The sequence below is a fragment of the Brumimicrobium glaciale genome (assembly GCF_004152935.1).
GTDB lineage: Bacteria > Bacteroidota > Bacteroidia > Flavobacteriales_D > Crocinitomicaceae > Brumimicrobium > Brumimicrobium glaciale.
Genome location: NZ_SETE01000009.1, coordinates 1 through 57,671, shown reverse-complemented (window position 1 = coordinate 57,671; position 57,671 = coordinate 1). Strand labels below are relative to the sequence as shown.

Genomic DNA, 57,671 nt, shown 5'->3' with positions numbered 1-57,671 from the left:
ATCTTCATCTGAGCTTCCCGAATTTAATAATTGCTTAACTTTTTCAGAACCACCTTGTTCATAAGCTATCTGAATAAAGAAGCCGCCTAGTACATATTTATATCCAGAAATGTAATCCATATTACCAAGATTTAATAGCGTATTCAGGTCAATTTCAGGATACATATTCAAGTAGTTTTTAAGTTTTTGTAAATGCCATTCAAGAGATTGTCCTCTACTTTGACCAAAATATGTTGCAAAACCTTCAATAAACCAAGAGTGGGCATTAGGGTATTTTGGATTTAGAAATAAGTGAATTAATTCATGGGGATAAAACTCATTGCAACCATGTGAATAGACAATGCCATTCTTTACATCTGCCTTTCCGGAAGGGACATCTAGGCCAATGTTTTCAAAATGGAAGTCATATCCACGAAGTTCAAAAAATGATGACTTGTCCTGTGAAAAGACAAACTGATAGTTGCTTAACTCAAAAGCGAAATCTTTTGCAACTTGTTTTAACAGTCTGGATTGCTTTCTCGCTAATCTTTTATTGAATTTATGATTTGTGGGATAAACGTATGTGATGAACCCAACTTTTTGGGAAGTCATGTTTAGATCTAGATTGATTGGATAAGGATTAAATAATTTTAATGCCCCGCTAGACTCTTCCTTTTTAGCATAAACATGAAATATAAACGGAGTTATTGAGATGCTGTCATTATAGTTAACTTGAAATTTCGAGGTAATCTTGTATAATGAATCATGTTGAGTAATACTCAAAACAGTGGTTCCATATTGAAGTGTTTTCACCTTGTCACCAATATTAAAGTAGTCTAAATCATGAAGTTGAAAATAGGTGCTGTCACTGTAGCGATTTACTTCACCTATATTCCAATATTTAGATCCAGATATATCATTTTCAGAGATTAAAAAATCAAGCCATAATTGAAGTGGTGCTTCTAAATCATACAAACTTATACTTTGCTTTAAACTTTGATCTACAAATATATTTTGACAAAAAGTAATTGGGGAAATGAACAAAGTAAAAGTAAGTATTAATCTTTGGAGTGGATAAATCATAATTGTTGGGTCTAATTTATTCTGAGTAACGTTTTCAATTATAGAAAGTTGCGTGCTTGTGTGCGAGGATGTTCTTGAGAAAACTTAATCGTAACAATCGTACAACTGTAAATAGTTTAATTAACAAGTTAGCATTTTTTTATACACGTTAAAGCAAAACGCCTATAATTCTCTTTATTCTAGAATAATTCATTACAAATTTAGAACAAACTAACTTTCGCTCTATTTTAAGGTCAAAAAATTTGAGATTATTATTTTTAGTAGCAGCTTAAATATAGGACTCATTATTTTCAAAACACTCCTTTTATATGTCCCACCTACTCCACCACTTCACCATTAAAATTAACAACCTTCACCTCCTCGCCTTCCCAAACTTTGTAAGTTCCATTTTCCAATGAAATTATACTGTCAGATTTAGGAATAATAATCTCTCCGCGCGCATTAAAAGCACTCGTTTTACCTTTAAAATCTAATAAATACAATAATTTAGATTCATCAGATTTGAGTGATTCATAAAAAAAGAAATGGTTATTTATTTCTTGAGGTAATTGATCAAAATGTAGACGTTTTACTTTTTTTAAATCAGAATTCATAACATCTATATACCCTATGAATGCTTCTGGATCCTCTATATTGTCATGTTTTTTATATTTGACACACCAAAAATATATTTCACGATTGAATAAAACTGGATATAAATCATGATAATTTGGGTTTATTCTTTTTTGATTTGACAAGTCGAATAATCCAAATCGCCGAGTATATCTAAACTTTACTGGATTACGCTTGACCCATTTTATGTATTTCTCGTCATATGTTCCTGCGTATTCAACAACTAAAGTGTAAGCGATAATTTGTTCAAAGATTTCGAAATTAGAAAATTTTTCTATGTGTCCCTTTTCTTTTAACTTCCATTTTTCGGGCATATAAAATGAATAATAATCTGAATTGAAAGGAATTATAGTCCATTCCAAATTTGAACTCTAAACCATTGGCTGACCAGTCATATTTTCAACAACTAGGTCAAAATTTGAATCATAAATTCCCCAATGCGTTGAATCATGATAATAGAAATGATTTTTAATAATCGCCATATTTCGGTGCAATGGAGACTTTTCAAGTGAATTTAGATTAACTCCGGTTTGACCATTTTCATCAATTAAAATAGCCAGGTTTCCATTCATTCCGCTTGCATATCCAGTTGAATCAATGATTGGCTCTCGATCTATAAAAGCACTTTTATATTTGGGTTGAATAACAATATTGCTGTCTGCATCAATCACACCTTGTTTACCATCTTCATTCATCATAATAAAAAATGGAGAATTAGGACAAACGCTTCTGGGCTGCCATGGCTGAGTGGAACTATTGAATGCCATTAATAATAAGGAAAAAAATGCGATGAATTTCATATAATAAATATAACCAATTCAATGAATTAAGTTACAATTCTGTAGTTCAATTGGGGTTTAATGAATTCGACTCCATGTACAGAAATCTCTTATTTCAAAATCCATATTTTTTCATTAAAATGATTGAAATATTTTTGTAAATTAGCGAAAGAAATGAATAATAGAAACCTCGTTAATAATAACATAGTTAAAGAAGTACAACTACAATCACCTAATATTTAATTATATACAAATGAAAACAATTATCCTGCTTTTTACAATTCTTATAAGCTTTTCTTCTATTGGACAAGTCAATGATGAGAAAATAAGTAATAATGATAAGAATGAATATTTCAAATTAATCTACCAGAAATGTCCCACAGCAGATATTCTTAAGCTAGAGAGTAAAGAGGATTATATTGAAATTGAATACCTCTGTGACGGGAAATATTTCGAAATTGGAATTAAAAATTCTGAGGTTTTATTTATTGAATCTAAAGCTGATAAATCAATCGTTCCAAAGGAAGACATTAGAAGTAAACTAGAAAAGAAATTTGAAGGATGGTTGATGGATGAAATTACATTAATCACCACAAATGACACTTCATTTCTGAAAGTAGAAATATTAAAAGATGGATTAGAGCAGAATTTATTTTTTACGACTGATGGAAAATGGTATAAATCAAAATCTATTGTTACATCAGATAATTGGGAGATCAATAAATTATCTCAAAGTTCACTTTATCAGGATTCAAATTATGATTTACTTTCTCCAGACAGTATTTATAATTTACCTGACGTGCTAAGAGAAGTGTCCGGAATTGCTTTGTCCAATGATGCTAAAACGATATTTTGTGTTCAAGATGAATTAGGTGCTGTTTTCGAATATGATTATATCAACGAAGAGATTAAAAACATTCATCGCTTTACTGACATCGGAGATTTCGAAGGGATTTCTATAATTGGTGACCTGGTTTATGTCTTGAGAAGTGATGGGAATATCTTCTACTTTAACTACAAGAATAAAAAAGAGATTAAACAATTTATGATTTCTTTAAATTCATTTAATTTCGAAAGTCTTGCCTATGATGAAATAAATAATAATTTTCTCGTAATCAGTAAAGATGGAGTTTTAAACAAGCCTGAATCTAAGCGAATTGTTTATCAATTCCCGATAAACAAACCAAATGAGACTTCAATAGTTTTTGAAGTGGATATTCTAAAAATAAACGAAATCATTGCTGCAAGTTTAACCAATTTAGGCAGTAGCGATGTTTTATTTAATCCTTCCGAAATCGCAATTCATCCAATCACTAGAGAAATTTATATTCTCTCAGCAAGTGACAGAATTTTGACCATTTACAATAACAAAGGACTGAAATCTGTTTTTCCATTGCCCGCAGAATTATACTACAAACCAGAGGGACTTGCATTCTTTAAAAATGGAGATTTGCTTATTTCTAGTGAAGGAGATAAAAGGGGAATTGTGAAAGGAAATATTATGCTTTTTAAGTATAAGAAGTAATTGGTTGCGGTAAAGTCAAGATTTTAATCATAATTCGTTACTCTTTTTAACATTGATTTCATGCTTATAAACAAATACATTCAAGACCTTAAGAACTTGCCAGAGCCACGGAAAACTTTTATGGAAATCATGAAAGTAAACCGAAGCGAAGTTCATATGGCCAATCTTTTGGCGTATTTTTTTAGATCGGAAGAAAATCATAAATTAGGGAAAATTTTTGTTGAAGCTCTGCTAATGACGAATAGCTATAGTTTAGATTTAAATGAAAATGAATCTAAAAGTATACTTTTTAAGAGAAAGCGAAAATTGATTAAAGACTCAGAAGGTCAATTTGTTTTTCAAGATGCTATTGAGGAACAAATTTTAGAAAACGAAAATGAAATTCAAGAATTTGTAAAGCTATTAACTCGTGTTTATGTAAAAACTGAAGATCCAACCAGTACAACGGACAAAAAGCAAAAAAGAATTGATTTTGTTTTAACAACCAATGAGTGTGTTATTTGTATCGAGTTTAAAATCAATCATGAATTAAATAATCCTCTAGAAACCTATCAAAAGCACATAGTTGAAATTGAAAAAAAGTTTCAAGAAGAGCATAATTTAAAAAGAGATCTAATTTTCGTTGTTTTAACACCTTTTAAAAAACCACCATCAATTTCTGTTCAGCGCTTTATTGACAGAGATGATGGAAAAGCCAATGTATTTTCACAAGTTATTTTATCCCACTTTTTTAAGAATTTAACCAATAAAATTCCGAAGGAATATTTTAAAGAAAATACTAATAATTACAGTTCGCAATATCTAACTGATTTAATTCAAACGATAAATAATCGGGAGATTAACTTCAAACGTAACGAAATATTGAAGAGTTTAGAAATTCATATTAATAACTCAAATTTGAATAGCGTATTTCATTCTAATAAAGGCTTTGTTGAAATTAAAACTGCAAAATGTAATTTTAAAATAAGATTCTTTGACAATCAACATTTTCAAATCGAAAGATGGTCAGCAGATAATAAGCGATTAGAAACTTACAACCCTATAGATTTATCGGCTCCAAATATTTTTGAATTAACCTTGAAAAATTTAAACGAAATAGAATCTTTTTGAATCATTTCAATCTGCGTGCAAAATAACTTGAAGGCTGATTAAAATTGATTTATTGTATTTATGCTTTTAGAAACAATATCATAATTTAAGTCTTTTTGAAGACTCAAAACCTTTGTAATCACCCACCAATACTACATAAATTAGATATAAATAGTACTTTAGCAAAAGTATTTGTTTGGAACAATCTCGGAAGATTATACAAGTTATAAAAATTAATTCGAACAACTGCATCGATAAATAAATTGCTAAACAACTTATAATAAAAGCTTTAAAATGAACGATTATTCACCCAAGGAAGAGAAACTAAACGTAATATCTCACGGATTTGGATTTTTCTTAAGTATTGTTGCATTGATAGTTTTGGTAATCAAAGCAACTGAATTTGGAAATGTTTGGCATATTGTAAGTGTGGCTATTTATGGTGTGAGTATGATTATAATGTATGCCGCTTCCTCTCTCTACCACAATGCGAAACAGCCAGATCAAAGAAAAAAATTAAAGATTTTTGATCATGCAGCAATTTACGTTCTCATCGCTGGAACCTATGCTCCATTTACTTTAATCACACTTAAAGAAACTGTTGGATGGTACGTTTTTGGCGTTATTTGGGGAATGGCTCTCATCGGAATAACATTAAAGCTTTTCTTTACAGGGAAATACAAAATACTTTCAACTCTGATGTATATCCTTATGAGTTGGGTGATCATTTTTGCCATTAAACCATTAATCGATAATCTGTCTTATGATGGATTATTTTGGCTCTTCGCAGGTGGTGTTTTTTATATGGTGGGTGCCGTTTTATACAGTATCAAGAAAATAAAATTCAATCATGCCATATTTCATGTGTGTGTTTTAGCAGGTAGCTTCTGCCACTTTTATTCGATTTATTATTATGTTTTACCGGGGAAGTAAATTTTTGAAATTATATTTCGCTTTAAAAAGTTTCTTGGCTTTAAAATTTTAATAGAGTCAACTTTTTATAAATCATATAGCGCATCAAACAATAGCGACCTTAAGCTATTATTAGTGAATAGCTTACAAACTAATTCGTTGTTGAACAAATATTATAAATTATTCATGTTTTAAAGAAAACCAATTCAATTAAAGATTACTTTTAGAATGAATTTTAAAGAATAAATTCCAATGATAGTTTCATTGACTTATACCTATATATCATGGAATTACTTATCATCTACATTGGATTTTTACTTGCTGCTTATGCTGTCATTGGCAATGATGTTATACAAACTTTAGGGACTTTTCTTACTTCGAATAGTAAAACACATTGGGCAATTCTATGGGCTTTTGCATCGGCTATTTTAGCAGCTACTCTATTTTACGGATGGTATTTTCACGGTGGTGATGTCTCCTACCAAAGATTAGATAAAATCTCACTTCCCGAAACAATAAAATGGTGGCACTTAATTGCGCCGCTATCCTTATTAATCATCACCCGTTTTGGCATTCCTGTCAGCACTACATTTATGATTTTAAGTGTTTTCTCCAGCCAACAGATTATAGAAAAAATGATTCTCAAATCGGTTTATGGCTATGGTCTTTCAGTGGTTTCCGCATTTTTACTGTATTTAATAATCGCTAAAAGTTTAGAATCAAAAAAATCGATTAATAAAGTCAATAGAACGAATCAAAAAAAATTCTGGATTGTTGCTCAATGGGGTTCTACAGCGTTTTTATGGTCACAATGGTTAATTCAGGATTTTGCTAACATCTATGTTTTCTTGCCACGTCAATTATCATTATTCGAATTGTTGGGATCTCTAGCTGTACTCTTAACAATAATGGCTTATATTTTCAAGAATCGCGGTGGGAAAATTCAAGAAATCGTCAATCAAAAGGTAAATACTCAAAATATTCGATCCGCTACAATTATCGATCTTTGTTATGGAATAATTCTCTTTTTATATGGAAATTACAATTCTGTACCCATGAGTACAACTTGGACTTTCGTTGGTATTCTTGCCGGACGTGAAATAGCTATTAATTATCTTCTCAATAAAAAGAAATTAAAAAACTCTTATAAACTCATCGCTAAAGACTTTGCCAAAGTAAATATTGGACTTGCATTAAGTATATTTATCGTGTACTTAATTCAATTGATCAAGAATTTTTAAGCTAACGTGATTTCTAATGTAGAACCCTAAATACAATTATCGTATTTTGCATTAATTCATAATTTGTTTTCAAATGAAAAATTTTAAATTCTTACTATTCGTTGTCCTACTTTCCACGACTTTTGACTATACCGCCCAAGAGAAGGAAATGAGTAGAAATGAAATAGTATTTGATAGTTTAGTTAAAATCCTAAACTCAGATCCTGAATTTATAGATTTCGTTTTTTCTGAAACTGGTTTGGATGAAGAAGAAATTATTGTTTTTAAGGAAATTCTAAATTCGCTGTACACTGAAATACTAGAAAAAAATGATATCCGAGCTTCGGATGAAAATGAGTTGCTTAATTCAATTTCAGTTATGGCTGAAATGGTAGAAATACACAAAAATATCCTGCAATTTAATGATTTACCTTCTCCAACAGAAATCACTTCAGACACATCTATTTCAAAACTTCCATTTACTTATAAAAATGTAAAACACTCTACTTCTATTCCTTTACCTAAAATTGATTCTGTAATTTATTTAGCCTTAAATACTGGTTTTGATTTCAATTTTAAAGACAGAGAAATACTAAATCACCTTCAAACATTTAATAATCAATTGCCAAACATCGGTAAATATTATGTCTATTACACTGAATTAGATTGTGCTAAAGCGCTTGATTCTATTTCAACTTCAGTCTGCTCAGGCTTTGCTAATTTAACAGCAGGTTTCTTAATATTCTATGATTCAATCACTAAACATGCGCACATCATAAACATACAAAACGCTTATTTTATTGATTCAGCAATTGATTTAGACTTTTTTATTGACATGGATTATAAAATTTATTTAACAGAAACAGGAATGACAGATGGCGTTGCCGAGGATGGCGAAACTATAATAATGGAAAACTATTTTATAATAAAATATTTAATTGAAATTGAAAAGAATGGGAATTTCCAAATAACAGAATCGGAGTTAGAATGAAAATAAATTGGGTTGCCAAGTTTGATGGATCATCCATAACAATAATTTATCAACATCCGTAAAACCAAACAATAATCCACCTACTTTTACTTGAATTAAAACAGCGTAACTTACTATAAATGAATAAATACATAGTTGTTAATCAACCTGACAAATGGAACTTTTTAGTTGATAATATTACCGTAATTTCCTCACAAGATTATCTCACAAATCCCAAGTATTCTTTATTGAAAAATGCGCGGATTTTTAATTTATGCAAGGACTACACTTATCAATCTAAAGGTTATTATGTCTCACTATTAGCTGAAGCCAGAGGTCATTTACCGATTCCAACCACTAAAAATATTGTTGATCTTAAGGCATTAAAACTCGTAAGAATTGTTTCTGATGAGTTTGACGATGTCCTTCAACAAAGTTTAAAAGGTATCAAATCTCAAAATTTCACTTTGAGTATTTATTTTGGTCAAAATGTAGCTCAAAAGTATAAAGCTTTGAGTGCATTGTTCTATAAGCATTTCCAAGTTCCACTATTGCGTGTAAATTTTAATCATACCACAAAATGGAACATTCAAAGCATAAAGGCAATTTCGGAATCTGAAATTCCAGCTGAACATATTCCAAGTGTTCAAGAATTTGCTAATCAATATTTTGCAAAAAAGCGTTATTCTACTGCCAAGGTTACTCATTATGATTTTGATTTGGCTATACTTGTTAATCCAAACGATCCTGCGCCACCGAGCAATCCAAAAGCGCTCAAGAAATTTGTTGAACTCGCTGAAAAGATGAATATTTACGCTGAAATTATTGAACCAAAGGATTTATCTCGATTATCATCATTTGATGCGCTATTTTTAAGACAAAGTACCGAAGTCAATAACGAAGCTTACACTTTTGCCAGAAAAGCGCAGCAAGAAGGAATTGCGATTATTGATTATCCAGATGCGATTTTAAAATGCTGTAATAAGGTATATATGGCGGAAGCGTTGAACAATGCAAATATCAGCACGCCAAAAACAGTAATTGTTCACAGTAACAATAGAAATTCAGTTCTGGAACAAACAGGATTACCTTGTGTATTAAAAGCACCAGATTCAACGTTTTCTTTTGGTGTAAAAAAGGCGAAAACTAAAGAAGAATATGATGTTTTAGTAACAGAAATGCTTAAACAATCGGATTTAATTATTGCACAAGAATTTTGTCCATCAGATTATGATTGGCGCATTGGAATTATTGATAATAAGCCATTTTTTGCTTGTAAATATTACATGGCGAAAGGACATTGGCAGATTTACAATTGGAAAGCCACAGACAAAAATGAGCAAGATGGAGATGCTGTTTGTCTGCCTATTGAGGAAGTTCCAAAAAACGTAATTGAAACAGCCTTAAAATCTGCTAAACTAATGGGACTGGGACTTTATGGAATTGACATAAAAGTGGTGAATGGCAAATTAATGGTCATTGAAATCAACGATAATCCGAACATTGATTTTGGTGTAGAAGATGAATATTACGGAGATTTAGTCTACACAGAAATTCTTACCGCATTTAAAAAACGATTAGCATGAGTAAAAGATATCACTTATTTGAAGTTTATGGAATTGAACTCGAATATATACTCGTTAACAAAGAGAGCTTTAAAGTTGCGCCAAGAGTGGATGAAATTTTAATAAAAAAAGCAGGGGAATTAATCTCAGATATTGAAAATGGAGATATCGCTTGGAGCAATGAGTTGGTGGCCCACGTCATTGAATTGAAAACGAATGGTCCAACAAAAAGCACTGATGATTTAGCTGAAAAATTTCATGAGAATATTTTAGAAATCAACGAGATGTTAGACTCCTTAAATCTTCAATTATTAGGTTCAGCTGCTCATCCACTAATGAATCCTGACACCGACACAGAATTATGGAAACACAGTTATAGCGAGGTTTATGCGCTATACAATACAATTTTCAACTGCAAAGGTCATGGCTGGAGCAATGTGCAAAGTATGCATATCAATCTGCCGTTTTATAATGACAGCGAGTTTGAAAAATTACATGCTGCCATTCGAATAATTCTTCCATTATTGCCAGGTATTTGCGCGAGTTCACCAATTTTAGAAGGAAAAAGAACAGGATTTAAAGATACACGATTAGAATTCTATAAATCCAATCAAAAGGAAATTCCAGAATTAACAGGATCAGTTATTCCTGAACGCATATTTTCAAAAGCAGAATATTATACTCAAATTTTCGAACCCATAAAACGTGCGATTAAACCTTATGATAAAGACAAGATTTTAGATCATCATTATTTAAATTCTCGTGGTGCAATTGCCAGATTTGACAGGAATGCCATTGAAATTCGATTAATGGATATTCAAGAATGTCCAAAAGCTGACATTGCACTTTGCGCTTTGGTTATTGAAGTATTAAAAGCACTGGTAAATGAAGAATTCTGCACACTAAAAACTCAAAAAAGCTGGTCAGAAAAAGATTTGTTTTTGATTTTAAATGAGGCTATTAAATACGCAGAAAACGCTGTAATTGAGAATGATAATTATTTACAATCATTTGGTTTAAAAGCTCCTGCAACTATAAATGAGGTTTGGAAACAGTTGTACAAAACAGTGAAACCAAATATCCATAAATCTCATCATCAAACGATTGAAATGATTTTAGAAGAAGGAACCTTGTCAACGCGTTTGTTAAAAGCTTTGGGAGATGACATGTCCGAAAAGCATATTATTTCTGTTTACCGTGAGGTGCAAAATTGTTTAAAAACGAATACATTGTTTCAGCCGTGAAATGCTTGTTTAAATATATAGGACTAAACATATGATAAACAGAATATTGAATTTTAATTTATAGGGATACCCCTTTAAATCGCAAAACCTTTTATTAAAGATATTTTAACTAGAAACTTACAAGAGTATCTAATTATGAATTATTTGAGAAGGCTTAGCTTTTATTCAACAAGTAAAAGAGATCCTTCGGAAAACATGAAAAACACATTTTTATGTTTTCGCATCAGGATGACAATGATTAATGCAGTCAGAGGCAAAAAGCGGGTGGCAAAGGAATGGCGTTCCACGCCATTCCTTTGCCACCCGCTTTTTGATCGTACACCCCCACATTCGTCATCCTGATAATCTATAAAAAATTTTGATTTTTTTTGGATTGAAGGATCTTTTTTAGTCTATAATCAACAGACTTATAAGGTAGTTGATGTTTATTTTAATTAATGCGAATTAAATAGGTAACCCAATTAATTTAATCAGAAATAACAAATCTTTATCCTATTTTTTCTTAAAACAGTATTGACATATTCAGAGAATTAGTATTTTCATGGAATAAGTTTTTGACACAGAATTATCAAATCCTTATTTCACTAAACCCTATTAAATGTTCAGAAAAATATTGAAATTTTTAAAGCAGCGATACCATTCAATTATTCAGAGTATTGCTTTTTATCCCATCTTAATAAGTTTAGCTTTTCTATTGTTAGCAATTGGAAGCATTCAGATCGAAAACTTAGAATTAATTGGGACAATAAAAAAGAAAATTCCTTATCTGTTTATTGAAGATTACGAAACATCTCGTGCCATACTTTCAACCGTTATTGGGGGTATAATATCATTAACTGTTTTTAGTTTTTCTATGGTAATGGTCGTTCTCAATCAAGCTTCATCCAATTTTTCACCTAGATTATTACCCGATCTAATTTCAAATAAGAAGCATCAAATCATTCTCGGGTTTTATATAGGAACACTGTTATATTGCATTATAACACTAACTGCTTTAGGTGCTTATGGAGTAGATTCTGATTCGTTAGGACTATCAACAATGCTTGCTGCTCTGGCAAGTTTAGTCTGCATTGGACTCTTCGTTTATTTCATCAATAGTATTTCAGTTGCAATTCAAATTCACAATATTATTGACAAAATATATGACTCAACTGATAAATATTTGGACAAGGAACTTAAATCTAATAGAAAAAATAAAGTAGTAGATAATACTTTGAATTCTGATGATTGGATGACGATTCAAATTGACAAAACCGGATATTACCGAGGATTTGATGTTTCTTTAATGAAAGATTCTATCAAAGATAAGGAGAATCACATCATACTTCTCCCCTATATCAATGAACACATTTGGGAAGGAGAACCCGTTTTGAAAATTAAAGAATTTGTTTCTAAAGAAGAACTCGATAATCTACTTTTCTGCTTTGACATTTCTACAGATCGCCATGAAAGCGATAAAAACGTTACTGGAATGATAAAGTTGATGGAAATAGCTGTTAAAGCAATGTCACCAGGTGTAAACGATCCCGGAACGGCAATAAACGCCATCAATAAAACTGGGCAATTACTAAATAAATTCCTTGAGTTTCCTGACAAGGTTTCAAAATTGGAAGCAGATAATAAACTGACAATTACTAATTATACCATTACTGCAAAAGAGCTAATGCGTATTTTAATTCAACCTATTCGCCTGTATTCAAAACATGATAATTCTGTGATTTATGTTTTATTAAAATCGTTGCAGTTCATAAAGGATAATCCTAATATTTCACATCAGAATAAAGCAGTTGTAATTATTGAATTAGAAGCGTTGAGAGTTGATATTGAAAAGAATATTGATAATCCTTTTGATAAGAAAAGCTTGATGGATTTGTTTGAGGGGTAAGGAGATTTATTTATAATAGTAAAGTATATGACCGCCAAACTTATAAATAATTCAATTTACGATTCTATTTCGACCAAATATCTTTAATTTCTTATTTTTGCAAAATGGTTGTCATTTTTAATCAATTTGACTTTATTTCTTATTCGAGAAGGAAATCTCTCTGGCACTTTGGTTAAAGAAATCCATAAAGAGATTTTTCTAATATGACAACATTTAAGCGTCAGGGAAAGATTAAAACTTTTATCAGAGTCGAATAATTCAGGGTTGAATACAAGCTTTTATAATGTATGATTTTAACAATTGAAAACATTTTATTAATAGGTTCCTTACTACTTTTAATAAGTATTATTCTGGGAAAAACATCTTCTCGATTTGGCGTTCCTACACTTCTACTTTTCTTAACTATCGGAATGATTGCAGGGTCTGACGGACTTGCCGGAATCAAGTTTGATAATCCTAAAGTTGCTCAATTTATAGGAATTGTTTCATTGAACTTTATTTTATTTTCGGGTGGACTCGACACCAACTGGAAAACAGTAAAACCAATTCTCCGTGAAGGTGTCATTCTCTCTACTTTAGGAGTTTTATTAACCGCTGTATCTCTCGGACTCTTTGTGTTTTGGTTAACTGACTTCACAATTTATGAAAGTCTCCTTTTAGGCTCAATTGTCTCCTCCACAGATGCCGCAGCAGTTTTCTCCATTTTACGTTCTAAAAGTATCGCATTAAAAGCAAACCTTCGACCAACCCTTGAGTTAGAAAGTGGTAGTAACGATCCAATGGCTTATGTTTTAACGATTTCATTCTTAACATTAGTCATCAATCAAGATCAAGGTTTACTGTCCATTCTACCCATGTTCTTTTTGCAAATGATATTAGGTGCAGCAGCAGGTTTTGGTTTTGGAATTTTAAGTAAATACATCATCAACAACCTTAAATTAGGCTTCGAAGGACTCTACCCAGTACTTGTAATTGCCTTAATGTTCATCACTTTCTCTGCTACAGATTCTTTAGGAGGAAATGGATTTTTAGCTATTTATATATGTGCAGTTTATCTGGGGAATCAAGATCTAATTTATAAAAAGACAATTCTTAAGATGTATGATGGTTTAGCTTGGTTAATGCAAATTATATTGTTCTTAACTCTAGGACTATTGGTTTTCCCATCTCAAGTTATGCCGTTTATGGGAGTAGGGTTATTGATTTCTTTATTCTTAATTTTTGTAGCTCGTCCATTAGCTGTTTTTATCAGTTTAATTCCTTTCAAGATGAAGTTACAGCGTAGATTCTTTATCTCATGGGTTGGCCTGAGAGGTGCCGTTCCAATTGTTTTCGCAACTTATCCACTAATTGCGGGTATCGATAAAGCAGATATGATGTTTAATATTGTATTCTTTATTTCTGTTACATCCGTTTTATTACAAGGAACAAGTTTAAGTCTCGTTGCAAAATGGTTAAAAGTAGACCTGCCAGAAGGCGAAAAAATCGTTACGGAACATGATTTATTCATCTCTAATTCACCTAAAATGGTAATGCAAGAAGTTCATGTAACGGATAATTGTATTGCGATAGGAAATAAAATAGTGAGTTTAGGCTTCCCAAAATCAGCAGTTATTTCAATGATTAAAAGAAATGACCATTTCATTACCCCAGATGGTTCAACGGTCATTGAAGCCCATGACATTTTGGTTGTACTTACTGATAAAGAAGAAGATTTTGATCAAGTGAGCAGTTGCTTAAAGCAAAAAATTATTGAGGTGAAGTAAAAGCTGTAGGTTATAAGAAATAGGCTATATACTTGTTTATTCCTTCGATATAAACTTTCAGTTTCAATATTCTATATTTTTAATCCAATGTAATGAAAGCTGAGAATTTCCAAACAAAACCACGGATCCTCCAATATTGCCAAACCAATTAATATCACTACATTTGAATCATTAAATTTTGACTATGGCAGACGATAAAAAAATCATTTTTTCAATGATGGGTGTGAGTAAATCCACTCCAGCTGGAAAGCAAATTATAAAGGATATTTCATTACAATTTTACTACGGTGCGAAAATCGGTATTATCGGTTTAAACGGATCTGGTAAGTCTACTGTAATGAAGATTATTGCAGGTATTGACAAATCATTTATTGGTGATTTAACAATTCTGGATGGATATACTGTTGGTTATTTGCCACAGGAACCAGAATTAGATCCTACCAAAACGGTAAAGGAAATCGTGATGGAAGGTGTTCAGGAAACAGTTGATATTCTTAAAGAATACGAAGAAATCAACAATTCATTCATGGATGAAGCAATCTTGAATGATCCTGAGAAAATGGACAAACTAATTGACCGTCAAGGTAAAGTACAAGATCAAATTGATGCTGTAGATGCTTGGGAATTAGACACTCAATTGGACAGAGCGATGGATGCTTTAAGATGTCCGCCAAATGATCAATCTGTTGAACATTTATCTGGAGGAGAGCGCCGCCGTGTTGCTTTAACGCGTTTGTTGCTTCAAAAACCTGATATTTTATTACTGGATGAGCCAACCAATCACTTAGATGCTGAATCTATTAATTGGTTAGAACAACATTTACAACAATATAAAGGAACTGTAATTGCCGTAACACACGACCGTTACTTCCTAGACAACGTTGCAGGATGGATTCTTGAATTGGACCGTGGAGAAGGAATTCCTTGGAAAGGGAACTACTCTTTATGGTTAGAACAAAAATCTAAGCGTTTGGAACAAGAAGACAAACAAGATTCTAAGCGTAAGAAAATGTTAGACAGCGAGTTGGAATGGGTGCGTATGAATCCGAAAGGACGTCACGCGAAAAACAAAGCCCGTTTGAGCAACTACGATAAATTAATGTCGGAAGATTCTAGGGTTAAAGAACAGAACTTAGAGATTCCAATTCCAAACGGACCTCGTTTAGGAAGCAATGTAATAGATGCAGTAGGTGTTGCTAAATCATTTGGTGACAAGTTGTTGTATGACAATTTGAATTTCAGCTTACCTCCTAACGGAATTGTTGGAATTGTTGGACCAAACGGTGCGGGTAAAACAACCATTTTCAAAATGATTATGGGTGAATTGCAACCAGACGCTGGAGAATTCAAAGTAGGTGAAACAGTAAAACTAGGCTATGTTGACCAAGCCCACGATGATTTAGATCCGGAAAAAACAATTTACGAAGTTGTTTCAGGAGGAACAGATTTGATGGAAATTGGTGATCAGAAAATAAACTCAAGAGCTTATATTTCTAAGTTTGCTTTTTCAGGATCAGACCAGAACAAAAAAGTAGGTGTTCTTTCAGGTGGTGAGCGCAACCGTTTGCACTTAGCCTTGACATTGAAAACTGAAGCAAACGTTTTATTACTGGATGAGCCAACAAACGACATCGACATTAATACACTTCGTGCTTTGGAGGAAGGAATAATGAACTTTGCAGGTTGTGTGGTTGTTATTTCTCACGACAGGTGGTTCTTGGATAGAATTTGTACACATATTTTAGCATTCGAAGGAGATTCTGAAATATATTCATTCGAAGGAAGCTTCTCTGAGTACGAAGAAAACAGAAAAAAACGTATGGGTGATCATACTCCAAAAAGATTGAAATACAGAAAATTAACAGTAGATTAAATAGTTATCAAGTTTGAAAAAGTTATCAAGTTATCAAGTTTGGAAGAGTTATCAAGTTTGGAAGAGTTGTCAAGTTATTTAGTTTGGGGGAGTTATCAAGTTATCAAGTTGAAAAAAGTTATCAAGTTCTCACGTGTTTGCGTTAGTATAGCGTAAAGCTTGAAAACCAGCAAACTTGAGAACTAAAGAACTTGAAAACTTTATAACTAACAAACTTTAAAAACTATCAAACTTGAAAACTAAAGAACTTTAAGAACTTGAAAACTAAAGAACTTGAAAACTAATAAACTTGATAACTATCAAACTTGATAACTTGACAACTAAGGAACTTTAAAAACTATCAAACTTGAAAACTAAAGAACTTTAAGAACTTGATAACTAACGAACTTTAAAACTAAAACAAATGAGAATTTACAAATTTGAAGAGATCCAAAGTTGGCAAAAAGCAAAAGAGCTAACAATTGGAGTCTATACAAATTTCTCGGATAATAAAGATTATGGTTTTAAAGATCAAATTCAACGTGCATCTGTTTCAGTAATGAATAATATTGCGGAGGGTTTTGAAAGTCAAACAAATAAAATGTTTATACGTTATTTATATATCGCGAAAGGTTCGTGCGGTGAAGTGCGATCCATGCTGTATTTAGCGAAAGAGTTTAATTACATTTCGGATGAGCAATTTGAAAAACTCAGTAACCTAAGCCTAGATGCAACACGACTTATTTCAGGCTTCATCAAAAAATTAAACGAATAGTAAAATCTTCATGTAAAACTTGAAAACTAAAATAAAGAGTGAACTTGAAAACTAGAAAAACATAAAAACTTTAAAACTACCTGAACTAAAAAACTTGATAACTATCAAACTTTAAACTTGATAACTAACAAACTTTAAAAACTTGAAAACTATCAAACTTTAAAAACTTGAAAACTATCAAACTTTAAAACTTGATAACTAACAAACTAAAAAACTTGATAACTAAAAAAAAAAATATATGTCAAACGATGTAAGAGCATTAGAACCTAAAGAAATTTGGGTAAACTTTGCAGATTTAAACGCAGTTCCTCGTCCAAGTAAAAAAGAAGAACGTGTAATTCAGTTTATGGTCGATTTTGGGAACAAATTAGGCTTAAAAACAGAAACGGACAAAGTAGGAAATATCATCATTAAGAAGCCTGCAACTGAAGGAATGGAAGACCGTCAAACGGTTATTCTTCAATCGCACGTGGATATGGTTCACCAAAAAAACAACGCAACTAATTTTGATTTCGATACAGAAGGAATTAAAATGATTGTAGATGGAGATTGGGTAAAAGCGGATGGAACAACATTAGGAGCTGACAACGGAATCGGTGTAGCTTCAATTATGGGACTTTTAGCAAGCGCTGATATTCCACATCCAGCTTTGGAAGCAATGTTTACAGTAGACGAAGAAACAGGAATGACCGGTGCAAAAGAATTGGATCCATCTTTTTATGAAGGAACAATTTTATTGAACTTAGACACAGAAGATGACGATGAAATCAGCATTGGTTGTGCAGGTGGAATTGATACCAATACAACTTACGAATACGACCAAGTTGATACAAAGTCAGATGTAACAAGTTATACTGTTGATTTGAAAGGATTAATGGGTGGACATTCTGGAATGGATATTCATAAAGGAAGAGGAAATGCCAACAAAATGATGGCAAGACTTCTTGTTGAATCTCCAGTAGAATTGATGTTACACGACCTGAATGGTGGTGGCTTGCGAAATGCTATTCCACGTGAAGCTGTTGCTACTGTTTCAGTAGCGAATGGAGATGCTGCTTCTTTTGAAAAGTATGTTGCAGAAATGGCTTCAACTTTCAAAACGGAGTACAATCCAGTTGAAAAGAAAATTGATCTAAGCGTTTCTAAAACTGAAACACCTGCTAAAATGGTAGCTGATCACGATAAAAATGCAATATTAGCTGCAGTTAATGCCGTATTTAACGGTGTTTTTAAAATGAGCTTAAATTTTGATGATTTAGTAGAAACATCAAGTTCATTGGCACAAGTAATCATTAAGGACGGAACTTTCGAAACAAAGTCATTACAAAGAAGTAGTGTTGAAACAACGAAAGATGATGTTGCGAGAACGATTCGTGGGGTATTTGATTTATTAGGAGCAGATGTTGAACAATCAGGAGATTATCCAGGTTGGGAACCTAATCCAGATTCTTCAATATTGAAAACAATGCGTGAAATGTATGAAAAACGTTTCAACGAGAAGCCAAAAGTTATGGCTTGTCACGCAGGATTAGAATGTGGAATCTTAGGAACGCACCTTCCAAATGTAGACATGATTTCTTTTGGACCAAATATTCGTCAGCCTCACTCTCCGGATGAAACTGTTCAAATTAGTTCAGTTCAAAAGTTTTGGGGATTCTTATTGGAGGTTCTTAAAGAAACACCAAAAAAGTCAGCTTAGTCTAAAATTAATGAGCAATCAACAAGAATTACTTGATTTAGCAAATATGAGAATGCCCTTTGGAAAATTCAAGGGGCTTCTCCTTGTTGAAGTTCCAGAACCTTATTATGTTTGGTACAGGTCAAAAGGTTTTCCGCAAGGTAAATTGGGAAATCAAATGCAACTCATGTATGAAATTAAAGTAAATGGTTTGGAACATTTAATTCGTCCTTTAATAAGGAAGTAATAAAATATCCTTTGCCTTTTTAAAATTAATTAGTCAAATAAAACTTAAAAATGTCCACTGAAATAATAATCGGTGGACATTTTTTTTTGAGTTAACTAATAATTGAAAATACTTAAATAAAATCTGTTTATGACATGCAACCTTTCATAAACAAAGTAGTCTTTATTAAAAGATAGTAGGTTTATTTTAATTTAAAAAGAATGCTTATTCTCTAATATTTTAATTAATTTTATTCACTAATTATTAAATTTAAAAAAAATACACTCATGCAAAAACTACTTGTTCTATCTTTTTCAATCCTATTTTCTGTAGGGTTGTTTGCGCAACAATCAAACCTCAATGGTTCTGACAACAAGCTGAAATACAATGTAAAAGTTGAAGCGTTAAAGGATGACGTTAACGATAATTTTTATGAATACTATTCATTAGAAATTAAAAATATTTCAAATAGCGCTGTTACTTTCACTCCTGTCTTCAATTACAAAACTGAAAGTGGAGTAACAAGAAGTTCTTTAACCAGCGATGATTATGGTACAATAACTTTAGCTCCAGGAGAAACTATTAAAGGTAGTATTCAAAAAGATCATGTTATAGAATACAGAAACTTAACATTATTCAAAGAATTTCTTGTTGGAAACAGCGGGAAAAAATCATCGAATGATGTGTATACCTTAACTTCAATTGCTATAAAATACTAAAAACTAAAACGATGAAACTTATAATTACAATTTTATTACTCACTTTCTCCTATTGGTCTTACTCCCAATGTACAGTGACGATTCAAACCGCAACAGATTCAGTTGATTGTGGAGGTTGTTTCGATTTAACAGCAGTTGGAATTGCCCAAGACACCTTATTATATGAAAGCTTTGACAACGGAGCACTAGGTCCTGGTTGGGCTGCTAATCAGCCTGTCATGTTTAACAATCCTTGTGGAGCTCCACCAAATGGATCGCCTACTGCATGGTTTGGTAATTTACAAGGATTTCCACGTTATGTAGAAACAATTGATTATGATTTAACATGCGGCGGAGATGTTTGTTGGTTGATGATGTATGCTGAACAAGGTTCTTCCGGGGGTATAAACTGTGAAGGACCTGATCTACCTACCGAAGGGGTTAAACTTCAATATTCAATAAATGGAGGAGTATCATGGGTACAAATCGTGGATTACCCACCATTAAATAATGGTTATGATCCATTCCAAACAGCATGGAACGAATATTGTGAACCTATTCCTCTAGCTGCTCAAACAGCTTCAACAAGATTTAGATGGGTTCAATTAGCTGCAACCACAGCTAATACTGACCATTGGGGAATTGATGACGTTGCAGTCTTAGGAACTATTTGTGGTACTTATTACTACGATTGGAATGCAGACGGAACAACTAACTTACCTGATACAAACATTTGTATTACTCAGAATACTGAAACATACAACGTAATTTATACGGATGGAGTTCAAGATACATGTTATGCATCAATCGATATGTTTGCTGTTATGTATCCAAACTTACCAAATGACACCTCTTTTTGTGGTTATGTTGACTTAGATATTGTTTCTAACCCAACAGGAGGAACAGGAACTTACGATTTTTTATGGAATAATGGAGACACAGACAATACAATAGAAGACGCTACAACAAACATTTACTACGTCGATATTGTTGACGGAACTTACCCAGGATGCACAGCATCAGATACAATCGACTTTGGAATGCACCCTATTCCCGTAGTAAACTTTTCAGCATCTCCACTATGCCAAGGTGCTTTGACAAACTTTATTGATTCAACTGTATTACCTCCAGGATTTAATATTGATACATGGAGCTGGAACTTTAATAATCAAGGGGCAACATCTACACTTCAAAACCCGAGTCACTTATTTTCAGGAGTTGGAACTTATAATGTTAAATTAAAAGTTACAACAGAATTCGGATGTGTTGGAGATACAACAATAACTTACTTTATTGAACCTTCTCCATATTCAGACTTTGAATTTTCAGCAGCCTGTGAAGGTGAAGAAACAGAGTTTACCAATGAATCTATAGGTAACTTTGAAAATTCTCAATGGATTTTCACAAGCGATACAGATACCATTCTTTCTACTGATGCAACATTTACATTCCCAGGAAGTGGAAACTATGATGTTACTTTAATTATTGAGGATGCAAATGGTGATTGTGTTAGTACTTCAACGCAAACCGTAGTTGTTAATCCTTCCCCAGATGTTACATTTACTGCGGATCCAATGTTTGGAGAACCAGCTTTAAATGTCAATTTCTTTTCTGATCCATCTGGATTGGTAGATAATTTTTGGGATTTCAATGATGGAAATTCAACAGCTGAATTAAATGATACAATATTCAATTCATTCTTAGAAGCTGGAGTTTATGATGTCACTCACACCGGAACAAGTGCTGATGGATGTACAAACACATATACAATGCAAATCGTAGTTGAATATCCTGAAGTTTTATATGATATTCCAAACGTTTTCACTCCTAATAATGATGGAATAAACGATGGTTTCTTCATCAATTACTTAGCTGCTTATGAAACAATTACAGATTTCGAGATTGTTATCTTAAACAGATGGGGTGCTACAATTAGAAGATATTCAGAGGCTAACTTCATCTGGGATGGTAAAAGTAAATCTGGAACTGTAGTTGGAGATGGAACTTATTTTTACAAAGTGAACTTTAAAACTGTAAAAGGTAAAAATTATGAGGAGCACGGATTTGTGCAAGTCGTTAACGATTAAACTCCACCATAATTAGAAGATTGGGGCATCTATTTCAGATGTCCCTTTTTTTTATCTTATACTTTCTTCAGAAATTTCAATAGTATGTCCGCAGTCGAAATGACCCAGTGGACATTTTTTATGTCCATGAAAACCGCAAGGACGACAATCTAATGCATCTTGTGTCTCAATAATTTTAGAGTCTTCAGCTAGTGGCCCAAATCCAAACTGAGGAATTGTAGAGCAAAAGAATGCACGTGTTGGAGCATTCATAGCCGATGCAATGTGGAGGGGTCCTGAATCGTTCACGTAATTCATTTCGGCATTTTCCATCAAGGCAGCACTCTGCAATAAAGTTAATTTTCCAGCCAAATTATGAACACCTTTAGGAAATTCTTTTTGGAGATCAGCACATAACTCAAAATCAGTTGGACCACCAATTAGCTTCACCTCCCCTTTTTGGATTAAAATTTCAATAAGTTCCGTCCATTTCGAAGTGGGAAGTTTTTTAGTTTCCCAAACAGAGGCTGGAGCCAAGCAATAGTATTTTTTCTTTGTGAAATCTTCAATCGCCACTCGGTCAGAAGCAGAAGGAAATAATTCTGGTCGAACCAATTTCTTAGCACCATGATGCGCAATTGTTTTTAAATTTCTTTCTACTTCATGCGTCCCGTCCTCTAATGAATGAGGAACAGTTTTAGAATACATTTTTGAAAAAGCATTTTTATCGAAGCCAATTCTACTTTTTGTTTTGGCCAGTTTAGTCATTAAACCAGCATTAGTGTATCGCTGTAATGTAATTACTTCATCATATTTTTGCTTTCTAATTGCTTTTATGATGCGCAATAAACTCTTGTACTTTCCCTCCTTTTTATTCCATATATAGACATGGTTAATTTTCGGATTATTAGCCAAGAGAGATTCGTTTCCTTTTCTGACTACTACGTCAATTTTCGCATCAGGATAAATTCTGTTTAATTCAGAAATAATAGGAGTTGCTAGAATAACGTCACCTAGAAAAGCGGTTTGTATAATTAAGAATTTTTGCACGCCACAAATATAATCAATTACGAATTAGAAAAATGTGGATTTGTTGATTTGTGAATTTGTTGGATTGTTGGTTTGTGGACTGTGGATTCGTGGATTCGTGAATTTGTTGGTTTGTTGATTTGTGGACTGTGGATTCGTTGGTGTAGATGTTGAATAAATGATTGAAAAATTCAAGGATTCAAAGATTTCAGCGTTAAATTAAGGATTTAAAGGTGGTATAAAGTGGAATAATAGCTTAAACATCGACCAATCTATTCGTCAGAATAGCGAATTCAACATTAATAATTCATCATTCATCCTTATTTTAAAAACCGTTTATCATTGCCTAACTCATAATTAATTCTATCTTGAAGGGATAAAGTAGTACAATTTTGCTTCATGACATATTATCATGCTACATTGACACATACAACCAAAGCGAAGCCAATCAAAGGGTTGTGTGCTTTAAAAAACTATTAAACCTTGATATATCCAGGTTTTTGAATAAAAGTAGAGATTAGAACAATTGTTGCACAGAAGACAGTGAATTATAAATATAAATAAAAGAATACATGAAATTATTAGTAATCGGTGGCGGAAACATGGGTTTAACCTATTCCGAAGGAATGTCAAAATCCCCGTTATTGAACCGGAGGAAATTAATGATCCAGGATTTAAGCCCTGATACACTTTCAGTTCTAAGAGAAAATCCAGACTTTGATGTTTATGATAATTTGGATGAATGTTTACCTAAAGCAGACATCATTTTCATTGCTGTTAAACCTTACCATTGTGTTGATTTGTTCGATAAAATGAAAGATATGGTTAATGATCAGCAAGTTTTTGTTTCCTTAATGGCTGGAGTAACTATTGATTTTATTAAAGATCATTTAGGGATTTCAAAAGTAGTGAGAACAATGCCAAATTTACCAGCAAAAGTAGGTAAAGGAGTAACTTCTTTTACTGAATCTCATGATGTTTCAAGAGTTGAACTTTTAATGGTTCGTAATTTATTAGACACAACAGGAGCATCAATTCACGTTGAAACAGAGAAATTCATTGATAAATCTACTGGAATTTCAGGAAGTGGACCAGCTTATGTTTTTTACTTCATGAATTCTATGTTGGAAGCTGCAAGAAAAATGGGCTTCTCAGAGAATGATTCCAAAATATTAGTAAGCTCAACCTTTGAAGGTGCCGTTGCTTTATTTAATGAATCAGATATTTCTCCACAAAAATGGATGGACAGGGTTGCTTCAAAAGGTGGAACAACGCAAGCTGCATTGGACTCAATGGAAGACAACAACGTTAAAGAACTCATTAAAGATGCTGCTTATGCTGCATTTAATAGAGCTGTTGAATTAGGAAAAGATCCAGAATAAATTTAGCCTAAAAGTTCAAATAATAAATTTTAAATCAAATATTAACTAATACAAATTAAGTTTTGCATACATTCAAAAAAAGAGTAGTTATAAAAGTAGGAACAAACGTAATGACCAACAAAAACAACAGAATCGTTGGTCCTATACTAAAAAATCTAGTTCGTCAAATCGCTTATTTATACGAAAGAGATATTATTACAATATTAGTATCATCTGGTTCCGCAATTGCTGGTAAAGAAGTACTAGGAGATTGCTCTGCTATTGATCCAACCACTCGCCGACAAGTATTTTCATCAGTTGGTCAACCAAGATTAATGAGACACTATTATTCAATGTTTCATGATTTTGGGATGAGTTGTGCACAAGTTTTAGCAACCAAAAGAGACTTTGCTCCTGGCGAATACAGAGACAACATGATCAATTGCTATGAAGCTTTATTAAATGAAGGAATTATTCCTATCGCAAATGAAGATGACGCTGTTTCACTAACAATGTCGATGTTTTCTGACAATGATGAATTGGCGAGTTTAGTTGCAGAATTGGTAAATGCCGACATGCTGATCATGTTAACAGATACTGATGGACTTTACACTGGTCATCCAGATGATGATGATTCTAAACTTTTACACCATGTAAAAGGTGATGAAAACGTTGAAAAATATGTTCAAGAATCTGAAAAAGGTGAAGGAGAAGGCCGCGGTGGAATGGGTTCAAAATTAAAAATCGCCAAATCTGCAGCCATTAAAAATATTCCAACATATATTGCCAATGGTAAAGAAGATAATATTATCATAGATATCTTGGAGGGTAAGGAAGTTGGAACAAAATTCGAATAAAATTAATTATGAATTAATCAAATATTCAAAAGAAAACATTATTCGAAGAGATAATGTAGGGACGATTTGTAAATCGTCCATTGCGAATAGATGATATCCATTAACATTGATAGTTAAATTTATTGAAGAATTCAAAAACAAACAATTACAAAAAAATAACAACAGAAATGAAATTTTTAGATACAGACAAAAAGAATAACGTTTTACAGTCGATGATTGATATTATCGACGCAAAAAGAGATGAAATTCTCGCTGAAAATAAAAAAGACCTTGACGCTTTTGAAAGAGACGATCAAGCGCTATATGACCGATTGGTTGTAGATCAAGATAAAATTGACGGAATGATTACAGCAATTCGTCAGGTGAAAGGACAAGAAGATCCTGTGGGAAAGAAGATTTCTGAATTAAAATTAGAAAATGGTTTAGAGATTATCAATAAAACCGATCCTTTTGGAACGATAATGATAATTTATGAATCTCGTCCTGATGTTACTATTGAAGCTGCTGTTTTAGCATTTAAAGCCAATAATAAGATCTTATTGAAAGGTGGTCGTGAGGCTTCCAATAGCAACAAAGTTTTAGTAAAATGTTGGCACGAAGCACTTGCAGCAAACGATCTAGACAAAGATTGGATCAAGATGTTGGAAATGAATAGAGATGAAACACAGGAGTTTCTAAGAAATCCAACCGAGAAATTAGATTTGATTGTTCCTAGAGGTGGAGAACGATTAATTGAGTTTGTGAAGCAACATGCTAAATGTGCTGTTTTAATTTCTGGAAGAGGAAACAACTTTATGTATATTTCTCCAAAAGCAGATTGGGCAAAAACAATTAAAGTTATGCTCAATGCGAAAACAGACAAAACATCTGCTTGTAATGCTTTAGATAATATTCTTATCGACAGTAATATTGATGCTTATGCAGATAAATTGAAAGATTTAGATGCTGTTTTATCTAAAGCAGGAGTAGAAATTATCGTAGATAAAAAAACGAAATCGGTTCTTTCTGAAAGAGAACTAATGGAAAACGAAGCTGTTTGGAAAGAAGAATTTCTAGCCATGAAAATCTTAATTGGAACAGTTGATTCTCAAGAGGAAGCAATTGATAAAATTAATGAGAATTCAGGAAAACACTCTTCAATTATAATGACTGAAGACAAAGACGAAGCATTGACATTTATGGAGCAAATTGACAGTGCTGCTGTTTATCAAAATGCATCTACTCGATTCACTGACGGTGGAGCGATGGGAGTTGGTGCTGAATTAGCGATTAGTACAGACAAATTACACCACAGAGGCCCACTAGGATTGAAACAATTAACAACGAATAAATACTATGTTTTTGGTGATGGTCAAGTGAGGTAACACGCATTGAATGATATAGATTTAAAAAATATAGATTCCTCCATTTTATTAAGCCATTGGTTTTATAAAATGGAGGTTTTTTTGATATATGCTTATTATAATAGTATTGGGTTACCAAGCTAAGTCGTTAACTGTAATCCCATATTCATTATAAAAACTTATTGTCACTCCTAATTATCTCGAGTAACAGAAAAACTATTATACTTTTCTGAAATGGATGATTATGATTCGGCTTATTTATAATCGCCACAGGAGTGGTGAAATGTTAGTAGCTTTAGCTACCCAGTAATAGCATAAAGCCACAGAGTGGCGGCATGTGAATGTGTTTCAATTTTGCGAATACTCTATTTTGTTTAAGAGAATTTGACGATGTATTTATAACGTGTCACCACTCTGTGGCTTTTTAAAAAACGTTATTCGTTTTTTTATTAACATGTCACCCACTCCGTGGGCTAAGATGAAGTTAAGGCATATTAAAAACATTCTCCAATTAACGACCTATATTGGCAGCCCAATAATTGTATTTGAATACTCGATACGATTATAAGTTTGACAGAATAAAGTAATCGTTTCACTTTTAAATATGTAAAGCAAAGATTATCGTTTTATAATTGACTAACCTTGAGGTTACTAATAACCTCAAATTTCATTACCTATAAGTATTTCTCTAATTCAAATAATTCTAGAAAAATAGCCCTTATTTGAAATAATATTCCTACACAAAATCATTCTTAAAGTCCTTTTTGTTACAAATTAAAATATTTAATAACAACAAAGATTATGTTGTTCACGACACGAAACAACCATTTTGAAACCCTAAAATAACAGTTCGGTAAATAAGAGAGATTCTCAAAACACAAGAATAACTATATAAATAATAGCTTAATGTGGATTGAATCTAACTTTTTAAATTTATATTTGGTCACATCGTAAAAAAACACTACTTGTTATGTTAAATAAAATCGAATATGATAGTCCCGTAGCCAGGATAACAATAGATAATGAAGGAATATTTATTTTTAAACTGAAGGACACCTCCTCTATTTATGATATTGAAGAAGCTAGAAGTCAATATAGATTTATGAATTTGCACTCTGAAGGCAAGCCATATAAAGCAATCATTGATACAAGAGGAAGCTTAGTTTTGCCAACAGATGCAGCGTGTGATTATTATTTTGAAGGTAATAATTTCGAAAACATAATGGCACTAGTAGTTAATTCCTTACCTATGAAACTATTATTGGGACGAATGTTTAGACATGAAAATGTTCCGAATAGTAAAATTTTCAAAAATGATGAAGATGCTTATGAATGGCTGTTAAAAAAGGAATTTTAATTTCATTTAACTTCATTAATGTTCAAAACTGTAATTATTTGATTGAGTTCCTGTTCTTCTCGCGTAAATTTAAACTGCGCCTGATTATAGTAAACTTCTCTTTCAAGTAACTTAGTATCTATAAAACTCAGCAATTCATCATCATTTAAGTCCCTAAGCAGCGGACGATCAGTTTTGCTATTAATAAGTCTTTGAAAAAGTTCTTTGGCTGGTCTATGCAAATAGCAAGTTGTTCCATTAGCATTCATCCGTTCCATATTCTGATTAAAACAAGGAAGTCCGCCACCCACTGAAATAATTCCTTTATCAAATTTAGTAATTACGCTTTCAAGCATTTTAGTTTCTTCTTTTCTAAAAGTTGCTTCTCCATACTTTGAAAAGAATTCATTTATGCTTATTTTAAATTTCTCTTCAATTTCTTGATCTAAATCGACGAAAGGAATATTTAGTTTACTGGCCAGCCTCTTCCCTATTGTTGTTTTACCAACTCCCATAAAACCGATCAAAAATATAAGATTACTTTGCATAGCATCAAAGATAAATAAACCGTTAAGAATTATTCTCGTAATTATTTTAAAAAAAAACCAATGTACTATCACTTAAAAATCAACTGGTTCAAATTAAATCAAAAAATTAAATCAAAAAAAACACATTTTACACTTGTCAATCTAAATAAACCCAGTATATTTGCACCCGCAATCACAATATAAAAAACGCAAAAACAACGGTTTTTGTTGAAGTTATAAAAAGATTAGATTGAAATAAGATTCTGTAGCTTCCCGATAAAAATCGGCACAAGTCGTAGAAAATTTGAAATACTTTAATAAATGATTCCGTAGCTCAGCTGGTAGAGCATTACACTTTTAATGTAAGGGTCCTGGGTTCGAACCCCAGCGGGATCACTAATTAAAAAGCCAATTTGTAATAACAGGTTGGCTTTTTATTTTATAAAATTTGAAATGTTGTTTGTCACTTTAGAAAGAAAATAAAAATTTAATGATTTTTATTTCTTTTAAATAGTGAGGTTTTAAACAATAATAGTAATTTTGTCATCTCTTAAGAAAATCGATTTTTAAGAAACAAGAAATTAGATAGGATTAGATTCTGTAGCTTCTCGATATAAATCGGCACAAGTAGCAGAATATTTGAAATACTTTAATAAATGATTCCGTAGCTCAGCTGGTAGAGCATTACACTTTTAATGTAAGGGTCCTGGGTTCGAACCCCAGCGGGATCACTAAAAGCTTCTCATTCGAGAGGCTTTTTTTGTTATATACCACTAAATATTACCAAAACCCGCACTCCTAGCCATTTCTCAACTTTTATCAAAAGCAAACAAAACTAATTGACAACATAGATTTTGTCACCCATGCTGTCACCAAATATTTTCAGTATTTTGGTGACAAGAAAACTAAAGTTGTCACCAGACAATTTTAATACTTAGGTGACAGGTTTGGTGTCAACACCACCTTTCTCACGTGCCAAATACCCGTCTTTCGACTTGTAGAAGGACAAATCCCCAATCTTACCAGTAAGCTTGATTATTCCTTTTTGTCTTGCCATGATTATTCAATTTTAGTTTTAAAATATCCTGTTGGGACTTTCCCAACATTGGTCAAATTTCGTCGCGACTTGAAATCGATACTTCAAAACTACTTTATCAATGGGCGTATAAAAAGGAATCACTTCCGTTCCATAATCTTTATGCTGATTTGCTGTGTTTTTGCCTTTTCTTTATCGTTTAATTTCCTATAATTTTGCATTCAAGGCTGAAAACAGTCTCAATATGTATATATCAAGGCTACTGAAGGTGTATAGATGATGTATGGATAAAGTATCATAAACATCAAATAGCACCAAATAATTATAAGAATAATGAAGCGTATCGTTCTCCATACAAAAGACGTCATGATCATCACTGGAAAGTCTGAACGATATTCTCGAGAACTCATTAAGAAAATGAAAGAACACTATCTAAAAAAATCACATCAGTATGTTACGATAAAGGAATGTTCTAATTATTTAGGTTTGGACGTGGATGAGGTGGAGGAAGTTTTGTTTTGATTCCCACAAAATATTACAAAAAAAGCCTCTCGAATGAGAGACTTTTTATAAATAAAAGAAAGTATATATTACGATATTATTTAACCACCTTAAATGTTTTCACCGACTTCTCTGATCTTACAATCAAGATATATACTCCGGAATTCAGTTCTCCAGTATTAAAAGTAAAACTGTTTGAAGCCTCTTTAGAAGACACAACCACACTTCCCTTTGCATCAATCATTTCCATGGAAACTAAAACCCCCTTTTCGTTATTGATGTTTAACTCATCCGAAATAGGATTCGGGTAAACTGAAATACCTTTCAACTCATTCTCTTCCAAACTCAAAACATCAACAAAAACACAAGCAGAAGTATCTACACAATTCCCATCCGTAATGATCACCGCATAATCTCCTGCTACTGTTGCCGTAAACGACTCCCCAGTTTCTCCAGTAATAACAGAACTATCAGCGCAATCTATCCATTGGTAATTTAGACCTAAATCTGTAACCGTAACTGTTCCTGTGTCTAAAGTTGTGGAAACATCAATATTACAAAGAGGTTCAACTCCACAAGGGAAAATTTCATATCCTGAATCATAAGGAAGAGAACTATCATTTTGTTTTCCTATTCCTGTAAGGTTGAAAAAATCAGTTGGTGTTGGTGTTCCTGCTATGGCTGAAGCTGATGGAACGTTAACTGTAAAATCATCTGTTCCATTGGTTACTTCAATGTTTCCATTAGTTGGCCATATCGTTTCTCCGTTTACCAAAGAAAGATTCTCTAGTTTGATGGACTGACTCTCTGTTGCTTCATCTAAAAGTCCAGTGTTCGTTGGTGTTTGCAATGCAGCACCTTGTTGTAAAACTGTAATACTTGCAGGATTAATACGCAACATTCCGTTGAATTGCTCAATTTCACCATCTACCTTTATTTCATCTCCTTCTGTGGGAATGTAACCGTTTACATTAACTAAGCTAAACAGATTAATCCCGTCGTTATTGGAATCTATCATGGTTAAATCATATCCTGAACTGCTGTAATTTTGGCAATGCACAACGCCTGTTACACTAACATTATCTCCAATTGAAATTCCAGTTCCGTCAGGGTTGACTCCTGAAATAGCTCCAATAGTTGAATTGGTATAGGTTGGACCTGTACTCACTGGTGTTACTCCACAAGGATAAATTTGATATCCATCATTATAAGGGTTTGAAGCGTCGTTTTGCTTACCCAGTCCTGTTAAATGAAAATTAGTTCCTGGTGTTGGAGTTCCTGCTAAAGCAGAAACCGCTGGCACATTAACTGTAAAATTATCTGTTCCATTAGAGACTTCAATATTTCCATTGCTTGGCCACATCGTTTCTCCGTTTACCAAAGAAAGATTCTCTAATTTGATGGACTGACTCTCTGTTGTTTCATCTAAAACTGTAATAATCATTGGAGTTTGGAGAGGTGCATTTGATTGGTTTATTAAAATGTTATCAGGAATAATTTGTAATAAACCATTAATTTGTGTGATTTTTCCTTCTACTTCAATTTCATCACCTTCTGTGGGAACATAACCATTGATGCTTGTTGGACTTTTCAAGGTGATTCCGTCATTATTGGAATCGATGATTACGAAGTCATATCCTGAACTGCTATAGTTTTGGCAATGCACAACACCAATTAATCTTACACTATCTCCAACTGCTGTTCCAACTCCGTTGGCATTAGTAGAAGTTACAGTTGAAATGGCGGAATTAATATAGGTTGGACCACCGCCAACTGCCTGCGTTACACAAATACCTATGGTTTGCGTAGGAGTATTGTAATATGCAGTACCATAACTAGAACCATTACCAAATTCTCCATAATAATTGCGCCCCCAATACCAAACTGTCCCATCTGTTTTTGTAGCTACTGTTGTGGCGTATTTACCCGCTTCAACCGTCGCCCAATTAGTTTCTGTTCCAATTTGTGTCGGTGCTAATCGATCTGTCGAGGTCCCATCTCCCAATTGACCATTTGTATTAAAACCCCATGCCCAAAGAGTACCATCTTCTTTGATTCCAAAGGAAGTATTTGTACCTGCGGAAAAACTGATCCATTTATCTGTTGAAATTTGTTGCGGAGTATTAGTGACAGGAGGTGTTCCACCGACTCCTAAGCCTGCCCCACCACCCCATGACCACAAAGTACTATCAACTTTTTTGGCTAAAATGTGCTGGGATCCAACACTCATGGTAAGCCAGTCAGTGTCTGTACCTACCTGAGTGGGGATGGCAACAGTTGCTGTACCAGAGCCTAAAACTATAATAGAGGAACTATTCTTTCCCCACCCCCATATCGTGCCATCGGCTTTTATTGCAAAGGATATTCTATTAGTCCCTGTTGCAATCTCTACCCAATCAGTATCTGTTCCTACTTGAAGAGGAAACAATTGTTCGGGTGAAGCTGGTGAGTTTCCCAATTGATAATTATCATTTTGACCCCATGCCCAAATAGTTCCATCTGCTTTTAAGGCTATTGTAAAACCAAAAGTAGGAGCTACCTTAACCCAGTTATTTGCTGTTGTAATTTGTTGAAAAAGGGTGAAATTAAGGTTGGACGAATTAACCCCTAAGGATCCATATTGATTACTTCCACATCCCCAAAGTGTGCCATTGTTCTTGATCGCAAAAGTATTATTAGTTCCATTACTTATATTATTCCAATTAGTTTCTGTTCCCAATTGAATAGGTAAAGGCTCTGTTAGGTTAGTTGTTAATAAATTGCCGTAAGAGGCTGCTCCCCATCCCCACAAAGTGCCATCAGGTTTTTTACCAACTGTATGAGCACCACCAAAGTTTAAAGTCTCAAAACATTGTGCTGAAAGGATTAAAGAGGAGAATAAAAAGAATTTTAATAGTAGTATTTTTTTCATGATTTTATAGTTTTAAAAACGGGGTAGGGTTTCCCTACCCCGTTATGGTTATTAATATTTCAAATTATTTTTATTCAATAACTAACTTTTGTTGCATTGTATGTCCATTACTTTGTCTAAGAACTACAATATAAACTCCAGCTTGATATTTACCGGTATTCAACGCAACTTCACCTTTTGCTGAACGCAAATTGTGTTTAGCTACGCTTAGTCCAGATAAGTCATAAACTTCTAAGTCTCCTCCTTCTGACGACATTTCATAGTAAACGGTTGCCGTTTCTTTGGCAGGATTTGGATAGATTGTTAATAAATCTTCGAGCTGAGGATTTATACTGTCTCCAACTTTTATCATTTTACTACCATATAAAGCATTGTCACATCTTGGAATTTCAACTCTTAGTTCATAAATACAAGGTACATATTGTCCATCCATAAACATAGAGCCTTGTATTGTCCAATTGGTTGAACCCGAGAATGACCCTTGCGGTATCACAGTAAATTGAAGATTGTTTACTCCTGGATTGATTGTGAACGATGAAGGGATAATGGATACATTATTAAAGTCATCAGAGATTGTCGCCGTAAACGATGTACTCGCTGAGCTATAAATCATAATGTTATATGTAAATGAACAGTATAGCGTATGATTTTGATATACCTCCTCGATCTTTACATCCTCTATTTCACATTTTTTACAATCAATTAAAGAGTATTCTAAAGGATCTGATTCAGCCGTACAATGCCCTGTATTTATTGTAGATGTATAAGAACCATTCCCCATTAAATAAAATGGTGTTTGGAATGTATTGGACCCTGTTTGAACTGAACTTCCGTAATTATTCCAACTCCAAGTCTCTAGCTCTAAGGTTGGTCCTATTAAGTAACTATACTCTTCATCTTTATCTCCACGGGTATAACAAGTTGTATAACAACCTGAAGGATAAATCCATAAATAATCTTCCGGATTTTTAGGAATATCTACTTGTTCTGAAATGCTACAACCTCCCAAAGAAGCAGTTACGCGATAAGGTCCTCCATCTGGAACTGAAATGGATTGCGTAGATGCTCCATTGCTCCAATTGTAGGTAATGTTTGGATTAGATGGAGATGGGATGGCGTCGAGAACTACGTTGTAGAAAGCAATATTTGCCTTTTGACTAGAAGTATAGATTCCTGTTTTCATGAGTGTAGTTTGAAAATTCACCATTATTTCACCACCTTAAATGTCCTCACCGACTTCTCCGATCTTACAATCAAAATATAAACTCCAGCATTCAATTCACCAGTATCAAAAGTATAACTCTTCGAAGCCGCCTTAGAAGAAACAACCACACTTCCCTTAGCATCAATCATCTCAACAGAAACCAATGCTCCGTTTTCGTTGTTGATGTTTAACTCATCTGTAATTGGATTTGGATAAACTGAAATACCTTTCAACTCATTCCCTTCTAATCCCAACACATCTACAAAAACACATGCAGAAGTATCCACACAAGGTCCTTGGGTAATAATTACCGCGTAATCTCCGTTGGTTGTTGGAGTAAAACTCTCACCAGTTTCTCCTGTGATGATTGAACTATCGGCACAATTTATCCATTGATAAGAATGTCCCGTGTCGTTTACGCTTAACGTTTCATTATTTAGTGTTGTAGAGTTATCTATATCACAATAAGGATCTACTCCGCATGGATAAATTTGATACCCTTCATCATAAGGAATTGAAGCATCATTTTGCTTTCCGATTCCTGTTAAATGGAAATAGGTTCCTGGAGTTGGTGTTGCTGATAATGCAGATGCTCCAGTAATGTAAACAGTAAATGTATCAACTTGATTAGTTACTTCGATATTTCCATTAGTTGGCCACATTGTTTCACCGTTTACCAGTTCTAGGTTTTCTAATCTCACAAACTGACTCTCTGTTGTTTCATCTAAAACTGTAGTAAGCATTGGACTTTGAAGCGCAGCGCCTTGTTGTAAAACAGCGATATTATCTGGTTTTATTTGGATAAGACCATTGACTTGTGTTATCACTCCTTCTACTTCTATTTCATCTCCCTCTGCGGGGATGTAGCCGTTTATATCCGTTGGACTAAAAAGTGTAATTCCATCGTTATTGGAATCTATTAATGTAATGTCATAGCCTGAACTACTGAAGTTTTGGCAATGCACAACACCTGAAATAGCAACGCTATCTCCAACAGATGTTCCTGCGCCACTGGCATCATTTCCTACTACCGCCCCAATTGTTGAAGGTATGTAAGTTGGCCCGCCACCTGTTGTTGAAGTTACGCAAATACCTTGGGTTTGAGTAGGAGAAAGAATATAGGTAGTGCCATAACTTAAACCGTTACCATATTCTCCATAGTAGTTTCTACCTCCCCAATACCAAACTGTTCCATCTGTTTTGGTAGCCATCACGACAAAGGATTTACGGGCTTGAACAGTGCTCCAGTTGGTTTCTGTACCTATTTGTGTAGGAATTAAACGATCTGATGTAGTTCCATCACCTAGCTGTCCATAAGAATTACGACCCCAACCCCATAATGTACCATCTTCTTTAATTCCGTATGAAGTATTAAATCCAGTAAAGAAACTAATCCACTTATCGTTTGAGATTTGTTGAGGAGTGTTTGTTACACTTGGGGTGCCTCCAAAACCAAGGCCTTCCCCCCCCCCCCAAGACCACAATGTACTATCAGTTTTTTGAGCCAATATATGGTCTATTCCTAGACTCATCGTAACCCAATCGGTATCTGTGCCCACTTGAGTTGGATTCGCTACAGACGCAGTTCCAGATCCTAGAACTATGATTGATGAACTATTTTTACCCCATCCCCAAATCGTGCCATCTGATTTTATGGCAAAAGCAGTTCGACCTGTTCCTGTTGCGATTTCCACCCAATCAGTATCCGCTCCTACTTGGATAGGAAACAATTGCTCGGCCGTAGCTGGTGAATTACCTAACTGATAATTATCATTTTGACCCCAAGCCCAAATGGTTCCATCAGCTTTTAATGCAATGGTGAAAAAATGTGAGGGGGCAACTTTGACCCAATTATTAGCAGTTGTAATTTGTTGGAATGATGTGAAGTTTATATTCGTTGAATTGACTCCCAATGATCCAAACTGGTTGCTACCACAACCCCAAAGTGTGCCATCATCTTTTATAGAAAAAGTATTTGACACTCCATTTCTAACAATATTCCAATCGGTTTCTGTACCCAATTGTATTGGATTGGGTTCAGATAAATTAGTTGTTAATAGATTCCCCCAAGATGCTGCTCCCCAACCCCAAAGTGTTCCATCAGGCTTTTGACCAACGGTATGAGCCCCTCCAAAGTTTAAGGTCTCAAAACATTGTGCTGAAACAATTAAAGAGGAGAGTAAAATGAGCTTTAATAGTAGTATTTTTTTCATGATATTTTATTTAATAAAACGGGGTAGGGATCCCCTACCCCGTTATGGTTATTAATATTTCAAATTAGTTTTTTATTCTATCACTAACTTTTGTTGCATTGTATATCCATTACTTTGTCTAAGGACAACAATATAAACTCCAGCTTGATATTTACCGGTATTCAACGGAACTTCGCCTTTTGCTGAACGTAAATTGTGTTTAGCTACGCTTCGTCCAGATAAGTCGTAAACTTCTAAGTCTCCTTCTTCTGACGACATTTCATAGTAAACGGTTGCCGTTTCTTTGGCAGGATTTGGATAGATACTTAATAAATCATCGAGCTGAGGATTTATACTGTCTCCAACTTTTATCATTTTACTTCCGAACATGGCATTGTCACACCTTGGAATTTCAACTCTTAGCTCATAAATACAAGGCACATATTGCCCATCAATAAACATAGATCCTTGTATTGTCCAATTGGTTGAACCTGAAAATGAGCCCTGAGGTATGACCGTAAATTGAAGATAGTTTACCCCTGGACTGATTGTGAATGATGAAGGAATAATCGACACGTTATTGAAATCATCAGAGATTGTTGCCGTAAAAGGTACACTCGCTGAACTATACACAACAACATCGTATGTAAATGAACAATACGGAGTGTTGTTTTGATATACTTTCTCAATTTTTACATCTTTAATCTCACATTTTTTACAATCAATTAAAGCGTATTCTAAAGGATCTGATTCAGCCTCACAGTGTCCTGTATTTATAGTTGATGTATACGAACCGTCTCCTAACAAATAGAATGGTGTTTGGAATGAGTTAGTCCCTGATTGAACTGGGCTTCCGTAATTATTCCAACTCCAAGATGGTAGGGATAAAGTAGGCCCTATTAAGTAACTATACTCTTCATCTTTATCGCCACGATTATAACAAGTTGTATAACATCCCGAAGGATAAATCCATAAATAATCTTCAGGATTTTTAGGGATATCTACTTGTTTTGAAATACTACAACCTCCTAGAGAAGCAGTAACACGATAAGGCCCTCCATCTGGTACTGAAATAGATTGAGTCGATGCTCCATTGCTCCAGTTGTATGTGATATTTGGATTGGATGGTGAAGGGATGGCGTCGAGAACTAAATAGTGAGAACTAAAAAAAGCTTTTTGCCTCAGAGTGTAGATTTCTGTTTCCATGAGTGTAGTTTGAAAATTACTTAAAGTTAAATTTTCTAAACAGCTAAACGATTAAGAAAATACTAAGGTTGCTTTTTTGAAACAATTAGAACTATATACAAACCTAAAACCTCCATTGTGAATAAACGTCCATACAAAAGACGACATGATCATCACTGGAAAGTCTGAACGATATTCTCGAGAACTTATAAAAAAGATGAAGGAGCACTACCTAAAAAAAACACATCAGTATGTTACCATAAAAGAGTGTTCCGAATATTTAGGTTTGGATGTTGATGAGGTTGAGGAAGTTTTGTTTTGACAATCATAATCTTCAGTGTACAACAATGGTTCTAATTCATCAAAGTCATAAACTTCGATGCTGTCATTTGGAGTAATCATTAAATTTTCAATAATTACTATTTTTGAATCGTTCAGTGATTTTGTGCAACCAGAGCTCAAAATGAGGAAAAATACGGCAAGGATCAGGATATTACTTTGATTTTTCATAAAGCATTATTTTTAAATTAGTAAAATATATAACTGAATATCAGTGAAGTGAATTCTTATTCACAAACTCTAAGAACTTAGCCTTATACTGTTCTGAAACTGTAATTCTTTGATTATTGATAATAATTTGACTTCTTTCAATGACGTCAATATTATTCAGGGAAACAATAAAAGAACGGTGAACACGCATAAATTGAGTGCCCGGAAGTTCTTCTTCTAATGACTTTAAACTCATTAAAGTCAATATTGGTTTTGGTTCATCCTTAAGCCAAATCTTGATATAATCCTTTAGTCCTTCAAAATATAGAACATCAGAAAGTTTGATGCGCAATTGTTTGTATTCTGACTTCACGAAAAGAAATTCCTTTTGGTCTGAAACGGGAGTGTTATTCGCCCCTTTTGCCATTTCGAAATACTTTCCTGCCTTGTTCGCTGCTGTTAAAAACTCTGCATAATCGAATGGTTTTAACAAATAATCAATCGCTTCAACTTTAAAACCATCCAATGCATATTGATCAAAAGCTGTTGTGAATATCACACGTGTTTCTTTCGGGAGCATTTTAGAGAATTCAATTCCAGTTAAGTCAGGCATTTGAATATCCAAAAACAATAAATCTACTGTTTCAGTTTTTAAAAACTCCATAGCTTCAATTGCACTGCTGCATTTCTTTTTGAGAATTAAAAATGGCGTTTTCTCCACATAGCTTTCTACCAGATTAAGTGCCATTGGTTCATCATCTACGATAACACATGTGATTTTAACATTGCTCATATCTTAATTTGTTTGAATTTCTAATTGCGCCACAAAACGATTCTCTTTAATCGTTGTTTCGAAGGAATATTTATTCGGATAAAGCAATTCCAATCGTTTCTTTACATTTTGTATTCCGATACCCGAACCACTTTTATCTTCAGCAATTTTAGGGAAATTATCATTTTCGATTCTAAAAACGATTTTATTTTCATTGCAGGTTAAGTCGATATAAATATGGCTTTTCTTACTTGCAGAAACACCATGTTTAAAAGCATTTTCGATCAAAGAAATAAACATTAACGGCGCTATTTTAATTCCTGTTTCTCCATTTGGGAAATTATAACTGACTTCCGTTTTATCAGAAACTCGCAATTTCATTAAGTCGATGTACTTTTTCATGAAATCAACTTCTTTGGATAATGGAATCGTTTCTACATTCGTTTCATACAGCATATAACGCATTAACTTACTTAAACTATGAATCGATGTTTTCGCTTGATCTGGAGAAATATCCACCATGGCATAAATGTTATTCAAAGAATTGAAAAAGAAATGAGGTTGCAATTGGTAATGCAAATGTTGTAATTCTGACTTCAGTTTAATATTGGCAGCTTCCTTTCTTTCCGCTTCTGTTTGTACCAATCTGTTCGTACTTTTTAGAGCAATAGAAAATAAAATTGGCGCCATGTAAGTTAACGACTGAATATATACAAACATTTTAAAAGGCGGTCCTTCAGAACGACCATCATTAATTCGTTTTTTAGTCAATTGATTAAAAAACGTTTCTTCTATATTGACTTTTAAGTATAAAAAAACACCCACAAGAATTAGATTAATCAAAACAAACAGGGCCATTTTCTTCTTAAAAAGAAGGCGATCAATTAAAATGAAATAATTGAGATAAAAGATTACAGCTGATAGCAATAAAGGAATCCAAAAACGAGCGATTATTCTATTGATATCTTGTTCCTGACCATATGATAATAAATAGGGTAAACTGAATAACATCAGCCATACCAGCAAATGGGAAAGGAATGTTATGTTTTTATTTTTGTACATATTTTATGTGTTATGGGCTTAGGATCTGTTAAGTAATAACTAGTACAGCTTGATTTGTTCATTTTCTCTTTATTTGCGTTAAAATTTTAAACCATAGCTAAGGCTATGCTTGAAAATTTTGCCTTAATAAAGAGAAAAATAACTTCGTCAACAATGCACTACTTATTTCGTAACAGACCCTTAATTATCGATTTTAGTGAAAAATACTCTAAATAATTCCAATTAATGGAGCATGATTAAGAATATTCGTCTGCAGCTGCGAAAGTCATTTTTCACAACGGAATAAAAATACCACAGAATGAAGTGAATATCAAGTAAAATCTACGTTTGTAATGATTCCATCTACCAATTCCGAAGTTTTGACTTTTAGAAGAAGGGATCCGATAGTAATCGAATCCTCCATCACTAAAAATCACAGATTTTAAGCAATGTTCGGAATAACGATCGGTTAGTTTTAAAGTCAAAACAGGGAGAAAAAAGATGAAGCTGTCATCCCGATGAAGCAAAGCAACGAGGGATTTCTTTTTTTCGAAAGGCATTTCGTCGTTCAAGTGGAATGTCGAGCAGCCGATAACAACTCAATCTCATTTTTTAAATGCACATCATCCAAAAACACCCAAACACAAAAAAACACAGCCATAAAGACTGTGTTTTTTAACACTACTACTACTACTAAAAGTCAATTTTATTTATGAATTCGCCAGAATTCTAAAGTGTTCAAAATATAAAAGTCCTATAAAATCCGTGAAGATCCGCGTTGCTTGCATCCGCGTTCCCGAAAGCCTTCGGGACCGCGTTCCATTACAGCGCAACCAGAAGTATCACTTTTTTATCAAAGTCATCAAATTTTCATTACTCATATCTTAACGCCGTAATTGGATCTAAAGCAGATGCTTTTCTAGCAGGGTAATATCCAAAGAAGATTCCTGTTACTGCACACACCACAAATGAAATGACAATTGAATACATGGCAACACTAGTTGGCCAGTTTAAGAATTTTTCAATAAAAACCGTAGCACCTAGTCCTAACAACACTCCAAGGACACCACCCGTTATACTGATCATAATAGCTTCAATTAAAAACTGAAGTAAAATATCAGATCCTTTTGCTCCAACGGCCATTCTCAATCCGATTTCTTTGGTTCTTTCCTTTACCGAAACATACATTATATTCATAATACCAATTCCACCAATCAACAAAGAAATACTTGCAACAGCAACTAAAAGTAAAGTCAGCATTTCACTTGTAGAACTAAATGTAGAAATCAATTCTTCCATAGACTGTACACTAAAATCGTCTTTACTTGGATGAGGTATTTTATGTTGTACTCTCATAATTTCTGTGACTTCAGTAACAGCATTTGGCGCATCGTCTTCACTTACTGCCGATGCCATAATTTGATTGATATAATCTATAGCCAAAATACGTTTTTGTACGGTTGTATATGGTGCAATAACCACATCATCTTGGTCTTGACCAAAGGTGTTTTCTCCTTTTACTTCTAATACACCAATCACTGTAAATGGAATATTATTAAAACGAATCATCTGTCCAATAGGATCTTGCCCATCAGGAAACACATTGTCCACGACCGTTTGCCCAATAAGTGCCACTTTAGAAGCCGTTTGTACTTCGGAATCTGTAAACATACTGCCGCTTTGCAAATCAACTACTTTAATTTTGAGATACTCTGGATTTACGCCATAAATAGTACTTGGCCAGTTATTGGAACCATTTATAACTTGTCCGCTACCATTTACCAATGGTGTTGCATAACTTAAAAAGGTGGCTTGATCTTGAATGGCTTCATAATCTTTAAGGGTAAGTGATTGCATCTCACCTGCACTTGGCCGAACTCCACTACTTGAAGTAGACGCTGGCCTTATAGTAATAATATTAGAACCCATAGCCGAAATACTTTCGCGAATACTTTCTTTAGAGCCTTCACCAATAGCGAGCATTGCAATTACCGATGCTACACCTATAATAATGCCCAACATTGTAAGTAGCGATCTCATTTTATTAAGAACAATGGCTTTAAAAGCGATTTTAAATAAATTTAATAGTCTCATAATTAATGATTTTCTTTCGGTAATTTTGCTAACTGTTCTTTTGCCGATTGTACATTTTCATTCAAAATATCTTGAATAATATTTCCGTCTTTTAAAACAATCGTTCTTTTACTAAAAGTAGCAATATCTTCTTCGTGCGTTACAAAAGCGATAGTAATACCTTGTTCGTTTAACTCTTGAAAAATGGACATAACTTCATAGGCAGTTCGTGTGTCCAAGTTTCCTGTGGCTTCATCGGCAAGTATCAAAACAGGATTATTAACTAATGACCGTGCAATGGCAACACGTTGTTGTTGCCCTCCAGAAAGTTGTGCAGGTGTATGGTCTAATCTTTCACCCAAGCCTACTTTTATCAAAGCTTCAATAGCACGTTTTCTGCGTTCCTCTGTAGAAACGTTACTGTTATATAAAAGCGGTAATTCTACATTTTCAATAGCAGATGTTCTTGCCAATAAATTATAGGATTGAAAAATGAATCCTATTTTCTCATTTCTAATAGTTGCCAGCTGATTTCGGTTTAAATCTTTAACACTTACCCCATCAATTTCATAAATTCCTGATGAAGGCTGGTCTAAACAACCCAATATATTCAACATCGTACTTTTTCAAGAACCCGATGAACCCATAATGGTTACAAACTCACCTTCTTTTATATCAAACGAAATACCTTTTAAAGCGCGTACCGTTTCGGCTCCCATGGTAAATTCGCGTTTTAAATCTTCTATTTTTATAATTGCTTTGCTCATAGTATTATCTTTTTCCTCCACCTCTTGTGGTTGATGGCATAAATGGATTTTCGCTTTTATCTGTTGTTTTTGTTCCAGAAGCACTTACGCCTTCTAAACTATATACTAATTTGTCACCTTCAGAAATTCCTTCTAAAATTTGAACGTTAATGCCATCACTTGCTCCTAAAGTGACTTCTTGAGATTTTATTTCTCCATTGCTACTGTAAACCCACACAACGCTAGCTTTGTCTTCATATTTTGGTCTTTCTGTTGATCTTTCTGTTGATCTTTCATTTGTTTGTTGTGCCGTAAGATTTTGCTGTTCATTATAAGCGGTTAATTCTTGGCGTGTTGGCTTAAAATTAATGGCTTTGGCTTCTGTTGTTAACACATCTTTTAATTCTAAGGTGTAAATAGAAATGATAGCTGTTAAACCTGGTTTTAATTTTAAATCTGGGTTATCTGCTTTAACCACTACCGTATAGGTTACCACATTTGAGGTTACAGTTGGGTTTAATCGTACTTGTGTAACGACGCCTTCAAATTCTTCTCCTAAATAAGCATCAACATTAAAACTAACACGTTGCCCTTCTTTTACCTCTCCTATGTCTGCTTCATCAACATCAGCTTCTACCTGCATTTCTTTTAAATCTTGAGCAATTGTAAACAAGGTTGGTGTACTTAAACTAGCAGCAACTGTTTGTCCTTCATCTATAGCTCTTGATAAAATAACACCATCAATTGGAGAATAAATATCGGCATAGCTTAAGTTAGTTTTTGCCTTTTGTAAATCAGATAGTCTTTGAGTAACCGTACCTTTTGCCGTTTCGTAATTGTATTTCGCATCGTTAAAATCCGATTGACTGATGACTTGATCATCAAACAAAGATTTTTGTCTGTCGTAGATGGTTTGCAAGTAATTGAGTTGTGTAACGGCATTGTCATAAGTAGACTGTGTTTGCGTTAAAGTGGCCTTTAGGTTTGTTTTGTCCAATTCAGCAATCAATTGACCTTCTTTGACTACGCTGTTGTAGTCCACGTAAATTTTCTCTACTACACCCGAAACTTGTGTACCAACTTCTACTTGGGTAATTGGTTGAACCGTTCCTGTTGCCGTTACCGATGTGGTAACATCTCCTTTTTTAGCGACTATAGTTTCTGCTTTAACAACAACTGAATCTTCTCCTTTGAAGTAAATATATCCTACAACACCTAACGCAAGAATGATTGCGCTGACAGTGATTATTTTTCCTTTCTTTTTCATTTTAGTATTGATTAAAGTTTAATATCGTTTCCTTGGTAAAATTGTAATAATTGATAATAAAGAATATTCATGTATTTAGCTTGAATATAATTTTGTTGTGCATTTGTATAAATGTTCTGACTTAACACCAAATCGGTAGTACTAATTCCTCCTAAATCATAGCTTTTCTGTGCCAAATCATAAGATTGTTCTGCGGCATCCTGAGAAGCTTCAGCGGCAATAAGCTGTTCTTGTGATGAAATTGCATTTTGATAAGCCGTTTCCACTTTTTGATAAATTATTTTCTCCGTTGTTTGTTTCTGTAACTGCGCTCTTTCGATATTGATTGATGCAGTTTGTACAGCATTTTTCGTTCTATTTCTATTGAATATCGGAACGGTTAATGTCAATGCCAGTTGTGGATTTAAATTGAAATTAAATTGGTCTCTAAAACTGCTATTCAATACGCTGGTATAACCTGTGGTCAATGCACCATTCAATGTTAAACTTGGTAAATAAGCTCCTTTAGCAATGTCAAGCGCTTTTTCATTGATCTCAATATCTAATTCACTTGATTTCAATTCTGGTAAATTGTTCAGCGCATTATTGTAAATGGCTACACTATTCAATTCTATGTTGATTAATTCCATATCTCCATCCACGCTTTCGATTGCAAAGTCTTCTGTTGGAGGTAATTCTAACAATTGTTTCAACACGATAATATTTTGCTGATAATTGTTTTTCGCTGAAATGACATTGTATTTATTGGTAGCTGCTTGACTTTGAATATCTGTTAATTCACTCAAAGAAATTGAACCCGCTTCTAATTTTGCTTTTGCTTGTTGTAATTCGTTTTCAGAAGCAGCCAAATTATTTTCAGAAATGGCGATATCTTCTTTACTATACAAAGTTTGCACGTAAGCTTGTAAAATGCTAATGACAATGTTGTTTTTCGCTTCTTCCTCTATAAATTGACTTTGTTGCAACAACAATTGGCTTTGTTTCACTTGATTATTCAACTGATTCCCTTGAAATAGGACAACTGAACTGTTCAGTCCAACATTCGTACTAAAGTTTTGATCAGTCACATAATCACTCGTAATTGGATCAATCGTATTTCCACTTGAAACACGTTGAGAAGCGCTCCCAAATAAATTCGGTAATCGCGCAGATTTCGCAGTATTCAAATCAATTTCCGCGATATTTGTATATAACGAAGCATCTTTAACTGTGATGTTATTTTCAATAGCATAATCGATACATTCCTCTAATGTCCATTTCTTTGTTTCTACAGAATCGGCCAATTGTGAAAAAGCCAATTGTGAAAATAGAATTGTTGATATAATAAGTTTAAACTTCATCTTTTTCGGTTTTTATTAACACCTCAAAAGTGAAACTTTATCCTCTTTTATTAAAATGAAATAGACGTTTGGGTAGATTGTCTATACGAAAAGGGTGGGTTTATCGAAAGGGGGTTGGTCTTATAAAGAATAATGTTGAGTTAGTATGTTCTACTCATACTAATTTTCGATTCATTGCTAGCTCAAATTCTAAGGTAATAATAACTTCCTTTAACAGAATATAAACAACTAATAATCAAAACAAAATAAGGATTTTAAAAATTGAATAAGCTTTTTTTATTAAATCTAATTTGTTATATTTAATAAAAAAAGTTCTAAAAGATTTGCAATCAATTAACCTATAGCTTAATTTTGAAACGAGAAGCGAAAATAATACGATATAATGAAGATAAATCAATTGCAATTTGTGTGGATGTGAAAAACGCAACAGAAATTTTAAGTTATCTCGGTCAAAGTGATAAACACAAAAAGAAATTTCGTCATATCTGTAATCTAATATTTAATCGCTTAAAAAACAGAGATCTTTATGACAAGGAAGAAATCAACAGTAAGAGCAAAGGAGTTACAGCAATGAAGTTTTTTAAAGGTCAATCTAATGACAGAATTTATTGTAGGGAACTGACATTAAAAGACAAAACGTTTGTTGTAATAACATCGGAATTATTTGAGAAAAAGAAAAGTCAGAAAGTCAAAGGAAAAAATAGAAACATTATTGAAAAAGTAGGGAGTTATGAATACGAAATTAGCGAATAACGGAAATAATGAAATACAACAAGAGTTTGATAAACTTTTTGCGTTTGAATCTGAAGCCGAAAGAATTGAAGCAAATGCACAATTACTGATGGCTAAGTTTTTATCAAAAGTTCAAGAAGTAACTGATCACAAAAATATTAACCGCAAAGAATTAGCTGCAATGATAGGTACTTCAGCAAGCTATTTAACTCAATTATTTAGAGGTCATAAAAATCTCAATTTTTTGACTTTGGCAAAACTTGAAAATGCTTTAGACATTAAGTTTGATATTTCATTGCAGGGTGAATTTCCGGAAACCACTCAAGATAACCAACAAAGCATTGAGTCTAACAAAGATTTAACGAATGAAGATAGAAAGGAGCATACTCACATTAGTAAAACTAAAAAGGTATCTTACTTTATTAAAAGAACGCGTTCAATGAAAGAAAAATAATTATCTGGAATCAGCAAATAAAATCATTTGTTTCACTTTTCATATTATTTGGACTTTAATTGTTTGAACAAGGTACTATAAAAATGCTTTCCAATATTATTATCAAAACTCTATTCATTTCTATTGTCAATTACTACTCTAAATTCAATTTCGTTTTCCATTACAGTTCCGTTATCACTTAATTGAAATACATAGTTCTTAGTATCAGTTCGGTCAGAATATTCTATTTGTTGAGCTCTAATTTCAAGCCTATTTGATTTAATAACTTTATCAAGTTCTTGCTTGTCCAGGGTAATATGATTATCATCTATTTCGTAAGTACCATACTCATAATTACTAAGTCCGATTGCAGAATTGTCGAATATATAAGTGCCATCCGTTTTGAAATCAATACCAGTACCGTTAAAATCACCGTCATAGAATATTCTTACAAGTGTTGGTTTGTCAAAATTTGCATTAACTTGTAAGTTCCATTTCCAAACCCTATCTATTCTTCTTCAAAAACTCAGTAATCTCGCTTGGCTCTGCTCTATTTCTGTAATCAGCATCTAGAAAAGCATAAATAATTTCACCATTTTCATCGATAATAAAAGTTGCGGCTAATGGAAGTTCATCTGATTTATCTCCATTGTAGCTATTCATATCAAACGATTCATTGTACATTCCAGCAACCTCATCTGTCAATTTGAAAACGATTCCATATTCTTTGGCAATTTTATTTCCGATATCACTTAAGACCTCAAATTCTAAATCATTTTTCTCAGCAGTGGTTATTGATTTGTCTGGCAATTCTGGTGTCAAGGCAATTAAAGTAGCTCCATTTGCTTTAAAGTTTGGTAATTCTTCTTGTAATTGGTGCAATGTCAAGTTACAATAAGGACACCACCCACCTCTGTACCATGTCAAAACAACTTTTCCTTTCTTCAACACATCTTTCAATTCTACTGGGTTTCCAAGTGCATTATTTAGTGTGAAATTTGGCGCTTGATCTCCAACTTGTTTTGCTTTACTGATAATTCCACTTTTTTCAACGGATTCTATTCCTTCTTTGTAAGCTCTTTTTTTGTTGTCATCCGCTTTCAATTCGAAATTTTCTTTCTTTTCATCCAGTTTTGATTTTAGTGATGTTTCGTGGTTCATTTTCATTTGATTTTGTTTTTTAAAGTCTGCTTTTGTAAAATCGTTATTGAATTTAATGTCAGACCAAGTTACTGTTACCCATTTATCCCCTTCTACTTCGGCATTCCATGTAGATTTTTGGTATTTACGTTGACTAGGAATTAGCATTCCATCCACTTCTTCATACTCAAGTTTCATCAAACTTGGAATATCCATTTTTCCAAAGTCTGCTACGGTAAACAAAAATTGATCGACCAATTGGGTTTCTTTATTAATGTACAATTGATAAATATCTGTTGGTTTGTCATCTTCCGAATCAAAAGTTACTTTCACGACATTGTAATCTTGATTATCGATTTTGGTTTCTTCTATAAATTCATAATTCAATCCTGGATCCAATAATTTTTGCATCATCGTGAACCAATAGAAATTTGTTGGTCTGTTGAATTTAACTCTTTTTAAAGCCTCAGCGTCCTCTACGATTTCGCCATCGTGTTTTAGCCAAAATTCGCTTCCATCATAACCTTGTTCTATAACACCTTCAAATTGAGTTAATGTTCTTTCATGTTTTTTATAATTACCATAAGACAACTCTCCGTTAAAAATGTACTTTTCCGTCGAAATATCAGATTGATTATCCGCTGTTGTATACGTATATGTGTAACTAACATTCTTTTTGGTCGCCAACTTACCGTATCTCCCTACTTTCTGAACCATATCGTACACCAACTGATGTCCTTTATTTTCAAATTGGACTGCTGTAACTTCGGTGGATTCCGTGGTTTTGGTCTCTTGTTCTGTGTTACAAGAAAAAAGTGAAACACTCAAAATGGCAATCGTTAAAATGGTAATTTTCATATTTTTAAATTATGGTGAATTTTTAATATTTAGAATAATTGTTATCGTTTTATAAATTTAATCATGGATTCTGTTACATAAATAAACGAACCTGCTGTCACCGAAAAATATTATTTATATCACGAAATTAGTATAGTGCAGCTCGCTAGCGGAATTAATACCAACAATTAATCTTAAATAATCACAACTAGCAATCTCACTTTGGAACTATATTTTACACTTTTCTAAGCCTACCTTCTTTTCCCAGTATAACTCATCGCCTCGCCTTTTCCGAAACCATAACTAATTCCAAAAGAGACTTGTCTTCCACGTTGTCCAAAACTATAGTTTTCAAAAGTTTCTTGTAGGATATAGTTTTCTTGAATACGAGATTCAAATACATCGCGAACAGAAAGACTCAACATGATTTTTCCTTTAAGGATTTTCTTTCGCAAACCAAGGTCTAGCGTTGCATAGCCAGAAGATTCACCTTGAACTGTTTCAACATCAGACTTATATTTCCCTGAAAACTCCAAATCGAAATCATACGGTAATTTTATTTTTGGAGTAATTCCTAAAGTCCATTGACTTCCTGTGAAATCGAAGTCTTGATTTTCAAAAACTCCTGTTCTATCGAAATAATTCATATTAAAATCTGCCATTAGCGTTAACCATTTCGTTGGAATATATTTGGCATTTGTTTCGAAACCAACTCTATTTCTTTGTCCAACATTGTATGGTCGAACAAACACTACATTGTCTTCAATTGTTGAAACACGCTCGATCACATCATCAGTATTCTGAAAGTAAAGACTTGAACTCAATGATGCTTTTCCAATTCTATAAATACTCGTCACCTCAAGGGAGTTCGTGTATTCAGCTTGTAGATTTGGATTTCCTGCTCGAATATTGAAATTATTTGTGATGTTAAAGAAAGGATTCAAATCCCATAAACGAGGTCTATAGATTCTTCTTGAATATCCTGCCTGAAAAGAAACTTTATCAGAAACCTTATACGATGTATGAAGCGAAGGAAAAAAGTCTGTGAAATTTCTATTGTTTGATTCTTCTGTGTTGACCAACAAGGTGCTTAAATCAGTATTTTCAACTCTCAATCCACCTTTTACTCCCCACTTTTCTTTTTCATAAGCAGCAGTTGTATAAACGCCCAACACTTTTTGATCGTATTCGAAATTATTGGTTTGATTTTCGTCAATAACATAACTTCCATTCACATAATCCTCAACTTGAAAATCGTTTCCTACATTATTAATTTCATATTGCGATCCAACTTCTAGCGTAAATTCTTTTGTAATAGGATTGAAGTAATCCGCCTTAAATGTATAATCTACTTTATTGAAATCCGTCGCTGTTTTTTGATCTCTATTTTCCTCTAATCCTTCCAGCGTTCTCGATGAAAACTGTGAGCTTTGGTCCTTTCCAAAGAAGCTTCCCAGACCAGAAATCTGAAGCGTATGATCCTTGTTGTTTTTAAATTGCTTTCTATAATTCAAATCATATTGCCACTTAGGATTGATGGCTTCTGTTACTTCATTTCTAGACCAATTGGAAATTAAATTATCATTACCATCCATAAGTTTATAAATAGTTTCAGAAGGTTGGTCTTCCATTTCATAAGCGAAATTACCTGATAAAGTAAGCACATTATAATCATTAATATGATAATCAGTTCCAAGCGTTACATTCATAAAAGCTTCATTTCTGTAGGATGTCCCCTCACTTGAAATAGATTCTCCAGTAATTAAATTATCATTTCTTGTTTCAGAAAAACGTGGACTTGAACGATAACCACCACCCAGTTGCGTGAACAAATTAAACTTCTCTGTTCTTCGATTTAAACTCAAGCCAACACTGTGACTTGATGGATAACCAGTATTTGCACTAACAGATCCATTCCATCCTTTTTTCTCCTCCTTTTTAAGAATAATGTTTAAAATCCCAGCTGTTCCAGAAGCTTCGTATTTCGCAGAAGCATTGGTAATTACTTCTATGCTTTCAATCATATCTGCAGTTATTGTTCCCAAAGAATTTCCAGAACCATCTGCCAAAACAGAAGGTTTTCCGTTGATCAAAATCTGAACTCCTGCTCCTCCTCTCAAACTTATTTCACCATCGATATTTACACTCACTGAAGGAACATTGTCCAAAACTTCAAGCGCACTCATTCCTGTACTGCTTAAATCTTTTCCAACATTGAAAACACGTTTATCTAATTTAAAAACTGTTTTAGAAACCTCCCCCCTAACTACAACTTCATCTAAAGACTGACTTTCAGAGATTAATTCAATTGTTCCTAACTCAATGGCTGAATTTTCGATTTTAAAGTCTGAAATTACTTGAGTAGTATATCCCATAAAACTAATCTCAACGAGAAAGTTGTTTTCCTTCGTCTTTAGCCTAAATTCTCCTTGATCATTCGTTGTTGTTCCGCCCAACACTCTTACTGTATCTAAATCTTTCAGTACAATTGTGGCGTAAGGTAAAGGTTGTTTGGTTTGATTTTCAATTAAAACGCCAGAAACTTCTATTTCCTCGTTCTGTGAAAACGAAAATCCTGTAAATGTCAAAAGCGTAAATATTACGACGGTATATTTTAGTAAATTCTTCATTTTTTAAATTTAATGTTGATTAATGAATCTATAGCGAATTTTCCAGGACCGCTAATCATCAGCGTTAGGTATCCCATTAAATAAAGGAGCGCCTTCTCAAAACCTGCGAAACCTTCAGAAAAATGAACATAGAAAACAGCAACTGCCATTGTGATAATCAATGGAATTAAAGATAAACGTGTTAGCAATCCAAAAACCAGTAATGCTGAACAAAAGACCTCTGCAAAAACAGCCAATATCATTGAACTTAATTCTCCGATTCCAAAAGGATCTGCAAATTGAATTTCTCCTCCTTCAATAAGTTTAGTCCATTTTGATAAACCGTGTCCAAAAAGCATTGCGAGTCCTAAGAAAACCCTTAGCACCAAAAGTCCAATATCTTTTAACAGTGCGTTATCTTTAATCATAATTTACTTTTTAAATTAGGCTACAAAAGAATAAAAGAAACGACTATAAAAAAAATAGAATCCGTTGAACAACATGATTGACCCTGTTAAGTGTAAAGTTTTAAGAAGGTATTGAATAAAACGCTATTTACCGTTGAGAAAATGTCGTTTACCCCATTTATCAAGGAACTATACATTCAAATACTTATTTTTACCCAATATGATTAAATCGGAATTTAAAAAAATATCATTTCAAGAGATACTATTTCAGGTCGTATTAAACTTGATTGTCTTTGTATTTTTTGCATTCGATAGGCGTCACCCAGAAATTGAATTATTCAAAATCTATTTCTATCTAAACTATGCCATTCCAGCATTGATCATCAATTATCTTTTACTTCCAAGATATCTCTATAAAGGAAAATACATTGGTTTTATACTCTATACTTTGGTGCTGGTTGGAATTATCATATATATTGAAGAAGCCATACTAGAGAAAATTTATTATCCAGACACACGCGGACGCAAATTCTTAGGGGTTTTTAGAAATTTAATGGGAACCATGCCAACGTTAACAGTATTGGTTGGTTTTAAGTTTGGTTGGGACGCACTTACGAATCGAAAACAAATGGAGGAATTAAAAAGCTCCGCAAAAGAAAGTGAATTACAATTTTTAAAGTCTCAAATCAATCCACATTTTCTATTCAACAACTTGAATAATTTGTATGCGTATGCGGTAGAACAATCTCCTAAAACACCAGAAATAATTTTAGAATTATCGGCAGTTCTAAGGTATATGTTGTATGAATGTAAAGCTGATTATGTATCATTAGAAAACGAAATCAAGCAAATTAAAAGTTACATTAGTTTGAGTGAACTTCAAATTGAAGATAGAGGAAAAGTCACTTTTACCACAAAAAACGTTTCAAACATAAAGTCTATTGCTCCATTAATTTTAATTGTTTTTATTGAAAATGCTTTTAAACATAGTTCTTCTAGTCAAGCTGACAACATAGAAATTGATATTCTTTTAGAAGAATTAGAGAATGGCAAGTTGAAGTTTATTTGTCAAAATACGTTTAGAGATCAAAGCAATATTTCTAGTTTAGAAGGCGGAATAGGATTAGAAAATGTTGAGAAAAGATTAGAATTACTTTATCCAAACGCGCATAAATTAGAAATAAAAAAGTCTGAAAATGAGATTTTTAAGGTTGATTTAACCATTGATTTAACTAAAACCTCCATAAAATGAAATGCATAATCATAGAAGATCAATTGCCAGCACAGCGAATTCTAAAAAAATACATTTTAGATATTGAATCTTTGCAACTTGAAGGCTTTTTCACCAATGCATTGGAAGCAATTGAGTTTTTAAAAACGAATGAAATTGATTTAATCTTTTTAGACATTCATCTTCCCAAATTATCTGGAATTGATTTCTTAAAATCTTTAAATAATCCACCTCAAGTAATTTTCACCACTGCTTTTCCAGAATTTGCCTTGGAAGGATATGAATTAAATGTCGTTGATTACCTACTCAAACCCTTTTCTTTCCCCCGGTTTGTTCAGGCTGTTTCTAAGGTTAATTTAAATATTAATGGAGATTTAACGCCAAACGAGGAAACTGAAAACATTAAAAAAGATATTTTCATAAAAAGTGGATTTGATCATATTCGAATTAAAATAGATGATATCGTGTATATCATGTCAGACGCCGACTACACCGAAATTCATTTAGAAAAAATAAAGCACCTTTCAACTGAAACCCTCAAGTTTTGGGAACAATCGTTACCTGCACTGCAATTCAGCAGAATTCACAAGTCTTACATTGTCAATACAGAAAAAGTATTGAGGGTCTCAGGAAATAAAATCCACCTCGAAAAACAAAGAGTCATTCCGATTGGAAGGGCCTATAAAAATGAATTTATCGAGCAATTTATTAAATAATTTTTCTCTTTACATGCAATAAGAAGTCTGGATAAACCATAAAACAATTATGAATCTCCCTATTCCCCAAAGGTTGAGAAACTGGAGTTCGACCAGAGCCATCTTCGACACTAATGAACCAGAATATCCGCTCCAATCATACTAAAATAAAGCTGTTCCAATATTGCTTATGTAATTAAGTCCTCCTTCTAAAAAATTCGATTTGAATTTATTATAATATAATTCAGAAATCACCAATATTCACCTTTAACATCATCAACTAGCTAATCGTCGATAATGCTGTTCTTAATTTTTCAATAACAGCCTTCACATCGTTTTCAGACGCTGTTCCAACCGAAAGTCTGTACCAAGGTGATTCAGTATTCGCTCCAAAGGCATAAAATGGTACAACTGCTAATTTAGCTTCATTTAATAAAAAGGCAGTCACATCTTTAGTTGTGTTTAAAACAACTCCACTTTTTGTTTGCTTGCCTTTTAGATCGAATTTTATTGTTAAATAAATTGCAGCTTGAGGTGCAATCGCATCTACGGGGAAACCTTCAGATTTTAAGTTTTGAAAACCTTGATAAAATCCATCCAATCTTTTAAAAACTTCAGTTTTTATCCATGTGATGTAATCAGCAGAAGCAGTTTTGTGCTCTAAAAAATTAGCCGTTGCGATTTGTTCAGCTTTGGGAGCCCAAGCGCCAACGTGTCCTAAAATTGATTTCATTTTAGAGATTATTTTATTTGGACCAAATGCCCATCCAACACGAACGCCTGTCGCAGCATAAGCTTTTGATATCCCATCAATGAAAACAGTGTAATTAGCCATTTCAGGATATAATGAAACTGGATTAAAATGTTCTGTCTCACCAAATGTTAATTGCCAATAAATTTGATCATAAATAATATACAAAGGTTTTTCATCCGCTGATCTTCTTGCATTCTCCGCCAAAACCATTTCACAAATTGAACTCAATTGAGCTTTGGAAAAGACAGTTCCTGTAGGGTTTAAAGGTGAACATAATGCAATTAATGTCGCCTTTTGAATGTGCGGTAAAAAATCTTCAGCAGTTGGCATAAAGTTCTCATCTGCTGTGGTCTCTATAAAAATCTGCTGACCGCCTGACAAATGAGTATAATGGTTATTATTCCATGATGGAACAGGAAATAAAACTGTGTCTTGAGGATCAATCAAAGCTTGATAAACAGCGTAGATTAATGGCCTTGCTCCTCCTGAAATTAAGATGTCATCAGGAGAATAATTTAATTCTAGATTATTCAACAAATATCGCGAAATTGAATCTCTCAATACCGACATACCGTTAGCTGCAGGATAATTGGTTTCATTGTTTTGGTATGCCGCTATAATCTCTGATTTTAAATTATCAGGAATTGGAAAGATCTCAGGATCAAAGTCACCAATCGTGAAATTATGAATATTTTCTCCTTGTGCTATTTTGGCTTTAATTTCACCTGCTAACTTAATAATCTCAGAACCAATTAGATTCTCAGCCATTTTTGATACTTTCAACTCCATTGATTTATTTATTTTTTATGATTGCAAAGATAGAATTAAACTTAGTGCGATTTATATTTCACTATAAACTTTAATTTAAAGGCTCTATATGGAAAACTGTGGGTAAATGAAATTAGCTTTCCTCCAGATGTGTTGATTTATTTTATAATCAATTCATTTCAAGCAGTATAAAAGTTAAAAAAAAGATTCCGTCAAAATTCGGAGAGCTCCATTGGTGTAAAATTCATAATTTTCATCACTGTTTTATCAAGTTATAAAAAGACCTTCTAATCCCCCCAGAAAGTGGTTCTATAAATCGTTTATCCGTTAGCGATTCAACTTCATTATTCAGTTCCGGATATTTTTTAGCCAATTGAACAATAACTTCAAATGCCTTATAGCGCACAGAAGATTGTTTCTCAATTTTTAGCCAAATATCAACGCAAGAATCAAACAATAATCCTTCATTCTCCTCTGGAACTTCCATTTTCAGAAGTATGTTAATCAAATTTCGTTGCTGACCATCTTTACATGAATTGAGTTGCTTTACCATTGTAGAAACATGAGCTTGAACACGCAAATCATTTTTCTCCATGATAATCCACAATAACCAAGCTGCCCTCCATGAATAGGGTTGTTTATCTGAAACTGCCAATTCAATTAATTCATCCACCTCATCTTGATGTGCTGTGATATATGAAATCATCTCTTCCTTGTAGGACTTGGTGAGGATGGATTCTAAAGGTGTTTCTGAAGTTTGCATTTAAATTTTGATTAAGAGTAAATATAGTGAAGCTTTAAGAAAGGTTGTATTTAGCCATGACGTTATTAACCATTATTTTTTCAACTTATTCAGTCTTTTAAAAATTCGATTTCCTACCTCAACATCTCCTACAAAATCATCCCATTGGCAAGTGGGTGCAAACCACAGCCACAAATCATCGATAACACTCCTGTCTCCGTTTTGCAACTTTTCAATTCTATCTACGAGGTTTTTATGAAAATCTTCTGCAGAAAAGTACTCTCCTGAATAACCTCCTGAATACTCAGCTAGTATTTTCTGCGCTTTCTTTAAATCCGAAATCAGAAGTTTAATAATTATCCATTCCATTTATTGAATCTCATAACTGCTCGTCACCTCAATATTCGGATCCAAAGATAAAAGGGCGGAACAATATTTTGTAATCGCTAAATCAATTGCTCGTTCTAATTTAGATGAAGAAATAGCTCCCGTAAGTATGTAATGAAGGTGAACACTTTTAAATTCTTTCGCATCGCTTTCTGATCTTTCTCCTGAAGTTTCAATACTGATATCTTCTACAACTTGCTTTTGCTTTTTTAAAATCAGCAATAAATCAATTGTGGAACACGAAGCAATTCCGGATAACATTAACTCCATCGGCCGGAATCCTTTGTTTTCGCCTCCTATTTCCGGAGAGCCATCAATTTCTAGGCTTAAACCTGATTCGTTTTGTGCTGTGAAATGGAAAAATTCGTTTTTTCTGTCTAATTTGATTTTCATAATGTGATATTTCGATGTTTTAAGACCTGTTGTTTGAATAGTTTCTTTAAACTTAAAATAATTAAAGTTAGAAACGATGTTTAAAAACCTACTTCATGACCTTAAATGTGAAACGCACGCACATTTTCGTGTCTACTTATCTCCAAATCATCTTTCAAAAATGAGGTATTAAATCGCTTTCCCATAAGGAACACCAGAGCCGTCAACATGGTATTCCGTGTTGACCTATCGGCACGCCGAATAATTAGTGATTACCCACTAGCTTTATTCCGTAATTGTTTTAATTCCGCCATTTTCAGCCAAGGTCTTTTCTTATGTGCCATTCTGTGACAATTAGGACAAAGCATTGCAATATCCTCTATTTTTGTTTTATGCTCGGCTTTCATTTCGCTGACTGGAATTGTGTGATGAGCCTCGATAAAATCTATTCCGATTTCTCCATATTCTTTCTCAAAGTCAAATTCACAAACTTGACAAAATAAACGACCATTTTCGTTCTTAAAATGCTGTTTGGCGATTTTCACGACTTTTGAATTCCGTTCACGAAATTTGTGTTTTCGTTCAGATATTTTTCCTTCCGGAAATTCTCCGTCCAATTCCGAATTTGCTTTAAATTCTCTTGAGAGATTAAATTTCCAATATTTTCTTTTTTTATTATAAGGCTCAATTCCAAGATTCCGACAATATTTCAGAAAGGCCTTTTCTAAATCTTCATTCGGTCCGAGCTTGTCGTCCATCATTCTTTCAATCACAACGTTTGTATCTCGTCCGTCTTTGGGTGAATTCAAATGTTGCTCTATACTGTTGTTATTATAACCGACAAATCTACTTGGTGCAAATCTCAATTCGTTGTCAATTTCATACGCTACAAAACAAGCTCCTGCACGAACAAGTCCAATTGTTTTGTCATTTTCGAAATCAGTTCCTTCTGAGAGATAAAACTCAACTGTTTCCAAATTTTGTTCTAATTGTTCAATGTTATCTATTAGTTTCATTAGCTTATGGGTAACGGTCTCGTGTATGAGCAGTAGCGGATTTCAAGCCACTTAACTGTCAGATAGTACTGACCTCTGATTTATAGTTTTAACTTTCAAATTAGCACTAAAACCGCTATTGCTTATACACAATGTGTGTGCCTTGAATGGTAAATATAAAGAAATTCTCACAACTTGTTGTGAGAAAGTCCAGAGAGTGTAAGTCTCTCATGTGCTGGGGTAACGCCTGGAAACATTAGTAAGTCGCAAGCTGGTTTGGAGCGATCCATGCAGTGAAGTAAGCGATCCTACAAAAGTCTGAACTGACGAACAGGAACGGGATAAGAGGCATAGTTGTATGGATGAGTAAGCACATCATTGCGAAGTCCAACGAATACAAAAGTACAGCTATGTAGATTCCGCAGGATTAGACGG

General features: G+C 33.4%; 48 protein-coding genes, 2 tRNA genes and 1 pseudogene (1 of these 51 running past the window's edge). 26 read left to right on the top strand and 25 right to left on the bottom strand.

Translation table 11 applies throughout. The features are described from left to right. From ERX46_RS16745 to ERX46_RS16735, 3 genes are all read right to left on the bottom strand, one after another. Positions 1-1,062: the 5' portion of a hypothetical protein gene (locus ERX46_RS16745; RefSeq protein ID WP_130095018.1), read on the bottom strand. 78 nt of this gene lie to the left of the window's left edge; only the first 1,062 of its 1,140 coding nucleotides appear in the window; the start codon lies at positions 1,060-1,062; the stop codon falls past the left edge of the window. Positions 1,063-1,379: 317 nt separating this feature from the next. After that, positions 1,380-2,036 (bottom strand): hypothetical protein, encoded by a 657-nt coding sequence (locus ERX46_RS16740; protein ID WP_130095017.1) that lies wholly within the window; start codon positions 2,034-2,036, stop codon positions 1,380-1,382. 9 nt (positions 2,037-2,045) lie between these two features. Next, entirely contained in the window at positions 2,046-2,474 is a 429-nt protein-coding gene (locus ERX46_RS16735) for a hypothetical protein (RefSeq protein WP_130095016.1), read from the bottom strand. A gap of 232 nt (positions 2,475-2,706) precedes the next feature. Here ERX46_RS16735 and ERX46_RS16730 point away from each other — a divergent pair, with 232 nt between their 5' ends. The 15 genes from ERX46_RS16730 to ERX46_RS16660 all read left to right on the top strand — a co-directional run bounded on the left by ERX46_RS16730 (position 2,707) and on the right by ERX46_RS16660 (position 21,945). Next, positions 2,707-3,978: an SdiA-regulated domain-containing protein gene (locus ERX46_RS16730; RefSeq protein ID WP_130095015.1), complete on the top strand. Its 1,272-nt coding sequence runs from the start codon at positions 2,707-2,709 to the stop codon at positions 3,976-3,978. 60 nt (positions 3,979-4,038) lie between these two features. Continuing rightward, complete coding sequence (locus tag ERX46_RS16725; protein WP_130095014.1) at positions 4,039-5,088, top strand: PD-(D/E)XK nuclease family protein; 1,050 nt, start codon at positions 4,039-4,041, stop codon at positions 5,086-5,088. Positions 5,089-5,361: 273 nt separating this feature from the next. After that, on the top strand, positions 5,362-6,000 hold the full coding sequence (gene trhA / locus ERX46_RS16720) for a PAQR family membrane homeostasis protein TrhA (protein WP_130095013.1): 639 nt from the start codon (positions 5,362-5,364) through the stop codon (positions 5,998-6,000). A 263-nt stretch (positions 6,001-6,263) separates the two neighbouring features. Beyond that, positions 6,264-7,220 carry a hypothetical protein gene (locus ERX46_RS16715; RefSeq protein WP_130095012.1) on the top strand — a complete coding sequence of 319 codons (957 nt, stop codon included), beginning with the start codon at positions 6,264-6,266 and terminating at the stop codon, positions 7,218-7,220. Between the two features lie 73 nt (positions 7,221-7,293). Continuing rightward, positions 7,294-8,190, top strand: a complete 897-nt coding sequence (locus ERX46_RS16710; RefSeq protein WP_130095011.1) for a hypothetical protein — start codon at positions 7,294-7,296, stop codon at positions 8,188-8,190. A gap of 119 nt (positions 8,191-8,309) precedes the next feature. After that, entirely contained in the window at positions 8,310-9,755 is a 1,446-nt protein-coding gene (locus ERX46_RS16705; RefSeq protein WP_130095010.1) for a RimK family protein, read from the top strand. Beyond that, positions 9,752-10,978: a glutamate-cysteine ligase family protein gene (locus ERX46_RS16700; protein ID WP_130095009.1), complete on the top strand. Its 1,227-nt coding sequence runs from the start codon at positions 9,752-9,754 to the stop codon at positions 10,976-10,978. The genes ERX46_RS16705 and ERX46_RS16700 overlap by 4 nt, the downstream gene beginning before the upstream one ends. Before the next feature lie 598 nt (positions 10,979-11,576). Continuing rightward, positions 11,577-12,863, top strand: a complete 1,287-nt coding sequence (locus ERX46_RS16695; RefSeq protein ID WP_130095008.1) for a DUF2254 domain-containing protein — start codon at positions 11,577-11,579, stop codon at positions 12,861-12,863. A gap of 287 nt (positions 12,864-13,150) precedes the next feature. After that, the gene (locus ERX46_RS16690) at positions 13,151-14,629 is read left to right on the top strand and encodes a potassium/proton antiporter (protein ID WP_130095007.1); all 1,479 of its coding nucleotides are present in this window, start codon (positions 13,151-13,153) and stop codon (positions 14,627-14,629) included. 184 nt (positions 14,630-14,813) lie between these two features. Beyond that, positions 14,814-16,502, top strand: coding sequence for an energy-dependent translational throttle protein EttA (gene ettA / locus ERX46_RS16685; RefSeq protein WP_130095006.1), 1,689 nt, complete (start codon positions 14,814-14,816; stop codon positions 16,500-16,502). Between the two features lie 403 nt (positions 16,503-16,905). Beyond that, positions 16,906-17,256 (top strand): four helix bundle protein, encoded by a 351-nt coding sequence (locus tag ERX46_RS16680; RefSeq protein ID WP_130095005.1) that lies wholly within the window; start codon positions 16,906-16,908, stop codon positions 17,254-17,256. A 238-nt stretch (positions 17,257-17,494) separates the two neighbouring features. Next, positions 17,495-18,955 carry an aminoacyl-histidine dipeptidase gene (locus ERX46_RS16675; protein WP_130095004.1) on the top strand — a complete coding sequence of 487 codons (1,461 nt, stop codon included), beginning with the start codon at positions 17,495-17,497 and terminating at the stop codon, positions 18,953-18,955. Between the two features lie 10 nt (positions 18,956-18,965). Beyond that, positions 18,966-19,181, top strand: coding sequence for a DUF3820 family protein (locus ERX46_RS16670; RefSeq protein ID WP_130095003.1), 216 nt, complete (start codon positions 18,966-18,968; stop codon positions 19,179-19,181). 266 nt (positions 19,182-19,447) lie between these two features. Continuing rightward, on the top strand, positions 19,448-19,879 hold the full coding sequence (locus ERX46_RS16665) for a hypothetical protein (RefSeq protein WP_130095002.1): 432 nt from the start codon (positions 19,448-19,450) through the stop codon (positions 19,877-19,879). Positions 19,880-19,890: 11 nt separating this feature from the next. Continuing rightward, a complete protein-coding gene (locus ERX46_RS16660) occupies positions 19,891-21,945 on the top strand; it encodes a PKD domain-containing protein (RefSeq protein ID WP_130095001.1) in 2,055 nt (684 codons plus the stop codon). Between the two features lie 51 nt (positions 21,946-21,996). On the opposite strand, the gene ERX46_RS16655 is transcribed toward ERX46_RS16660, so the two are convergent. Further along, positions 21,997-22,974: a glycosyltransferase family 9 protein gene (locus ERX46_RS16655; RefSeq protein WP_130095000.1), complete on the bottom strand. Its 978-nt coding sequence runs from the start codon at positions 22,972-22,974 to the stop codon at positions 21,997-21,999. Positions 22,975-23,525: 551 nt separating this feature from the next. On the opposite strand from ERX46_RS16655, the gene proC reads away from it, so the two are divergent. The 4 genes from proC to ERX46_RS16635 all read left to right on the top strand — a co-directional run bounded on the left by proC (position 23,526) and on the right by ERX46_RS16635 (position 27,871). Beyond that, positions 23,526-24,335, top strand: a complete 810-nt coding sequence (gene proC / locus ERX46_RS16650) for a pyrroline-5-carboxylate reductase (RefSeq protein ID WP_130094999.1) — start codon at positions 23,526-23,528, stop codon at positions 24,333-24,335. Between the two features lie 62 nt (positions 24,336-24,397). Then, positions 24,398-25,171 carry a glutamate 5-kinase gene (gene proB, locus ERX46_RS16645; RefSeq protein ID WP_130094998.1) on the top strand — a complete coding sequence of 258 codons (774 nt, stop codon included), beginning with the start codon at positions 24,398-24,400 and terminating at the stop codon, positions 25,169-25,171. Positions 25,172-25,293: 122 nt separating this feature from the next. After that, complete coding sequence (locus ERX46_RS16640; protein ID WP_262708102.1) at positions 25,294-26,535, top strand: glutamate-5-semialdehyde dehydrogenase; 1,242 nt, start codon at positions 25,294-25,296, stop codon at positions 26,533-26,535. 949 nt (positions 26,536-27,484) lie between these two features. After that, complete coding sequence (locus tag ERX46_RS16635) at positions 27,485-27,871, top strand: DUF7793 family protein (RefSeq protein ID WP_130094996.1); 387 nt, start codon at positions 27,485-27,487, stop codon at positions 27,869-27,871. A 2-nt stretch (positions 27,872-27,873) separates the two neighbouring features. On the opposite strand, the gene ERX46_RS16630 is transcribed toward ERX46_RS16635, so the two are convergent. Continuing rightward, positions 27,874-28,398, bottom strand: coding sequence for a shikimate kinase (locus ERX46_RS16630; protein WP_130094995.1), 525 nt, complete (start codon positions 28,396-28,398; stop codon positions 27,874-27,876). Positions 28,399-28,700: 302 nt separating this feature from the next. Here ERX46_RS16630 and ERX46_RS16625 point away from each other — a divergent pair. Both ERX46_RS16625 and ERX46_RS16620 read left to right on the top strand, forming a co-directional pair. Next, positions 28,701-28,773, top strand: a tRNA-Lys gene (locus ERX46_RS16625). A 262-nt stretch (positions 28,774-29,035) separates the two neighbouring features. Then, positions 29,036-29,108 (top strand) — tRNA-Lys (locus ERX46_RS16620). 203 nt (positions 29,109-29,311) lie between these two features. Here ERX46_RS16620 and ERX46_RS17810 read toward each other — a convergent pair. Continuing rightward, positions 29,312-29,434: a hypothetical protein gene (locus ERX46_RS17810; RefSeq protein ID WP_262708103.1), complete on the bottom strand. Its 123-nt coding sequence runs from the start codon at positions 29,432-29,434 to the stop codon at positions 29,312-29,314. Between the two features lie 312 nt (positions 29,435-29,746). Between ERX46_RS17810 and ERX46_RS16615 the strand changes: the two genes are divergently transcribed. Continuing rightward, entirely contained in the window at positions 29,747-29,935 is a 189-nt protein-coding gene (locus ERX46_RS16615; RefSeq protein WP_130094994.1) for a hypothetical protein, read from the top strand. A gap of 76 nt (positions 29,936-30,011) precedes the next feature. On the opposite strand, the gene ERX46_RS16610 is transcribed toward ERX46_RS16615, so the two are convergent. The 11 genes and pseudogenes from ERX46_RS16610 to ERX46_RS16565 all read right to left on the bottom strand — a co-directional run bounded on the left by ERX46_RS16610 (position 30,012) and on the right by ERX46_RS16565 (position 45,134). Then, entirely contained in the window at positions 30,012-32,825 is a 2,814-nt protein-coding gene (locus ERX46_RS16610; RefSeq protein WP_130094993.1) for an RCC1 domain-containing protein, read from the bottom strand. 70 nt (positions 32,826-32,895) lie between these two features. Further along, entirely contained in the window at positions 32,896-34,008 is a 1,113-nt protein-coding gene (locus tag ERX46_RS16605) for a T9SS type A sorting domain-containing protein (RefSeq protein WP_165366267.1), read from the bottom strand. Between the two features lie 23 nt (positions 34,009-34,031). Next, the gene (locus tag ERX46_RS16600) at positions 34,032-36,242 is read right to left on the bottom strand and encodes a T9SS type A sorting domain-containing protein (RefSeq protein ID WP_130094991.1); all 2,211 of its coding nucleotides are present in this window, start codon (positions 36,240-36,242) and stop codon (positions 34,032-34,034) included. 72 nt (positions 36,243-36,314) lie between these two features. Further along, the gene (locus tag ERX46_RS16595) at positions 36,315-37,427 is read right to left on the bottom strand and encodes a T9SS type A sorting domain-containing protein (protein WP_130094990.1); all 1,113 of its coding nucleotides are present in this window, start codon (positions 37,425-37,427) and stop codon (positions 36,315-36,317) included. A gap of 225 nt (positions 37,428-37,652) precedes the next feature. After that, on the bottom strand, positions 37,653-37,916 hold the full coding sequence (locus ERX46_RS17560; RefSeq protein ID WP_165366266.1) for a hypothetical protein: 264 nt from the start codon (positions 37,914-37,916) through the stop codon (positions 37,653-37,655). Between the two features lie 40 nt (positions 37,917-37,956). After that, positions 37,957-38,688, bottom strand: coding sequence for a LytR/AlgR family response regulator transcription factor (locus ERX46_RS16590; protein WP_130094989.1), 732 nt, complete (start codon positions 38,686-38,688; stop codon positions 37,957-37,959). Between the two features lie 3 nt (positions 38,689-38,691). Continuing rightward, positions 38,692-39,729 carry a sensor histidine kinase gene (locus ERX46_RS16585; protein WP_130094988.1) on the bottom strand — a complete coding sequence of 346 codons (1,038 nt, stop codon included), beginning with the start codon at positions 39,727-39,729 and terminating at the stop codon, positions 38,692-38,694. An 852-nt stretch (positions 39,730-40,581) separates the two neighbouring features. Continuing rightward, positions 40,582-41,802, bottom strand: a complete 1,221-nt coding sequence (locus ERX46_RS16580; protein WP_130094987.1) for an ABC transporter permease — start codon at positions 41,800-41,802, stop codon at positions 40,582-40,584. Positions 41,803-41,804: 2 nt separating this feature from the next. After that, a pseudogene (locus ERX46_RS16575) lies at positions 41,805-42,548 on the bottom strand (ABC transporter ATP-binding protein). 4 nt (positions 42,549-42,552) lie between these two features. Beyond that, positions 42,553-43,794 (bottom strand): efflux RND transporter periplasmic adaptor subunit, encoded by a 1,242-nt coding sequence (locus ERX46_RS16570; protein WP_130094986.1) that lies wholly within the window; start codon positions 43,792-43,794, stop codon positions 42,553-42,555. A gap of 11 nt (positions 43,795-43,805) precedes the next feature. Next, complete coding sequence (locus ERX46_RS16565; protein ID WP_130094985.1) at positions 43,806-45,134, bottom strand: TolC family protein; 1,329 nt, start codon at positions 45,132-45,134, stop codon at positions 43,806-43,808. Between the two features lie 351 nt (positions 45,135-45,485). Here ERX46_RS16565 and ERX46_RS16560 point away from each other — a divergent pair, with 351 nt between their 5' ends. Together ERX46_RS16560 and ERX46_RS16555 are read left to right on the top strand one after the other, a co-directional pair. Next, entirely contained in the window at positions 45,486-45,887 is a 402-nt protein-coding gene (locus tag ERX46_RS16560; RefSeq protein ID WP_130094984.1) for a hypothetical protein, read from the top strand. Further along, positions 45,865-46,320 (top strand): helix-turn-helix domain-containing protein, encoded by a 456-nt coding sequence (locus tag ERX46_RS16555; protein WP_130094983.1) that lies wholly within the window; start codon positions 45,865-45,867, stop codon positions 46,318-46,320. Before ERX46_RS16560 ends, ERX46_RS16555 begins: the two co-directional genes overlap by 23 nt. A gap of 483 nt (positions 46,321-46,803) precedes the next feature. Here the strand turns inward: ERX46_RS16555 and ERX46_RS17740 are convergent, their stop codons facing one another. The 3 genes from ERX46_RS17740 to ERX46_RS16535 all read right to left on the bottom strand — a co-directional run bounded on the left by ERX46_RS17740 (position 46,804) and on the right by ERX46_RS16535 (position 51,313). Continuing rightward, complete coding sequence (locus ERX46_RS17740) at positions 46,804-48,297, bottom strand: peroxiredoxin-like family protein (protein WP_242494595.1); 1,494 nt, start codon at positions 48,295-48,297, stop codon at positions 46,804-46,806. A gap of 230 nt (positions 48,298-48,527) precedes the next feature. Continuing rightward, positions 48,528-50,906, bottom strand: coding sequence for a TonB-dependent receptor domain-containing protein (locus tag ERX46_RS16540; protein ID WP_130094982.1), 2,379 nt, complete (start codon positions 50,904-50,906; stop codon positions 48,528-48,530). Next, positions 50,903-51,313, bottom strand: a complete 411-nt coding sequence (locus ERX46_RS16535; protein WP_130094981.1) for a DoxX family protein — start codon at positions 51,311-51,313, stop codon at positions 50,903-50,905. The genes ERX46_RS16540 and ERX46_RS16535 overlap by 4 nt, the downstream gene beginning before the upstream one ends. Before the next feature lie 199 nt (positions 51,314-51,512). On the opposite strand from ERX46_RS16535, the gene ERX46_RS16530 reads away from it, so the two are divergent. Together ERX46_RS16530 and ERX46_RS16525 are read left to right on the top strand one after the other, a co-directional pair. After that, complete coding sequence (locus tag ERX46_RS16530; protein WP_130094980.1) at positions 51,513-52,544, top strand: sensor histidine kinase; 1,032 nt, start codon at positions 51,513-51,515, stop codon at positions 52,542-52,544. Further along, complete coding sequence (locus ERX46_RS16525) at positions 52,541-53,239, top strand: LytR/AlgR family response regulator transcription factor (protein ID WP_130094979.1); 699 nt, start codon at positions 52,541-52,543, stop codon at positions 53,237-53,239. Before ERX46_RS16530 ends, ERX46_RS16525 begins: the two co-directional genes overlap by 4 nt. A 259-nt stretch (positions 53,240-53,498) precedes the next feature. On the opposite strand, the gene ERX46_RS16520 is transcribed toward ERX46_RS16525, so the two are convergent. From ERX46_RS16520 to ERX46_RS16500, 5 genes are all read right to left on the bottom strand, one after another. Then, the gene (locus ERX46_RS16520; protein WP_207214195.1) at positions 53,499-54,755 is read right to left on the bottom strand and encodes a pyridoxal phosphate-dependent aminotransferase; all 1,257 of its coding nucleotides are present in this window, start codon (positions 54,753-54,755) and stop codon (positions 53,499-53,501) included. A 241-nt stretch (positions 54,756-54,996) separates the two neighbouring features. Further along, entirely contained in the window at positions 54,997-55,503 is a 507-nt protein-coding gene (locus ERX46_RS16515) for a hypothetical protein (protein ID WP_130094978.1), read from the bottom strand. A 72-nt stretch (positions 55,504-55,575) separates the two neighbouring features. Then, positions 55,576-55,851, bottom strand: a complete 276-nt coding sequence (locus ERX46_RS16510) for a hypothetical protein (protein ID WP_130094977.1) — start codon at positions 55,849-55,851, stop codon at positions 55,576-55,578. Further along, positions 55,852-56,262, bottom strand: coding sequence for an OsmC family protein (locus ERX46_RS16505; RefSeq protein WP_130094976.1), 411 nt, complete (start codon positions 56,260-56,262; stop codon positions 55,852-55,854). Positions 56,263-56,513: 251 nt separating this feature from the next. Continuing rightward, the gene (locus ERX46_RS16500; RefSeq protein WP_130094975.1) at positions 56,514-57,257 is read right to left on the bottom strand and encodes an HNH endonuclease; all 744 of its coding nucleotides are present in this window, start codon (positions 57,255-57,257) and stop codon (positions 56,514-56,516) included. Between the last annotated feature and the right edge of the window lie 414 nt (positions 57,258-57,671).

What these genes read in the sequence shown, in the direction of transcription:
- ERX46_RS16690 (WP_130095007.1), top strand. Translation starts at nt 13,151, where the DNA reads ATGATTTTAACAATTGAAAACATTTTATTAATAGGTTCCTTACTACTT.
- ERX46_RS16540 (WP_130094982.1), bottom strand. Translation starts at nt 50,906, where the DNA reads ATGAAGAATTTACTAAAATATACCGTCGTAATATTTACGCTTTTGACA.
- ERX46_RS16605 (WP_165366267.1), bottom strand. Translation starts at nt 34,008, where the DNA reads ATGAAAACAGGAATCTATACTTCTAGTCAAAAGGCAAATATTGCTTTC.
- ERX46_RS16590 (WP_130094989.1), bottom strand. Translation starts at nt 38,688, where the DNA reads ATGAGCAATGTTAAAATCACATGTGTTATCGTAGATGATGAACCAATG.
- ERX46_RS16555 (WP_130094983.1), top strand. Translation starts at nt 45,865, where the DNA reads ATGAATACGAAATTAGCGAATAACGGAAATAATGAAATACAACAAGAG.
- ERX46_RS16580 (WP_130094987.1), bottom strand. Translation starts at nt 41,802, where the DNA reads ATGAGACTATTAAATTTATTTAAAATCGCTTTTAAAGCCATTGTTCTT.
- ERX46_RS16530 (WP_130094980.1), top strand. Translation starts at nt 51,513, where the DNA reads ATGATTAAATCGGAATTTAAAAAAATATCATTTCAAGAGATACTATTT.
- ERX46_RS16660 (WP_130095001.1), top strand. Translation starts at nt 19,891, where the DNA reads ATGAAACTTATAATTACAATTTTATTACTCACTTTCTCCTATTGGTCT.
- ERX46_RS16730 (WP_130095015.1), top strand. Translation starts at nt 2,707, where the DNA reads ATGAAAACAATTATCCTGCTTTTTACAATTCTTATAAGCTTTTCTTCT.
- ERX46_RS17740 (WP_242494595.1), bottom strand. Translation starts at nt 48,297, where the DNA reads ATGAAAATTACCATTTTAACGATTGCCATTTTGAGTGTTTCACTTTTT.
- ERX46_RS17560 (WP_165366266.1), bottom strand. Translation starts at nt 37,916, where the DNA reads ATGAAAAATCAAAGTAATATCCTGATCCTTGCCGTATTTTTCCTCATT.
- ERX46_RS16570 (WP_130094986.1), bottom strand. Translation starts at nt 43,794, where the DNA reads ATGAAAAAGAAAGGAAAAATAATCACTGTCAGCGCAATCATTCTTGCG.
- ettA (WP_130095006.1), top strand. Translation starts at nt 14,814, where the DNA reads ATGGCAGACGATAAAAAAATCATTTTTTCAATGATGGGTGTGAGTAAA.
- trhA (WP_130095013.1), top strand. Translation starts at nt 5,362, where the DNA reads ATGAACGATTATTCACCCAAGGAAGAGAAACTAAACGTAATATCTCAC.
- ERX46_RS16700 (WP_130095009.1), top strand. Translation starts at nt 9,752, where the DNA reads ATGAGTAAAAGATATCACTTATTTGAAGTTTATGGAATTGAACTCGAA.
- proC (WP_130094999.1), top strand. Translation starts at nt 23,526, where the DNA reads ATGAAATTATTAGTAATCGGTGGCGGAAACATGGGTTTAACCTATTCC.
- ERX46_RS16695 (WP_130095008.1), top strand. Translation starts at nt 11,577, where the DNA reads ATGTTCAGAAAAATATTGAAATTTTTAAAGCAGCGATACCATTCAATT.
- ERX46_RS16615 (WP_130094994.1), top strand. Translation starts at nt 29,747, where the DNA reads ATGAAGCGTATCGTTCTCCATACAAAAGACGTCATGATCATCACTGGA.
- ERX46_RS16735 (WP_130095016.1), bottom strand. Translation starts at nt 2,474, where the DNA reads ATGAAATTCATCGCATTTTTTTCCTTATTATTAATGGCATTCAATAGT.
- ERX46_RS17810 (WP_262708103.1), bottom strand. Translation starts at nt 29,434, where the DNA reads ATGGCAAGACAAAAAGGAATAATCAAGCTTACTGGTAAGATTGGGGAT.
- ERX46_RS16610 (WP_130094993.1), bottom strand. Translation starts at nt 32,825, where the DNA reads ATGAAAAAAATACTACTATTAAAATTCTTTTTATTCTCCTCTTTAATC.
- ERX46_RS16635 (WP_130094996.1), top strand. Translation starts at nt 27,485, where the DNA reads ATGTTAAATAAAATCGAATATGATAGTCCCGTAGCCAGGATAACAATA.
- ERX46_RS16585 (WP_130094988.1), bottom strand. Translation starts at nt 39,729, where the DNA reads ATGTACAAAAATAAAAACATAACATTCCTTTCCCATTTGCTGGTATGG.
- ERX46_RS16705 (WP_130095010.1), top strand. Translation starts at nt 8,310, where the DNA reads ATGAATAAATACATAGTTGTTAATCAACCTGACAAATGGAACTTTTTA.
- ERX46_RS16505 (WP_130094976.1), bottom strand. Translation starts at nt 56,262, where the DNA reads ATGAAAATCAAATTAGACAGAAAAAACGAATTTTTCCATTTCACAGCA.
- ERX46_RS16725 (WP_130095014.1), top strand. Translation starts at nt 4,039, where the DNA reads ATGCTTATAAACAAATACATTCAAGACCTTAAGAACTTGCCAGAGCCA.
- ERX46_RS16515 (WP_130094978.1), bottom strand. Translation starts at nt 55,503, where the DNA reads ATGCAAACTTCAGAAACACCTTTAGAATCCATCCTCACCAAGTCCTAC.
- ERX46_RS16510 (WP_130094977.1), bottom strand. Translation starts at nt 55,851, where the DNA reads ATGGAATGGATAATTATTAAACTTCTGATTTCGGATTTAAAGAAAGCG.
- ERX46_RS16500 (WP_130094975.1), bottom strand. Translation starts at nt 57,257, where the DNA reads ATGAAACTAATAGATAACATTGAACAATTAGAACAAAATTTGGAAACA.
- ERX46_RS16535 (WP_130094981.1), bottom strand. Translation starts at nt 51,313, where the DNA reads ATGATTAAAGATAACGCACTGTTAAAAGATATTGGACTTTTGGTGCTA.
- ERX46_RS16675 (WP_130095004.1), top strand. Translation starts at nt 17,495, where the DNA reads ATGTCAAACGATGTAAGAGCATTAGAACCTAAAGAAATTTGGGTAAAC.
- ERX46_RS16665 (WP_130095002.1), top strand. Translation starts at nt 19,448, where the DNA reads ATGCAAAAACTACTTGTTCTATCTTTTTCAATCCTATTTTCTGTAGGG.
- ERX46_RS16525 (WP_130094979.1), top strand. Translation starts at nt 52,541, where the DNA reads ATGAAATGCATAATCATAGAAGATCAATTGCCAGCACAGCGAATTCTA.
- ERX46_RS16715 (WP_130095012.1), top strand. Translation starts at nt 6,264, where the DNA reads ATGGAATTACTTATCATCTACATTGGATTTTTACTTGCTGCTTATGCT.
- ERX46_RS16565 (WP_130094985.1), bottom strand. Translation starts at nt 45,134, where the DNA reads ATGAAGTTTAAACTTATTATATCAACAATTCTATTTTCACAATTGGCT.
- ERX46_RS16630 (WP_130094995.1), bottom strand. Translation starts at nt 28,398, where the DNA reads ATGCAAAGTAATCTTATATTTTTGATCGGTTTTATGGGAGTTGGTAAA.
- ERX46_RS16710 (WP_130095011.1), top strand. Translation starts at nt 7,294, where the DNA reads ATGAAAAATTTTAAATTCTTACTATTCGTTGTCCTACTTTCCACGACT.
- ERX46_RS16670 (WP_130095003.1), top strand. Translation starts at nt 18,966, where the DNA reads ATGAGCAATCAACAAGAATTACTTGATTTAGCAAATATGAGAATGCCC.
- ERX46_RS16600 (WP_130094991.1), bottom strand. Translation starts at nt 36,242, where the DNA reads ATGAAAAAAATACTACTATTAAAGCTCATTTTACTCTCCTCTTTAATT.
- ERX46_RS16680 (WP_130095005.1), top strand. Translation starts at nt 16,906, where the DNA reads ATGAGAATTTACAAATTTGAAGAGATCCAAAGTTGGCAAAAAGCAAAA.
- ERX46_RS16595 (WP_130094990.1), bottom strand. Translation starts at nt 37,427, where the DNA reads ATGGAAACAGAAATCTACACTCTGAGGCAAAAAGCTTTTTTTAGTTCT.